Annotated in this window: 45 protein-coding genes and 1 pseudogene; 22 read left to right on the forward strand and 24 right to left on the reverse strand. The window is 43.4% G+C overall.

Annotation, left to right across the window (positions count from 1 at the left end):
• Positions 1–27: 27 nt before the first annotated feature.
• From JMX94_RS10750 to yfaE, 5 genes are all read left to right on the forward strand, one after another.
• Positions 28–279, forward strand: a complete 252-nt coding sequence (locus JMX94_RS10750; RefSeq protein WP_201565345.1) for a type II toxin-antitoxin system Phd/YefM family antitoxin — start codon at positions 28–30, stop codon at positions 277–279.
• Positions 269–556 (forward strand): type II toxin-antitoxin system RelE/ParE family toxin, encoded by a 288-nt coding sequence (locus JMX94_RS10755; protein ID WP_201565346.1) that lies wholly within the window; start codon positions 269–271, stop codon positions 554–556. The genes JMX94_RS10750 and JMX94_RS10755 overlap by 11 nt, the downstream gene beginning before the upstream one ends.
• Before the next feature lie 22 nt (positions 557–578).
• Complete coding sequence (locus JMX94_RS10760; RefSeq protein ID WP_227673614.1) at positions 579–950, forward strand: hypothetical protein; 372 nt, start codon at positions 579–581, stop codon at positions 948–950.
• 91 nt (positions 951–1041) lie between these two features.
• Positions 1042–2175, forward strand: coding sequence for a class Ia ribonucleoside-diphosphate reductase subunit beta (nrdB, locus tag JMX94_RS10765; RefSeq protein ID WP_201565347.1), 1134 nt, complete (start codon positions 1042–1044; stop codon positions 2173–2175).
• Positions 2176–2370: 195 nt separating this feature from the next.
• Entirely contained in the window at positions 2371–2637 is a 267-nt protein-coding gene (gene yfaE / locus JMX94_RS10770; RefSeq protein ID WP_183617826.1) for a class I ribonucleotide reductase maintenance protein YfaE, read from the forward strand.
• A 198-nt stretch (positions 2638–2835) separates the two neighbouring features.
• Here yfaE and JMX94_RS10775 read toward each other — a convergent pair whose 3' ends face one another.
• Positions 2836–4164 carry a S1C family serine protease gene (locus tag JMX94_RS10775; RefSeq protein WP_201565348.1) on the reverse strand — a complete coding sequence of 443 codons (1329 nt, stop codon included), beginning with the start codon at positions 4162–4164 and terminating at the stop codon, positions 2836–2838.
• A 466-nt stretch (positions 4165–4630) separates the two neighbouring features.
• Between JMX94_RS10775 and JMX94_RS10780 the strand changes: the two genes are divergently transcribed.
• Together JMX94_RS10780 and JMX94_RS10785 are read left to right on the forward strand one after the other, a co-directional pair.
• On the forward strand, positions 4631–5488 hold the full coding sequence (locus JMX94_RS10780) for a Nif3-like dinuclear metal center hexameric protein (protein WP_201565349.1): 858 nt from the start codon (positions 4631–4633) through the stop codon (positions 5486–5488).
• Between the two features lie 1157 nt (positions 5489–6645).
• Positions 6646–7869 carry a transglycosylase SLT domain-containing protein gene (locus tag JMX94_RS10785; protein ID WP_201565350.1) on the forward strand — a complete coding sequence of 408 codons (1224 nt, stop codon included), beginning with the start codon at positions 6646–6648 and terminating at the stop codon, positions 7867–7869.
• Between the two features lie 155 nt (positions 7870–8024).
• Here the strand turns inward: JMX94_RS10785 and JMX94_RS10790 are convergent, their stop codons facing one another.
• The 3 genes from JMX94_RS10790 to JMX94_RS10800 all read right to left on the reverse strand — a co-directional run bounded on the left by JMX94_RS10790 (position 8025) and on the right by JMX94_RS10800 (position 13688).
• Positions 8025–11096, reverse strand: coding sequence for a LysM peptidoglycan-binding domain-containing protein (locus tag JMX94_RS10790; protein WP_201565351.1), 3072 nt, complete (start codon positions 11094–11096; stop codon positions 8025–8027).
• A 231-nt stretch (positions 11097–11327) separates the two neighbouring features.
• Positions 11328–11822, reverse strand: a complete 495-nt coding sequence (locus tag JMX94_RS10795; RefSeq protein WP_201565352.1) for a nuclear transport factor 2 family protein — start codon at positions 11820–11822, stop codon at positions 11328–11330.
• A gap of 528 nt (positions 11823–12350) precedes the next feature.
• A complete protein-coding gene (locus JMX94_RS10800) occupies positions 12351–13688 on the reverse strand; it encodes a CNNM domain-containing protein (RefSeq protein ID WP_201565383.1) in 1338 nt (445 codons plus the stop codon).
• Positions 13689–14210: 522 nt separating this feature from the next.
• Between JMX94_RS10800 and yajC the strand changes: the two genes are divergently transcribed.
• The 6 genes and pseudogenes from yajC to JMX94_RS10830 all read left to right on the forward strand — a co-directional run bounded on the left by yajC (position 14211) and on the right by JMX94_RS10830 (position 20802).
• On the forward strand, positions 14211–14540 hold the full coding sequence (yajC, locus tag JMX94_RS10805) for a preprotein translocase subunit YajC (protein WP_201543085.1): 330 nt from the start codon (positions 14211–14213) through the stop codon (positions 14538–14540).
• 324 nt (positions 14541–14864) lie between these two features.
• Entirely contained in the window at positions 14865–16742 is a 1878-nt protein-coding gene (gene secD, locus JMX94_RS10810; protein WP_201565353.1) for a protein translocase subunit SecD, read from the forward strand.
• A gap of 9 nt (positions 16743–16751) precedes the next feature.
• A pseudogene (gene secF, locus JMX94_RS10815) lies at positions 16752–18007 on the forward strand (protein translocase subunit SecF).
• A gap of 185 nt (positions 18008–18192) precedes the next feature.
• Complete coding sequence (locus tag JMX94_RS10820; protein WP_201565354.1) at positions 18193–19617, forward strand: MATE family efflux transporter; 1425 nt, start codon at positions 18193–18195, stop codon at positions 19615–19617.
• A gap of 104 nt (positions 19618–19721) precedes the next feature.
• A complete protein-coding gene (locus tag JMX94_RS10825; RefSeq protein ID WP_201565355.1) occupies positions 19722–20453 on the forward strand; it encodes an AzlC family ABC transporter permease in 732 nt (243 codons plus the stop codon).
• Positions 20443–20802, forward strand: coding sequence for an AzlD domain-containing protein (locus JMX94_RS10830; protein WP_201565356.1), 360 nt, complete (start codon positions 20443–20445; stop codon positions 20800–20802). Before JMX94_RS10825 ends, JMX94_RS10830 begins: the two co-directional genes overlap by 11 nt.
• Positions 20803–21039: 237 nt before the next feature.
• On the opposite strand, the gene purF is transcribed toward JMX94_RS10830, so the two are convergent.
• The 11 genes from purF to JMX94_RS10885 all read right to left on the reverse strand — a co-directional run bounded on the left by purF (position 21040) and on the right by JMX94_RS10885 (position 32126).
• Positions 21040–22575 carry an amidophosphoribosyltransferase gene (gene purF / locus JMX94_RS10835; RefSeq protein ID WP_201565357.1) on the reverse strand — a complete coding sequence of 512 codons (1536 nt, stop codon included), beginning with the start codon at positions 22573–22575 and terminating at the stop codon, positions 21040–21042.
• Positions 22576–22817: 242 nt separating this feature from the next.
• A complete protein-coding gene (locus JMX94_RS10840; protein WP_201565358.1) occupies positions 22818–23315 on the reverse strand; it encodes a CvpA family protein in 498 nt (165 codons plus the stop codon).
• 80 nt (positions 23316–23395) lie between these two features.
• Entirely contained in the window at positions 23396–24430 is a 1035-nt protein-coding gene (locus JMX94_RS10845; protein WP_201565359.1) for a quinone-dependent dihydroorotate dehydrogenase, read from the reverse strand.
• Between the two features lie 259 nt (positions 24431–24689).
• Positions 24690–25115, reverse strand: coding sequence for a hypothetical protein (locus JMX94_RS10850; RefSeq protein ID WP_201565360.1), 426 nt, complete (start codon positions 25113–25115; stop codon positions 24690–24692).
• A 136-nt stretch (positions 25116–25251) separates the two neighbouring features.
• Positions 25252–25815, reverse strand: coding sequence for a type II secretion system protein GspM (gene gspM / locus JMX94_RS10855; RefSeq protein ID WP_201565361.1), 564 nt, complete (start codon positions 25813–25815; stop codon positions 25252–25254).
• 2 nt (positions 25816–25817) lie between these two features.
• Positions 25818–27149 carry a type II secretion system protein GspL gene (gspL, locus tag JMX94_RS10860; protein ID WP_201565362.1) on the reverse strand — a complete coding sequence of 444 codons (1332 nt, stop codon included), beginning with the start codon at positions 27147–27149 and terminating at the stop codon, positions 25818–25820.
• Between the two features lie 310 nt (positions 27150–27459).
• Positions 27460–27918 (reverse strand): histidine phosphatase family protein, encoded by a 459-nt coding sequence (locus JMX94_RS10865; RefSeq protein ID WP_201565363.1) that lies wholly within the window; start codon positions 27916–27918, stop codon positions 27460–27462.
• A gap of 92 nt (positions 27919–28010) precedes the next feature.
• Positions 28011–29315, reverse strand: coding sequence for an NAD(P)H-dependent glycerol-3-phosphate dehydrogenase (locus JMX94_RS10870; RefSeq protein WP_201565364.1), 1305 nt, complete (start codon positions 29313–29315; stop codon positions 28011–28013).
• Between the two features lie 212 nt (positions 29316–29527).
• Positions 29528–30217 (reverse strand): nitroreductase, encoded by a 690-nt coding sequence (locus JMX94_RS10875; protein ID WP_265088958.1) that lies wholly within the window; start codon positions 30215–30217, stop codon positions 29528–29530.
• A 19-nt stretch (positions 30218–30236) separates the two neighbouring features.
• Positions 30237–31343: a cell division protein ZapE gene (gene zapE / locus JMX94_RS10880; RefSeq protein WP_201565365.1), complete on the reverse strand. Its 1107-nt coding sequence runs from the start codon at positions 31341–31343 to the stop codon at positions 30237–30239.
• Positions 31344–31469: 126 nt separating this feature from the next.
• A complete protein-coding gene (locus JMX94_RS10885; protein WP_201565366.1) occupies positions 31470–32126 on the reverse strand; it encodes an alpha/beta hydrolase in 657 nt (218 codons plus the stop codon).
• A gap of 287 nt (positions 32127–32413) precedes the next feature.
• Between JMX94_RS10885 and JMX94_RS10890 the strand changes: the two genes are divergently transcribed.
• From JMX94_RS10890 to xseB, 3 genes are all read left to right on the forward strand, one after another.
• A complete protein-coding gene (locus tag JMX94_RS10890; RefSeq protein WP_201565367.1) occupies positions 32414–32782 on the forward strand; it encodes a hypothetical protein in 369 nt (122 codons plus the stop codon).
• Positions 32783–33107: 325 nt separating this feature from the next.
• Entirely contained in the window at positions 33108–34619 is a 1512-nt protein-coding gene (xseA, locus tag JMX94_RS10895; RefSeq protein WP_201565368.1) for an exodeoxyribonuclease VII large subunit, read from the forward strand.
• Between the two features lie 176 nt (positions 34620–34795).
• Entirely contained in the window at positions 34796–35041 is a 246-nt protein-coding gene (gene xseB, locus JMX94_RS10900) for an exodeoxyribonuclease VII small subunit (RefSeq protein ID WP_183617778.1), read from the forward strand.
• 12 nt (positions 35042–35053) lie between these two features.
• Here the strand turns inward: xseB and pncB are convergent, their stop codons facing one another.
• From pncB to JMX94_RS10925, 5 genes are all read right to left on the reverse strand, one after another.
• Entirely contained in the window at positions 35054–36301 is a 1248-nt protein-coding gene (gene pncB / locus JMX94_RS10905) for a nicotinate phosphoribosyltransferase (protein ID WP_201565369.1), read from the reverse strand.
• Between the two features lie 282 nt (positions 36302–36583).
• A complete protein-coding gene (gene msrAB, locus JMX94_RS10910; protein ID WP_201565370.1) occupies positions 36584–38434 on the reverse strand; it encodes a bifunctional peptide-methionine (S)-S-oxide reductase MsrA/peptide-methionine (R)-S-oxide reductase MsrB in 1851 nt (616 codons plus the stop codon).
• A gap of 575 nt (positions 38435–39009) precedes the next feature.
• Positions 39010–39912, reverse strand: coding sequence for an ATP-binding cassette domain-containing protein (locus JMX94_RS10915; protein ID WP_201565371.1), 903 nt, complete (start codon positions 39910–39912; stop codon positions 39010–39012).
• Positions 39913–40005: 93 nt separating this feature from the next.
• Positions 40006–41949, reverse strand: a complete 1944-nt coding sequence (locus JMX94_RS10920) for a glycine betaine ABC transporter substrate-binding protein (RefSeq protein WP_201565372.1) — start codon at positions 41947–41949, stop codon at positions 40006–40008.
• Positions 41950–42308: 359 nt separating this feature from the next.
• Complete coding sequence (locus tag JMX94_RS10925; protein ID WP_201565373.1) at positions 42309–43811, reverse strand: coniferyl aldehyde dehydrogenase; 1503 nt, start codon at positions 43809–43811, stop codon at positions 42309–42311.
• Between the two features lie 615 nt (positions 43812–44426).
• On the opposite strand from JMX94_RS10925, the gene JMX94_RS10930 reads away from it, so the two are divergent.
• The 4 genes from JMX94_RS10930 to JMX94_RS10945 all read left to right on the forward strand — a co-directional run bounded on the left by JMX94_RS10930 (position 44427) and on the right by JMX94_RS10945 (position 47765).
• The gene (locus tag JMX94_RS10930) at positions 44427–45311 is read left to right on the forward strand and encodes an octanoyltransferase (RefSeq protein WP_201565374.1); all 885 of its coding nucleotides are present in this window, start codon (positions 44427–44429) and stop codon (positions 45309–45311) included.
• Between the two features lie 227 nt (positions 45312–45538).
• A complete protein-coding gene (locus tag JMX94_RS10935; RefSeq protein WP_025651820.1) occupies positions 45539–46069 on the forward strand; it encodes an inorganic diphosphatase in 531 nt (176 codons plus the stop codon).
• A gap of 180 nt (positions 46070–46249) precedes the next feature.
• Positions 46250–46714 (forward strand): hypothetical protein, encoded by a 465-nt coding sequence (locus JMX94_RS10940; RefSeq protein WP_201565375.1) that lies wholly within the window; start codon positions 46250–46252, stop codon positions 46712–46714.
• Positions 46715–46847: 133 nt separating this feature from the next.
• Complete coding sequence (locus JMX94_RS10945) at positions 46848–47765, forward strand: SEL1-like repeat protein (RefSeq protein ID WP_201565376.1); 918 nt, start codon at positions 46848–46850, stop codon at positions 47763–47765.
• A 451-nt stretch (positions 47766–48216) separates the two neighbouring features.
• Here JMX94_RS10945 and JMX94_RS10950 read toward each other — a convergent pair whose 3' ends face one another.
• The 4 genes from JMX94_RS10950 to JMX94_RS10965 form a co-directional block, all read right to left on the reverse strand.
• The gene (locus tag JMX94_RS10950; RefSeq protein ID WP_201565377.1) at positions 48217–49104 is read right to left on the reverse strand and encodes an SDR family NAD(P)-dependent oxidoreductase; all 888 of its coding nucleotides are present in this window, start codon (positions 49102–49104) and stop codon (positions 48217–48219) included.
• A 168-nt stretch (positions 49105–49272) separates the two neighbouring features.
• The gene (gene dusB, locus JMX94_RS10955; RefSeq protein ID WP_201565378.1) at positions 49273–50310 is read right to left on the reverse strand and encodes a tRNA dihydrouridine synthase DusB; all 1038 of its coding nucleotides are present in this window, start codon (positions 50308–50310) and stop codon (positions 49273–49275) included.
• A 111-nt stretch (positions 50311–50421) separates the two neighbouring features.
• Positions 50422–52470 carry a BCCT family transporter gene (locus JMX94_RS10960; RefSeq protein ID WP_201565379.1) on the reverse strand — a complete coding sequence of 683 codons (2049 nt, stop codon included), beginning with the start codon at positions 52468–52470 and terminating at the stop codon, positions 50422–50424.
• A 281-nt stretch (positions 52471–52751) separates the two neighbouring features.
• Entirely contained in the window at positions 52752–53189 is a 438-nt protein-coding gene (locus JMX94_RS10965; RefSeq protein WP_201565380.1) for an HIT family protein, read from the reverse strand.
• A gap of 219 nt (positions 53190–53408) precedes the next feature.
• On the opposite strand from JMX94_RS10965, the gene JMX94_RS10970 reads away from it, so the two are divergent.
• On the forward strand, positions 53409–54218 hold the full coding sequence (locus JMX94_RS10970; RefSeq protein WP_227673615.1) for a hypothetical protein: 810 nt from the start codon (positions 53409–53411) through the stop codon (positions 54216–54218).
• A 179-nt stretch (positions 54219–54397) separates the two neighbouring features.
• A partial coding sequence (locus JMX94_RS10975; RefSeq protein WP_201565381.1) for a dihydroxy-acid dehydratase occupies positions 54398–54879 on the forward strand: 482 nt, incomplete at its 3' end.

Raw genomic sequence — 54879 nt, forward strand, 5'->3', positions numbered from 1 at the left:
GAGCCTAATATTAGCGGAGAATGAATCATGCAACCAATATTTGCGACACAGACAGCCAGTATCTCAGAGCTGAAAAACAACCCTTCGGCACTGATTAAACAATCAGACGGTGAGTCTATTGCTATTTTAAACCACAATAAACCTGTCGCTTACTTAGTTTCCACAGACATGTATGAGCGCATGATGGAAGCGATGGACGATATGGCATTAAGCCAAACGGTTAGCGCACGGATGAATGACGGGCAAACACCTGTAAAGGTTACATTGGATGACTTATAGTCTTGAATTTCATCCTTTAGCATTAAAAGAATGGAAAAAGTTAGCGCCCAGTATTCAGCAGCAGTTTAAGAAAAAATTACAGCAGCGCTTAGCAAACCCTCGTGTTCCTGCGTCAAAACTCTCAGGACATACAGACGCCTATAAAATTAAATTACGCACCATAGGCTATCGTCTGGTTTATACCGTCAAAGATGACGTGGTGGTGGTTTATGTGCTAGCCGTAGGCAAAAGAGAAAACAATAAGGTATATGAAAGCCTTGTGTCGCGCCAACCATAATTGAAACACACAAAGAATAAAAATGACGGAGGTCATAGACGTGCAATATACCGCAATCATCAAAGACGGTGGTTTGTTTATCCCTAACGTATTTTCCGACCTAAACGATGGTGGCTCGCATATCGTGCAAGTAGAAGTCGATATCGAGGAAGTTCGTCAGCAATTAAGTAGCAGCGCAATGCCAAAGATGGACGCGCCAAAACCAGCAAAAAAACCAGCAAAAAAGCCGCTAAAAAAAGAAACACACAAAGCCGCAGAGGTAGATTTAAGTACGCTGCGTAAGAGCGCTATCGATGAGCTAGAAGGATTAGATGATAGTGAGCTTAGCGAGATTTTTAAAGCTTATATGAATGATGGACAAGAACCAACGCAAATATCGCTAGAAAACCTATAACGTATTTTTACTGATACAGTAAAAATCGTATTTTAAAAACAGTAAATCCAATTTTAGATTAACTATTTGTATAACTTATAAAGGTAGAACGATGACTTACTCGATTTTTTCCCAAACGCCAAACAATGCGCTAAAAGAGCCGATGTTCTTTGGTCAGCCGGTCAACGTGGCGCGTTATGACCAACAAAAGCATCCTATCTTTGAGCAATTGATTGAAAAGCAGCTGTCGTTCTTTTGGCGTCCAGAAGAAGTCGATGTGTCACGCGACCGTATCGACTATGGCAATCTGTCGTCACATGAGCAGCATATCTTTATCAGTAACCTAAAATATCAGACCCTACTCGACTCTATCCAAGGTCGTAGCCCAAACGTGGTGTTATTGCCACTGGTGTCTATCCCTGAGCTTGAAACGTGGATTGAAACGTGGACGTTTTCTGAGACCATTCACTCGCGCAGCTATACTCATATCATTCGTAATATCGTCAATGATCCGGGTATTGTCTTTGATGACATTATGCAAAACGAACACATTTTAGGGCGCGCGGCTGACATCGCCAAGTACTACGATGACTTGTACTACAACTCACAGCTCTACAATATGTATGGCGCAGGCACTCATACCGTCAATGGAAAAGAGGTAACCGTTAGCTTAAAATCGCTGAAAAAACAGCTGTATTTATGCTTGATGGCGGTTAACGTCTTAGAAGCCATTCGCTTTTATGTGTCGTTTGCCTGCTCTTTTGCTTTTGCTGAGCGTAAGCTGATGGAAGGTAACGCCAAGATTATTAAATTAATCGCCCGTGATGAGGCGCTACATTTAACCGGTACGCAGCATATCCTAAACTTGATGCGTAATGGCAGAGATGACCCAGAGATGGTCGATATTGCCTATGAGTGCTATCAAGAAAGCATCGATATCTTTACCAAAGCGGCTGAGCAAGAAAAAGAATGGGCCGGTTATCTGTTTAAAGATGGCTCAATGATTGGTCTCAATAAAGACATTCTTTGCCAATATATCGAATTTATCACCAACTTACGTATGGAAGCGGTTGGCTTGCCAGTGGCATTCCCGAACTCTAAATCAAATCCGATTCCGTGGATTAATACTTGGTTGTCTTCTGACAATGTCCAAGTTGCGCCGCAAGAAACTGAAATCAGCTCGTACTTGGTCGGTCAGATTGACTCGGATTTATCAGACAGCGATTTTGATGACTTTGAACTTTAAAAGCGTTGAACTTTAAGAGCTTTGATGTTTAAAAGCTTTTGGCTTAAATAGAGTTAAAAGTTAATCACGTAATTTTAATGGCTTAACCTTACTATTTTAAGGTTAAGCCAATGTTATTTTAGGAAGATTTTATCATTTAAAAGAACCATCACATTGGCTTTGAATGCGATGGGAAAATTAAGAGAAGGTTGAATTATGACTTGGGTAATGACGAGTAAGAAGCAATTCTACTTGCATGATGACGAAAGTCTGCTCGATGGATTGCTACGCACCGGACATGATATCAATTATCAATGTAAGGAAGGTTATTGTGGCAGTTGCCGCATCAAGCGCATCGCCAGCTCACACGTTATTGATTATCCGTTTGAGCCACTTGCCATGATTGAAAAAGATGAAATCCTGCCCTGCTGCTGTCGGGTGCAAGGGGTGATTTATATCAATGATGAGTCTTTTGCAAAATAGCAGCCGTTGTTAATATTAAATATTGTTAATAAAAGCTGTCACCAATAAAAACCATTATTTAAAGAAAGCCATTATTTAAAAAGCCCGATAAAAAAAGCGCGTTATCTGTAAGATAACTCGCTTTTTTATTATTTATAACACTCTAAAACCGTTTTGATTAAACTTTACGTATAGAGCATGGCGTTATAAAGCATAGCACTATAAAGGTGCGCCATCTCTTTCAAATAGCTGTAATAACTCTTCACGCATACGGTCACGTTCAGCTTCTGACATCATAGGTACTTCTGCTCTATCACCTTGTAGACTTGGATCTTCCATACCGCCAAGCGTTTCATCATGAATCACGACAGGGCTCGCCATTGGCTCTTGCGCCGGACGTTCCTCTAGTAATATCTTCACTTGGGCATTTTTACCGCGGCGTAAGATTTGCGCGTTGAGCGTGGTATTCGGTGCTTTACGAGCAACATACTGAATCAAGGTATTGGCATCCGTCATCTCAACGCCGTCAATCGTCAGGACGATATCACCAACGCGTAGACCACTTTTAGCAGCGGGGCTCTTAGGAACGACGTTTAGCACTTCTACCCCAGTTGAGGTTTCTAGCTGGGTTGGGTCGCGTAATTGTGACTGTATCTCAATCCCTAACCAACCACGGCTGACCTTACCGTCTTTAATCAGCGCATTCATCACCTGCTCAACGATAGCCGTAGGAATGGCAAAGCCGATACCCATTGAGCCACCAGAACGCGAGAAAATTACCGTATTGATGCCGACCAACTCACCGTGCGCATCAACCAAAGCGCCACCTGAGTTACCAGGGTTGATAGCGGCATCGGTTTGGATAAAGTCTTCAAACTTATTGACCCCAAGCCCCGTACGACCTGTCGCTGATATAATGCCTTGGGTTACGGTTTGACCAACGCCAAACGGATTACCAATCGCTAGCGCTAAATCGCCCACGCGAATAGGATCTTCACGGAAACCAAGTGGCGTCAGACCCGTCATATCGACTTTAATCACCGCCAAATCACTGTCAGTATCAGTACCGATGATTTGCGCGCGGCTCTTACGCCCGTCGTTAAAGGCAACAGTAATCTCATCGGCTTTTTCGATGACATGGGCGTTGGTGACGATATAACCATCTTCTGACACGATTACGCCAGAGCCTAAGTTGGTATTGCCCTGCTCTTGTGATGGACCACCATGAAACTCAAAGAAGCGGCGCAACACCGGATCATTCATATAAGGATGCTCGGCCATCGTTTGGGTGGTATAAATATTCACCACCGACTGCGAGGCACGGGCAACCGCATTATGATAAGAAGAAATAGGCGCTGGCGTCTCTGCCACAGGCGCTGAGGCTTGCTGCTCAGCAGGCGTGGTTCTAGGTGGCTCCCAAGCCTGCTCTGATGCCGCCTTCATACTCGCAAACAACCAGATAAATGCTACAGTGACTACAAGTAACAAAATCCAAGGTAACCATTTTACCAGACCAGCCTTGTCATTGGCGTTCCGAGATGACGACATATAAAAACCTCTATATTATTTTAGAAACAGTATTTGTAACGATGTTTTTGTAAAAGTAACAATAGCTTTGTAGCAATAGCTTCGTAAAAATAGCTTTGTAAAAACAGTAAATGATGAATAAGCCAAAAAATTTCTGAGCAGTCCGCTGTGATTGGGCGCAAAACCAGATAGGATACGCGCTATGAATCATATAGGCTCAGGTATGCAAATTATAACTGGCAACACGGGCAAATAGTAACGCATCGTGTACCGTTTCAGTTATTCGCCTTGTCTACTCTTTTACAGCGCCATGCTAAAATGGCGATGATAGAAACCCAGATTATTTATAACATACATAATTTATAAATTGGTATTTTGATTATTTACTATAAACACTTAAACCATTTAAGCAGTAAAATCGAAGCCGTTATAAAACGAATGATAAAACCAATATAGTGCAAAACTGCAACAATTATAAGGAAAGACCATGACCGCGCACAATACCTTGAACCCATCCGCAAGCGAATCTTCAACCCAGATATCAGATACGGCGATTAGCACGCAAGCTTTAACAGAATTTTGTGACGAATACCTATCGGCGCCAGCCTTTAAAGACTATGCCCCCAATGGTTTACAGGTAGATGGCGGCCGACCTATCCAGCGCATCGTTACCGGTGTCACCGCGTGTGAGGCGTTAATTGACGCCGCGATTGCTGATAATGCCGATGCCATTTTGGTGCATCATGGCTATTTTTGGAAAGGCGAGCCTGCGCCCATCACCGGTATGAAAGGTCAGCGTATCCGCAAACTGATGCAACATGGCATCTCTTTGATTGGCTATCATCTGCCGCTTGATGCCCATCCTCGCATTGGCAATAACGCCAAGCTGGCTGAACTACTTGATATGAGTATCATTGGCGCGCTTTATCCTACCGAATCACATCCGGTTGGCAATATTGCTACTTGTACACCGCAAAGTGCTCAAAGTCTAATCACCCAGATTACTGAGGCGCTAGGACGCCTGCCCTTACATATCTCTGCTCATTATCAAACTTCAGATACCAATCAATCTGATGGGCAAAATGACAGGCTTATCGAACGGGTGGGTATCTGTACCGGCGGCGCGCAAGATATGATTGAGCAAGCGGCACTGATGGGCTGCGATGCGTTCATCTCAGGTGAGATATCAGAGCGCACCACACATATTGCTCGTGAGCTTGGTATTGATTATTTTGCTTGCGGCCATCATGCAACAGAGCGTGGCGGCATTCAAGCATTGGGTGAACTGGTTGCTGAGCAATTTGGCTTACCGGTGACTTTCATAGATATCGATAATCCAGCCTAATCATTCAGCCAATTTATCATATTTATGATAATTTTCGTGGCTTTAACGCTGTTTCAGCGCTATTTAAATGCTAATTTTCACATTTTAAGCGCCATGCAGGCGCTTTATTCCCTATCGCAATCGCTTTTTATGACGTTTATTGTCAGCAGATTAGTAAAAACGAGGTCTTTTTTTACCGTTTATAGCGCTATTGTTAAGTTTTATCGCTAATTTATTAACTCTACTTGAATAATATGATGAATATCCGCATATTAGTACCTGAAGAAAGAACGTCTTGTCATGAGACTTCCCATTTTTTATAGCTTCCGGTTATGGTGCTAAAACAGGGTTTATCGTCTAAAAGCCTATTTTTAACTCATTAGGTTTTTGGCAGTGAGCAATCAAATACTATTTTTGTATGGTTAATTTTTAATTAGTTTTTTTAATTAGTTTTTTTAATTAATTAGTTTTTTTAATTAATTAGTTTTCTAATTAATTGGCTTTCTAATTAAATAGTACACCCTGTTTTTAGCGTCGCGATACTGCTTAAGCAAAGTTTGTCCGCTACTTATTGTTAATGAGTAGTTAGATAGAATGTTTGCTTGTTTTTATCGCTGGACAGTACATATTACTGATCATCTACTCTACTACAAACTATTTAAAGAGTAGCTGGTTAGTAATATGAGCGTTGCAACGATTAAGTGCAGCTGTACCGCACTTATCCGACGTTTTTGTCTCAATAACTTATTCATGACCTTACCTATGTTTACGATAGTTGAATAACGGGTCTTTTATTCAGTAGCAACCCTAACATCGATGAAGGAATCATCCGATTTATACCCTTCGCGGTGTTGTGCGTCTTTTTTTTAGAGCGTTTTTTTTAGAATAGTGTTTAAGATGATTTCTATTTTAAAAAAGTTTAAACAAAGACGGCATTGGGTATTGGCTAGCTGATTAAGAGACTTGAGCGCTAACGCTTATATAATGCATGTTAGCCCCACTATATGTAAACAAGATGACATTGTTCCTTATTTTATTGATAAGAGCGATATTATCTAAAATGCAACGCCAGTTTATGCCGCTTATATAGCAATACGCTTTTGATAAGCATATATAAGCAGCATGAATTGACGAGGCTTTTTTATGGTATGCAGGATGGCTAAAACTAGGAGACATCCATGCAGCGTATTACTTATCGTGTGAAAGTATCTGCGCAAGGGGCCAAACGCCGTATCTCATACTTACTGCGTCCATCTAAGCGCCTACTGCACACCAAAAGTAACATCGTTCCAGTCGTTGCACCTATTAAAGTAGCTCGTTTTGCCAAAACTAATTTCTCTAAAACTAAAAAGTTGGCACAAGTATCTAGCATCGCCATGCTCTCTCTACCTGCTGAGAGTCTGATGACGATGGGCGCACCCATACCAGCTTATGACCATGTCATGCTGGAGAACACTCTGACCATTGCTGCCGTGCCAGGTGATAGCACCTACTTTGCGACCGATGGCTTTCAGCACGGTTTCGGCTACGACTTGGTGCGTAGTTATGCTGACGAGCTTGGGGTAAAAATCGATTTAAAAGCTTATGCCAGTGAAGAAGCGGCATTAAGAGCGTTAAAATCAGGCGATGCCGATATGGCATTGACCACTGCCAGCACCCAACTAAAAAGTCAATTGAGCTTATCTTCAGTCAATGTCAGCTGCGGCTATGACGCCAGCTTGACCAAAAATGGTCTACATCCTAAAGTCAGCTGGACGTTTAATTCAGCCAATGACCCGTTATCACAAAAAGCCAGTTACTTCTTATGTGATAGCATGAAGCTTGAGCATACTCAGAAACTGGCCGCGTTTTATAATCAAAACTTATTAAAAGACGCTTATAGCCAAGACCATTTTAAGAAAACCTTGACCGAGAAACTGCCCGACTATCAGTCTTCGTTTCAAGAGCAAGCGCGCAATTACAACCATGATTGGGAGCTGCTCGTCGCCATGGGTTATCAAGAGTCGCATCTAAATGCCAATGCCGTGTCTCCAACAGGCGTACGCGGTATTATGATGCTGACCAATAATACGGCCAAAGCGATGGGCGTCTCTGACCGCGTTGACCCTTATCAAAGTATCGGCGGCGGCGCGCGTTATTTGGAACAAGTCAAAGAGGACTTCGCCGATGTACCAAAGACCGACCGCATCTGGTTTGCCCTAGCAGGTTACAACATGGGTCCTAATGCGGTAAAAAGTATCCAGCGTAAATTAAGGGCGCAAGGAATCGATGATAAAAGCTGGGCAAATATATATGCCTACTTATCTGAGAACAGAGCCTCAAATAGCCGTTATGGTCAAGCGATGCATTATGTAAGTAATATTAGAAGTTATCTTGAGACCATTAAAACTCAAACGGTTTAATAACTTTTCTTTTTAAAAGACTGTTAGTAAAAGCCGTTAAATAGAATACGTATAAAACCTTGTTAATAAAAAACTTTGTCAATAAAAAAGCTGCTCTTATAAAAGAGCAGCTTTTTTTAATGCTTAAAATTTATTAAATGCGGCTACATTCTACATTAGCGATTCGGTACGGTTAAACGTTGACCGCGTTGTAGCATGGTATCTACAGCGATATTATTCATATCCGCAAGCTCTTTGGTTGAGACACCATATTTACGTGCCAATCCAATCAAGCTATCGCCTGATCCAACGGTATAGCTTACCGTCGCTTTTGGTACTTTAATCGTTTGACCACGTTGTAACTGGGCATTGGTCGCCAAATCGTTTGTCGCTGCTAAATCCTCTACCGAGATGCCAAACTGACGCGCTAAGGCAATAAGACCATCACCAGATTTGACTTTGTAGCTCTCAGTATTACCAAGTTTTTTGCCGCTACTGCTTGCGGTTTCTGCACCGGCGCTGCTGGTGCTCTTGTTACTGGTGCTACTAGTATTACTGTTAGCTGTACTAGGAGCGCTTACTGTGCCATTGGCAGGAATGGTAATCGTACGACCAAGGATTAAATTAGAATTGGTTTTCAAATTATTGGCGGCTGCCAAATCACCCAAACCGATATTGTAACGCTGCGCAACGCCCGTCAAGGTATCGCCGGATTTTACTTTATAACTGACTGCTTTGTCATTGAGCTGACGATCTACCAAATCTTTAGTGACCGGTACTTTAATCGTTTGACCACGTTGCAAGCGAGCTTTAGCATCAAAGTTGCTATTCACCGCTGCCAATTCTTCAGGACTGATGCCAACGCTATTTGCAATACCAATTAAAGTATCACCTGATTTGACTTTATAATTGGTCGTTGCCACTGAGCTTGACGTGCTTGCAGTCGTATTGCTGCTTGTACTATTCGACGTATTGTTAGATGCACTACTAGACGTAGCAGCCGCAGGCGTAAAGTCTACATTGGCTGGTACTTTTAAGGTCTGACCAACGTATAGTGAGTCAGTCGTGCCCATATTATTTAACGTCGCCAAGGTGGTAGTCGGTACATTAAACTGGCGTGATAAAGCAATCAGACCATCACCGGGTTTGACTTTATAATTCTTGGTTACCGTGCTCGATTTACTAGGTTTGGTCGATGGTGCAGCAGGCGTGGTTGCAGGCGCGGTTACTTTACCAGGAACCAGCCATAGTTTTTGACCGCGTAGCAAGTCCGCTCTACTGCTCAAATTATTATAAGTAGCTAGCTGAGTCACCGATAAACCAAAGCGATTGGCCGTACCGATAAGGGTATCACCGCCTTGTACCACATAGCTTTCAGGTTGGCTTGCCGCTGTAGTACTGGCATTGCTCAAGGGTTCGATAGATTTGGCGTTATATAAGTATAACGTGCTGCCCGCTAGCAGATTGGCGCTAGCGTCTATTTGGTTCCATTCAGCGATATCACGCCAGCTGACGCCCGCACGACTGGCGATATTTGCCAAGGTATCGCCACGTTTTACCGTATAAGTGCTACGCGTGCCTTGTGGTTTTGGCTTACTAACCGAGGTTTTTGGGAAACTTAATTTCTTTTCTTGACCACTGGCCTCTAGAACCGACTGCTGCGTCTGTACGGCTGATAAATTGATATTACCATCGGCATTAATGACTTTGGTTTCAGGCGTACTGATGCGAATCTGACTGGCAATGAAATCGCGCTCTTCTTTGCTTAGTGGTGGCTCTTGAATAATAGTATTGTTTTGCGTGATTTGTGCCGATGTGGTCGGTAAGCTGTTACTGCTTTTTAGCTCAGCGTTAATCTTTTTGGTTTCTGCAGAAGTCAGCGGTGGCTCAGTACGGAATGAGGTATTGCTGCTATAAACAGAGCTGCTCGTCGGTGAAACCGTCGGCGGAATATAGCTGGTGGTTTGCTGCGGTACACTGGCGCTCGCCGCGTAATCAGCAAGGGCGCTACCAGTAGAAGGTAATGATCCACCGCTAGTATAAGGCTTATTGTTATAGCTCGGCGTAGTAGAAGTAGAGCCTGAATAGCTTGGCGTGCTACTGCTGCTAGTGTTACTAGAAGCAATCACATTACTACTGCCATTCCCTCTCAAGGCGCTCAGCTTGGCATCTGTCGTCAAGCTGACATCATTAGGAATAATGATACGCTGTGGACCAGATGAATCAATACGAGCTGAAGTCAGCGCGGTATTCAGTCTTTCTAGCTCGTCATAACTGACCCCAGTCACCTGTGCGACTTCGGCTAAGCTGACGCCATAATTTACTGGCACACTACGGAAATGCTGACGGTTAGCAATAGCAGGCAGATAAACACCATATTGCTCAGGCTTGGCGACGATTTCAGCAACCGCTAAAAAGCGCGGTACGTAGTTCATGGTCTCTGTTGGCAGTCTTAGTGACCAGTAATCGGTCGGCAAGCCACGAGCAGCATTGGCATCGATGGCTTTTTGCACACGACCAGGACCGGCGTTATAAGCGGCTAGTGCCAGCTCCCAACTACCGAACTGGTTATGCAATGCGGTCAAAAAGTCATAAGCGGCACGTGTTGATTCAATCACATCACGGCGACCATCATAAGTGCTACTTTGATTTAGACCATAGATACGCCCTGTACTCGGGATAAACTGCCATAAACCTGCTGCCGCCGCACTACTGGTACCACTTGGATCGTAGGAGCTCTCAATGACAGGCAATAACGCAAGTTCGGTTGGAATATTACGACGCTCGGCTTCTCGAACGGTATGGTAAAGGTAGCGACTGGCACGCGCGGTCAAACGGTTGAGATAGTCTTGACGACTGGTAAACCAACCTTTTTGCGCTTCAATACGCTGATTATAAACAGGTTGACCACCATTCATACGGTAGCCTGCCCGCAAGCGATTCCATAAATCACCATATTGTTGAATCGCAAGTTTATTGCCTTCCACCATAGTCATGTCGGTGGCTTCTAATAAATCAGCCAACTCATCTAAGCTTTCAGCATCCAAGAACGCCGTTGAATAATCAGCGCCCGTACTTGGCTTAGTAACTTGAGCGACAGGACGCTTGGTAACCACAGCTGAGCTGCCGGTCGCACCCGTCTTTTTCACCGCCGACGTATTACTACAAGCGCTGATAAGCAAAGTCGACACCGCAAGCGTCAGTGGTAAAGCGATAAATGAGCGAGATTTTGATGACACAGTAGACATGATAGTGGAAGTTTCCTAACAACAATAAGTGATAAAATAAAGTTAATCGACAGTATAGTACGCAATATCAAACAAAGACCAGCCTATTATGAAAGATAATGAGTAGAATTTAATCCACTCTATCTCTCAATGGCTGAATAGCGATATTATTTATACGATTTATTAACTAACTCTGCTAGCGATGGCTCATTGATGACTAATTGACATTACTTACTAATAAAGTAGTAATGATTAATTAATCGCCACTTGTGACACAGCACGTAAAAGCACCGCATTACCAGTCGATAAAGTAAGCGTTACTCTCGATGTCGTGACAAATGAGACCTTTTGCCCATCTTTTACCCAGCTTTCATTGGTAGTGACATTGGCTTTTGCTTGCTCACCGGTAATAACAATATTATCCACATTGATATCGTAGCGATAATTTGAGGTATTACTCCAACTGTTTTGCAGTAATTTTAGATAAGCATCTTTGTCAAGACTGGTAGACTTACCTTTTCTTGACATAGAAATCAGCGCATCGTCAGATACGAGGCGCGCGACCTGATTAAGACTTTGGCTATTGGCTGCTGACTTCATGGCCGTCGCATAGTTTTGCACCAAAGCTTCGGTCATGGTTGCCGCTTGCGCGCTGATAGTCATGGTGCTGGCAGCCGCCACTATCGCAGTCACGCTAGCGCTTTTCATCAATAGAGCCAACAGCCCTTTTCCCCATAATCTTTTCATGATATTCCTTAGTGATACTATTGTCGTCTATATCGTCATGGTCAGGTATGATTTTCATCATGCCCTCATACAATGACGCTTAACGGTAATGTATCATTTAATTATAAAGTGCTGCTCTGGTAGATAAACAGTTATCATATAAATTGAAACAAGTCGTGCTTTTATCAGTTAAGTATTTTACATCTAGCTAAATCAAAGCTGTTTAGCAGCCTTCTGTTATGATAATTTCAGCCTATCACTAAATTCTCACAGCCATGTGACACCCTGTGTAATTATTGCGAATATCATCAAAGTTGACTGCCTAGAGTAAAAAATGACCGCTTAGCTTAAATGCTATGACTAAGTAGCATTACTAGATATCATGCAATGTAAAATATATTGCTCTTTATAGAAACTATCTATTATAAGAACTGCCTAAATGATTCATAACTTAAGCAGCTTTATCGAACGCATTTTTAATATCTGTTTTTAATATCTACATTTCTAATAGCGGTGTTTCTAATAGTTGTGTTTCTAATAGCTATGGTTCTAATGCTTATTCTCGGTATGGATGTCTTCATACTGCTCATCATCACTCAGCTTCATACCCAAGCGCTCAACACGTCTGTCCATCATCTGCCGAGCTAACGCTTGCATGTCTTCGACGCGGTCTATTTCATCGACAATCTCAAGACCCAACAAGGTCTCAAACACATCTTCTAATGTCACTAAGCCTTTCACCTCGCCATACTCACCAACGGTAATGGCGATATGAATACGGTTTTTTAGCATCAGCTCTAACAAATCAAACAATTTCATCTTTGAAAATACAAAGGTAATATCACGTTTGAACTGCGTCAAGGGTTTATGTACCGCATGATTGACTTTTGCCAACAACATGTCGGTTTTTAAGACAAAACCGGTGATATTGTCTAAATCACCATCATAAATCGGCAGGCGCGAAAAAGTAAGTTTTGGACGGTCAACCAATAATTCAGCAACGGTTTTATTTTCTTCAAACGCCAGCATCACCGAACGCGGGGTCATAATATCTTCAACTTTAATAGCACCAAATGCCAATAAGTTACGAATGATGCGCGACTCTAATGGGTCGATTTGTCCTGACTCTTCGCCGATACTGGCGAGCGCCGCAAACTCTCGGCGACTAAAGGTTACCGGCTCTTTGCCTCGTACCAATAATTTGGTCAGTTTTTCTGATATCCAGATTAATGGGTATAGCAGCAAAATAATACCGCGTACAAAATAAGCCACCATGCCACTTAATTGACGCCAATAGACTGTGCCTAACGTTTTTGGAATAATCTCAGATAAAAATAAAATTGCCAAGGTCATAATGGCAGAAAATAGCCCAAACCAAGCGCTACCAAAAACAATCGTCGCCTGTGCACCAGCGCCAATAGAACCTAAGGTATGTGCAACCGTGTTTAAGGTTAAGATAGCCGCTAATGACTGATCGATATTATCAATCTTTAAGCGTCTTAGCATGTTGGCTTTTTTGGGGTTAGTCTCTTGAACATCGGCGATATATGACGGCGTCATACTGAGTAATGCAGACTCTGCCAACGAACAAATAAATGAGATACCAATCGCTACTACCACAAATAAGATAAGCAGTAGAACGCTGGTCGGGCTTGGGTCTGCTAAGGCATCAGCAGCCAGCACCGATTGCGGCAGTAATAGAGTGAGGAATAGCGTTATCAATGCAGATAACGTAGCAAGCCGTTTTATAACAAAACGCCACATATTAAGGCGCATCATACCGAAGTAATTTTTACTAAAGCGAGTATAGCCACCCATCGTCGGGGGAGGTTCAGCGGATGCGTCTTTACGACAGGCGCGCGGACGGTATAAACGAGGTACAGATATAAAAGAGGTGAACAAGTTAGGTAACCTAAACAAAGAAGTAAAAGGAAGTCGCAATATATCATGAGCTGACGGCAGCAGATAGAAAATAATAGCCGATAACGTCTAATTTTTATCTATTTAACGACCAAAATCATGCTCAAGACAGCCTATTATACCCCCATTTATAGCGATATAAACCCTCGTTTAATCGTAGCGGCAATAATGGTATATCATAGTAAATAACCATTTGTATCAAATACATAGTGTATACAACAAAGCTATTTTTTGAATATCGTGAAAATGTACCAATTGATATATTCACTTAATAGTCGGCTTTTACTGCTTACTGAGCACTCTGCCCTTTAGCCCCAATCATCCTATCATTTAGAAGAGCAAAACGATTGTTAGGCTAAATATTGGCGGTCAGTATGTTAAATGGGTAACAAAAACACGCCTAGCCTATGATTAACAGTTACCAAGTCTGGGATTTTTTGTTACTATGCCTGTAAATTTATTGTTATCTATGACTTACTGAGAGAAATTATGAGCTTTTTTATTCAAGCTGCCCATGCTGCGCCAGAAACTGCCGGAGCTGCGTCACTATTTGGTCAAATCTTGTTGCCAGTGGCATTTTTTGCCATTTTTTACTTTTTGGTGATTCGTCCACAGTCAAAACGCACCAAAGAGCACCGCGCTATGGTCAATTCATTGACTGTTGGTAGCGAAATCATCTTTGCTGGCGGCCTTATGGGTCGTATCAAAGCACTAGAAGGCGATTATGCGGTTGTGAGCTTAAACAACAACACGGACGTTAAAGTACAACGTGCTTCTGTTATTTCAGTATTGCCCGCTGGTACTATCGAAAGCGTTTAAGCATTATCGATGTATTTGATGATTGTTAAATATGAATTATTGAACATTGGTTGTGACTAATTAATGGCTATTATCAATTAATAGTTGTAATGACTTTAAAATGACCGTACATTATTTACGGTCATTTTTCGCTCTACTGCTTTACGCTTTACCGTTTTTTGCTTTACTATCATCGCGGATGATCACAGTGGTGCATGATTCAGTACGACTACTAAAACAATATAGTAGCTCTCCCTTTAGTCACTCACCCTTGTTATCGCTAACTTCCCATCTGCTAACTTGTGGCCTGCGTCGCCAGTAGTTTATCAACTTAAAGAAGTGATTATGCAATATCCCGCTTGGAAATACTTACTCATCACCGTCGTGCTCATCATTGCCGGTCTATATGCGGCTCCTAACCTCTATCCTGATGAACCTGCCGTACAGATTACCAGTGCAGCAGCTGGTACGCAGCTGTCTGAAGGTATCTTGACTCAGTCTCAAAGCTTGCTCGAAGAAGCAGGCTTGAACAATCATGATGGTACCTTTGAAGGCAATAGTGCGCTGGTGCGTCTCGACAATCCCGTCGATCAGCTAAAAGCTCAGGAAGTGCTGCGTCAGAATCTAGGCGAGGACTATGTGGTCGCGCTGAACTTGGCACAGACTACTCCTGAGTCGCTACGTGATATCGGTGCAAGACCCATGAAACTCGGGCTTGATTTGCGCGGTGGTGTGCGTTTCGTGCTAGAAGTGGATATGGACAAGGCGCTCGAACAACGCTTAACCAGCGCCAGTCGTGATATGCGCCGTGACCTACGTGCTGAACGTATTGCAGTTAAAGGCATCAAAACAGAAAAGCGTGGCGTGGTGCTGCATTTTTCTGATACTGATACCCGTAACCGTGCGCAAAACATCCTGCAAGGCTCTATGGGTAACACATTCTCCTTACAGTCTTCTATTGATGAGCAAGGCCCTGCCCTGATTTTAGCTTATAACGATGCAACCTTAGACGAAATCAACAGCTACGCGGTCAACCAAAACTTGACTACTCTACGCAATCGTATTGCTGAGCTTGGGGTTACTGAGGCCTTGGTACAATCACAAGGCGCTAGCCGTATCGTGGTTGAGCTACCGGGTGTACAAGATACTGCAGAAGCAAAACGTGTCCTTGGTCGTACGGCAAACCTTGAGTTCCGTATGGTCGCTGAAGGCGCTGAAAATTATATGGGCGGTATTCCGCCTGCTGGTACCGAAGCATTTCCATTTGAAACGCTTGATGGTCCACCAGTATTGCTAGAGCGTCAAGCGATTGTCACCGGTGACAAGGTTACGAACGCGCAGACAGGTATTGATGAAAGCGGCTCACCTGAAGTAAGCATTACCCTAGATAGTGCTGGTGGTAAGCTGATGCAAAATGCCACGCGTACGGCTGTCGGCAAACAAATGGCGGTGCTGTTTATTGAAAATAAACAACGCATTACTTATGAAGAAAATCCAGCAACTGGTGAGACCGTCGAAGTACGCACACCATATGCTGAGACTAAAGTTATCAACCGTGCCAATATCCAAGCGGTACTGGGTTCTTCTTTCCGTATTACTGGGCTTGATAGCAGTGCTGAAGCCGCAGAGCTTGCGCTATTGTTACGTTCAGGCGCATTGGCAGCCCCGATGTATTTCGTTGAAGAACGCACCATTGGTCCATCATTAGGCCAAGAAAATATCGATAAAGGCCTATTCTCTACCCAAGTGGGTTATCTACTGGTCTTCGCCTTTATGATTATTTTCTATCGCTTATTTGGGGTGATTGCTAATATTGCCCTAGCGATTAACGTCATTATCATTATTGCCATTATGTCAATTTTGGGCTCATCACTGACCCTACCCGGTATTGCCGGTATCGTCTTAACCATCGGTATGGCGGTCGATGCCAACGTGCTGATTTTTGAGCGTATACGTGAAGAGCTGGCAAACGGGGTCAGACCAAAATCCGCTATCGTGGCAGGTTTTGATCGTGCCTTTAGTAGTATTTTCGATGCCAACATCACCACGTTATTGGTCGCCTTTATCTTATTTGCGATTGGTACGGGTCCGATTAAAGGCTTTGCGGTTACCCTCGCGATTGGTATTGTCAGCTCACTATTTACCGCGATTTTGGTAACCCGTGCGCTGGTACAACTTGCTTACGGTAAGCGTAAATCTATCAAACGTCTGAGCATCGGTTAGGAGAAAACTATGGCCATCGATAATAACAACCCTTTAGAACAACAGAATAACCCCGAACCGAATGGCTCAAATGGCGAAGCTAGTACGCGCCGCCGTAAAAAACCGCGCCGTGATGGTAAAGGCAGTAATACCCAAAGCAATAAGACTTCTAAGACGAGCTTGAGTAAAAATAAAACCCGTCGCGCCGGTAAAGATGCGGGTAAAGACAGCCATGCATTGGCCACGCAAGCAATGGATCCTAATCTAAATAATTTAGACATAGGTGACGCTGAAGAAATGCAGCAGCAGAAGCTGAAGGTGGCATCAAAGCCATTGGCGATCAACGTATCATCCCATTTATGAAGTTAGAAAAGCCGATGGCACTTCTATCACTGCTGATGGTGATTGGTAGTATTATCGCCATTGCCGTCAATGGTCTAAATCTAGGTCTTGATTTCACCGGCGGGGTTTCAGCAGATGTACGTTATGAGCAGCCTGCTGAACAAGTCGAAGTGGTTAAAGCGTTGGCTGATAATGGTTTTGATGATGCTGTCGTGCAGTATTTAGGGACGCGTCAAGAGCTTTTAGTACGTCTACCACCACAGTCTGACAACGTCGACGGACTTAATGCCAGTCTGAGTAAAGCGTTGGCACTGCCTAATAATAATGTTGAAATCAGTAATGTTAATATTATCGGTAGCCAAGTAGGTAATGAAGTTTACCTAAACTCTGTCATGTCGCTGGTATTGGCATTGGCCTGTATGCTTGGTTATGTTGCCCTACGCTTTCAGTTTAAGCTGGCGCTTGGTGCCGTATTGTCGCTATTTCATGATGCTATCGTGACCATCGGGGTCTTTGCATTATTTGGCTTCCCATTTGACTTAACGGTCTTGGCGGCTATTTTGGCCTTGATTGGTTATTCATTGAACGATACGATTGTCGTCTATGACCGTATCCGTGAGAACTTCCGCCGTGTCCGTGGTATCACGCCGCGTCAAACGGTTGATTTGTCATTAACAGAGACGCTACGCCGTACGATTATGACTATCTCAACCGTACTATTGGTTGTCCTCGCGATGTTATTCTTAGGCGGTGATGGTCTATACTGGTTCTCAGTGGCGCTCTTTATCGGTTTACTTGCAGGTACCTATTCATCGACTTATATTGCAAGCTCTATTCCTTTAAGAATGGGTTTATCACGTGATGACTTTATCGTTAAAGTAAAACCTGAGTTTGAAGAAGAAATCGTAACCTTTAATGATCCAAAAATGTATGAGCAAGATTAATGCTTACCTCAAAGGTAATAATTAGACCCTTTAATTATTAAGCTGCTAGTTATTAAGCTGATAAGCGTTATCCTGACAAAAGCACCTACACCCTAGGTGCTTTTGTCTTTATATTATTTATATTTTAAAGTTATGTAAAAAGTGATTACTAAACTTCTCTGCCTCGTTATATAAGCGACTAAGCTATGTCATCTACCTTGCCGCCAAGTACTATGCCGCCTATCGATACTCGCTATGCGCGCACTATCGCCATCGCCTTGCCAGTATTATCGGCCAACCTTGCGATGCCACTACAAAGCGTCATTGATACAGCGATTGTCGGTAATATGAATGACACCGCTAAGCTTGCTGGGATGGGCTTAGCCATACAGCTGCTGTCTTTAATACTGGTCAGCTTTAACTTTTTGCAATATGCGTCATCAGGACTGTCGGCACAAGCATTGGGGCAACTGGCTAATAAAGATGCCCCTAACAATAACAATGCGCCATTAAACGCGTCTAACCGAACACCATCACCGCTGTTGTCGATTTTGCAACGGGCTTTATTATTGGCCTTTATGATTGGCGCGGTTTTACTTATCGCAAAACCTTGGCTGATTGATTTTGGCTTGCAAGCGCTCTCCGCCAACCCTGACAGCGGCAGCGCGGCAAAGACTTATTTAGATGTACGTTTTTGGGGCGTTATCGCTGAGCTGATGAACTTTGCGTTTATAGGCTGGTTTGCTGGTCAAGGTAAGACCCGCTACATGCTTTATCAACAAGGCTTTATCGCTATCCTTAATATCATACTGACCTTGTTTTTTGTTTATGTGATGCAAATGGGCTTGGTTGGGGTGGCGTTAGGTACGACAATTGCCTTTTGGCTTGGCGTAGTTTTGGCATTATGGCTCAGCCGTCGACATCTACAAATCTCTTGGCGAGCGTTATTGACCGCCAATAAAGAACACTTTACCAAAGATAAGATGCTTAGGCTATTTTCATTAAATAAAGACATTTTTATCCGTACGCTTATTTTAACGATAAGCTTTGCTTGGATTACCCGCCTGTCTGCCCAAAGCGGCGATGTCATACTGGCCGCCAACGCCATCTTATTGCAGGTATTAAGTATCTCAGCCTTTGCCCTTGATGGCGTGGCAGTCTCTGCAGAAACCTTAAGCGGACAAGCTGCTGGACGACGTGACTGGCCACGGTTTCGTATTATCGTCAAACGCACAGGCGTGGTTAGCTACGGGCTTGCCATTATGCTAAGTGCGATATGGTGGCTTGCCATGCCGACTTATTTGCAATTGATGACCAATATTGAGCCGGTGTTTGCGCTTGCTTATGACTATCACCTTTATGCCGTGCTACTGCCGCTCGTGGGCGTTGGCGCTTATTGGTTAGATGGGATATTTTTTGGTTTAACGGCAGGTAGTGTCATTCGTAATGCCGCGCTTATATTGGCGGTTATCTTTTTCCCCTTAAGTTGGCTACTGTACCAACAATGGGATATGACCGGCATCTGGCTGAGCGTTTGGTGCTTATTATTATTAAGATTGATTATCCTCGGTGGGTTTTTATATCGCGCCCATCAGACAGGCAGTTATGAAAAATTGCAGCCTGAAGCCTGATCATTAAGAGCATTTAGCTAAAATGATGCTTGTATGATGAATTTAAAAAAGAAGAAAAGAGACCATAAACGACAAATTAAAGTAAGAAAAAATTAGGATGTCACGTGAATACTCAATCAAATGAGATAAATCAAGATCAAGCCTACCATTACGATTGGGCGGAAGGCTTTAAAAAAAGCTTGCCAGTCGCCATGGGTTATCTGCCAGCAGGGATTGCCTTTGGTGTGCTCGCACAAGTGGCTGGTGTGCCGGTGTGGGCTACTATCATGCTAAGTGTGGTCTTATATGCAGGCGCGGCGCAATATGCTTGTCTGCCGATGCTGAGTGCTGGATTACCGATTGGCAATATCGCAACCAACATTGCTGCTATTAACTTGCGTCATGTCTTTTATGGCATGCCGTTATTACAATATTTGCCAAAAAACAAAATAGCCAAGACTTATTGTTTATTTGCCTTAACGGACGAAACGTTTTCAGTGATGACCAGTTTGCCAAACGAGTCGCGACAATCATTAATACTGCCTATTAGTCTGTTTAATCAAAGCTGGTGGGTATTAGCTGGTGCGATTGGCGTGATGATTGGCAGCGCATTAAGTGATTTAATACCGCATTTGGATTTTGCCTTGGTCTGTTTATTTGCGATTTTAGCTTATGAGCAATTCCAAAGTATCAAACGCTATTTCCCCATTGGTATTGCCGTCATTGCTTTAGTGATGGCCTCGTTCTTTACTAGCAACTGGCTATTATTGGTAGCGATTACGATTTGTATGCTGATGATTTTGGCACGTGGAGTTTGGGTGCAGCGCAGTGTGCAAGGAGGCAGCAATGAGCAGTAGTTATCTGATTTTTGCAACGTTCGCGATGGCCGCAGTGACGTTTATTACTCGCGCCCTGCCCGCCTTAATACCCAAAAAGCTACTGGATACGCCGTGGCTACATCGCTTAAATGAAAGCTTGCCGCTGTCTGTGATGGTATTGCTAATCTTAACCAGTCTTTCTTATCAAGGTTTGTCAGGCAATGCGAGTTTAAATAGCGCTGAAGTACATTTATTAATGGCACAAATAGGCGCGTTATTATCAGTATTAGTCGTTTATCATCTTAGCCGTCAGTTACTGGTCAGTATGATCGTCGGTATCGCTGCAATTAATGGCTTTTTATGGCTATTTACGCATTTTTTAGGCTGATTAAAGGTTTATTGTATATAGTAGATTAATTTTAAAAAAGATACAGCGCGACTGGGATGAATTTTTCGTAGCCTCTGTGATAACAGCAAGCGAGGAAAATTTATACCAGTCGCATGTGGCTGTTAATTCATCAATTTTATTTCACACTGACTACATTTATTTTTGCCCATAAAAAAGGCTGCAATCTCAATGATTGCAGCCTTTTTATTTTGCCATTATTTTAAGATATTTAGTCTTTTATAGCTCTTCTACGCCCATCATATCGACTGGGGTATCAGCAACGATTTGTACACCTTTTTTGCCAGTCTTGGCCGTGTCATTACGCTGCTCTTGTAGATGCTCAAGATAGGCTTCGTTAATTTGTCCAGTAATGTAGCAACCGTTGAACACCGCACAATCAAAGCCTTCGACTTTGCTATGCTTAGTATCTTTGACCGCTTCAATCAAATCGTCCAAATCTTGGAAAATCAAGCGGTCAGCACCGATAATCTCGCGTACTTCTTCAACGCTATGACCTGAGGCAATCAGTTCGCTACGCACTGGCATATCGATACCATAGACGTTTGGATATTTAACCGGCGGCGCAGCACTGGCAAAGAATACTTTACGGGCACCAGCATCACGTGCCATTTGGATAATTTCGTGACAGGTCGTACCGCGTACGATTGAATCATCAACTAAGAGGACGTTTTTACCTTTAAACTCAAGCGGTACCGCACTTAGCTTTTGACGCACTGATTTTTTACGTTGCTGCTGTCCTGGCATGATAAAGGTACGACCGATATAGCGGTTTTTCATAAACCCTTCACGGTATTTCACATTCATCTTTAGCGCCAGCTCCATCGCTGAGGTACGCGAGGTGTCAGGAATAGGAATGACCACATCGATATCATGATCTTCGCCCCATTCAGCAAGGATTTTATCGGCCAGTTTTTCACCCATACGTAGGCGTGATTTATAAACAGAGATATTGTCCATAATAGAATCTGGACGGGCAAAATACACATATTCAAAGATACAAGGCGTGTATTCTTTTTGCTCAACACACTGATAAGTATGTATTTGATGATCTAAATCGATAAAGATAGCTTCGCCAGGCTTAACATCACGAACAATGCTAAAGCCTGAACCCGTCAACGCTACTGACTCTGAGGCGACCATATATTCTGTGCCGCCATTGGCTGCCATACGCTTACCGTAAATCAGCGGACGGATACCGTTTGGATCACGGAAGGCTAGCAAACCATGACCAGTAATCAGGGCAACCACGCCATAAGCGCCTTCAATGCGCCCATAAACCGCTGTCACAGCTTCAAAGATATCAGCAGGCGTCGGATTGGTTTTATCCAAATTTTGCATCTCATGCGCAAGGACATTTAGCAACACTTCAGAATCTGAGTCGGTATTTAAATGGCGGCGATCTTCTTGATATAGAGACTTAGCCAGACTTTCAGCATTGGTCAAGTTACCATTGTGCGCAAGCGTAATACCATAAGGCGAGTTGACATAAAAAGGCTGTGCTTCGGCACTACTTGAGGTGCCAGCGGTCGGGTAACGGACGTGACCGATACCAAACTTACCCACCAGCTTTAGCATATGACGATTCATAAATACGTCACGTACCATGCCATTTTCTTTACGTAAATAAAGACGCCCGTCCTGTAAAGTCACAATACCTGCCGCATCTTGCCCGCGATGCTGCAACATGGTTAAGGCATCATAAAGAATTTGATTGACTGGCTCATGAGCTGCGACCCCAACGACTCCACACATAGTTGTATCCTATTTTGTACCACACATTGATAACACAATAACGGCATAACTGCTGACAAAGTTATGGAACACATTGCCTGCTACTTACCGCCAAGCTGACGATTTTTCTGACTAAAAATCTTATAGATAATCAATAAGGCCTATTATCCATAAGACAAGTTGTTGATGATTGATAGAGGTGTATTTTACGAATATTAAAGCTGATTGAATAGCTTTTTATGAGCACTGATGACTGATGATGCTTAGGACTGATTGACCTGATCCCACGCCAAGCCAAACATATCTGAGACCAGCTCTTTACCCATGGGGGCATAAGGCAGTAATTCAGGCGCGAGCACCGAGGTTTCCCATTGCGGCATTTGCACCAATAATGGCGCGCTGACGCTAAGAACCACTAAGACCATAAGGACGTTTTTTGCCGCCCCAAGTATCCCGCCCGCCACTTTATCAAGGATACCAAGACGTAAGGTTTTGAGTACTCCGGAGAATACGAATGCAACTAGGTGCATGATGGCTAAGATGGCAATCACAATCACTAAAAAAGCCATCGCCATTTGCAAAACAGGATTTTCTACCATACCTGATAATTGCGGCGCAACGGAACCCGCCAATCGAGTAGCAGCAATAAGTGCGATAAACCAACCGACCAAACCGACAGCTGTCTTAATCAGACCTACCTGAAAACCACGCCATAAGCCAATCAGAACAACCACAGCAATCACAATGTCTAAACCACTCATGTTTATCGCCTCATTTGCATCTTATATCGGGTATTTCAGTAAAGTTGAAAAGCTTGCAGTTTTAACAATCTTTAAAAGGATTAAGCTTCCATGGCATCGTAATAGCCACCGATAGATTGAATGCAAGACTGTACCAGCCCAGGCCCTTTATAAATAAGCCCTGAATAAAGCTGCACCAAATCTGCACCTGCCTCGATTTTCTTGACGGCTTTGGCGCCGCTATCGATACCGCCAACGCCAATCAACGCTACCTTACCATCCAGCTGATCGGAGAATTGTTGTAAAATTTGCGTACTAATGTGGCTGACCGGACGACCGGATAAGCCGCCTGCTTGGTCGCCATCGGGCAAATCTTCGACGCCTACGCGGCTTAAAGTGGTATTGGTAGCAATCAAACCATCAATCTCAAAATCCAGCAGCTGCTGGGAGATATAATCGACTTGTAACGGCTCTAAATCAGGAGCGACCTTTAACACCAAGGGCACATAAAAACCATATTCAGTTGCCAGCTGATTGTGGCGATTTTTAATGGTGTCTAATAATTGGGTTAACGCTTCACCGCTTTGTAAGTCGCGCAAATTTTTGGTATTCGGAGAGGATATATTCACGGTGATATAAGAAGCATGCGCATAAACACGCTCTAAGCAATAGACATAATCATCAGCCGCATTTTCAACCGGTGTTGCCGCATTTTTACCGATATTAATACCGATATTGCCTTTGTATTTGCAACGTTTGACGTTTTCAATCAGGTAATCAACGCCTTGATTATTAAAACCCATACGATTAATGATGGCATCGGCTTGCTTGATTCTAAATAGTCTTGGTTTGTCATTGCCGACTTGCGGCTTTGGCGTGACAGTACCCACTTCGATAAAACCAAAACCCAACTCTGCTAGCGCATCGATATAGTCGCCGTTTTTGTCCAATCCGGCAGCAAGCCCAACGGGATTGGCAAACTGCAAACCCATACAGTCGGTTGGCTGCATTGACTGACCATATACTAAGCCCAATACACGCGCTTTATGAGCTTTATCTAATAAAGATAAGGTCATCTCATGAGCGTGCTCGGGGTCCATATTAAACAAAAAAGGGCGAAGTAAGGCGTAAGACATAGTAATGACAGACCCTGCTTGAAAAGAAATGATAAATAAGAAAAACGAATGAGGTCAAGCGCTGCGATTATATCAGCTTAACTGAAATAAGACCAAAGTTTCATAGGACAAATTGCGCTAAATCATGCGAATAAACAATCGTTGATATTGCAAACGGACTCACTTAACCTAGTTAATGAGCTGATATCAAAAAGCATTTTTTATTTAAGTCTATTGTCTATCCGCCGCATTACTGCTTATTGATATCCATGCTTTTAGCTTACGGAACTGGGCGGCCATCAGCAAGCGCAATCCAACCGCGTACAATACGGTATAGATGCCAAATAAAAGTAAAGCCCATAATAATAAAGCCTAAACTGGCCAATAATACCGAGCCGATGGCAATATTATTACTGTCAGCAAACATACTTACGCCAAAACCACCTAAGGCAAATGTGATGATAAGCACACCAATAACAAAAAAGACGATGCTATACCAAAACGTTTTAATCTGCCAATCAAAATGGGTGGCAAGCCATGTATTATCAGCATCGCGGCGTTTGGCATAATTCATAAAGATAGGCACAATCCACAGCAGTCCCGCGGTAAAATAGCTGAGCACATAGAGCAAATACGTGATGTGATTATAGGTAATCAAAGAACGGCGCTTATTATCACTCATCGTATTATTGGGATTGTTTATCATACGGTCACTCGTTATATTCTGTGGCTAATAGCTATATTATTGTGGCAATTGAGCAAGGTTTCAATGCAGCATATTTTAAAATATAAAGGTACTTAAACATCAACTTGTTAGGTGTAAAAGTTGTTAGGCATACCTCTTAAGAAGTTACGGTCGCCTGTACCTGAATCGCTTTAGTGACCAAATCTTGCTGCATCGACAGTTGGGTAAATTGCCAACCTTGCTGCTCAAGCTTACCCAGTGCACCGCTCACCACCGCTTGACTTGGATGCGTAAAGCTTAATTGCACCGCATCGCCAGCAGCAATGACCTGCGCATCGGCAATACCTGAATTGTTTAGCAGCGCATTAATACTGCTAGCCGGCGGCATGGCATCTACGCCATCTGCACTACTAGCTGCATTTAACGCATTGCTGTCAACATTACCGGCTTGGGCACGTAACCAAAAATAATCGGCGACCTGCTCTTGATACTCATTTTTGCTAGCGTTTGCAGCTTGATGGACGCTATAGCCGCCATAGCCACCGACAAATAACAGCAAAAACACTGACAATAACAGCAGAGCTAATTGGTCGCGCGCAGACAATGCCTGCCAACGTGTCGCTAAAATACTTTGGTAACTACTCATGCGCACTGATAAAGCACCACTTCGAGGGTTAGTAGCAGTAGTGCTGCGTTTGGCGAGGCGCTGTAATCTTTTCATGGTTACCCTTTATTGCTGACGCTGCTATTGTTTGCTACCACATCAACGGTCACTTGACCACTAAACTGCCCTTGCTCATTGCCATTCACTTGTTCTAATTTGGCGTTTAAGCCTTGGGCGACAAGCGTATTGGTAAATTGATCAAGACTGCCACGGTCGGGCGCAATCAGTGTAAAGCTAAGCGCCGCTGGCTGCATGACTAACGCCTGCGCTCGTAATGACGACTGTTTAATCAACGGTGATATACGTGCCAATACCGCTATGTGAGAATCAGGCGCTTGGCTATCACTACGCAGTTTTGGTTGCACTTGCACTTGTAGCTTTGTGCGCGTACTAAGTGGCTCATTTGGAAACCAAGACTGATACTGGCTCGCAATCTCGGTTTTGGTTGCCGCGGTCGCCGCCTTATATTGATACCATTGCACCCCATCGGTCGCCATTTGCAATACCAATGCCGTCAGCGCGACCATCATCGCCACCCGTAGATACGGTGATAATTGCGAATCGGTTGATTTAATAAAAAAGTTCAGCGCATGACGTTCAGGATTTTCAAGCGGTTTAGGAGTAACGGGAAGCGTGGTTAATAGTAATTGATGCTCGGCAATCATTGCCGCTGTTTGAGTAGAGGCGCTGGCTGTGGTTGCAGGTTTTGTTAAATTAATACCAAGATCAGTACCAAGTTCTAATCCATCAGCAATGTTTTCAGCAAGACCGTTATTAGAAGCTTGATGAACAACGGCACTAGAGTCATCAAAGATGTCATCGATGGCTGGTAATAGCAGCACTTCGCTCAAATGCGGAAAACGCTCAAAGATTAAAGGCAAGTAACTGACTGCCATGCCTTGATGTAAGGATTGGCGCAGCAGTATGGTTTGTTGGTCTTGGTATAATATAATTTGCTGCCCTGCGCCCTCTTCTGGCGTTGGCAGTAATAAAAAGTCAGGCAGTAACGCTACGATGTTCATGCCAGCGAGCTTGGCGCTTTGCTGCCATGATTCGATATCGCTTTGAGCCAAAGCATAGAGATGATGGCTGGTATTTTCAGTCATTTGCCGAATGGCTAACTGCTCAACCGGCGTTAGAGAAGTTTCTTCAAATAAATACTGCTTACCGCTCATACCTAATTGTTTGAGCTGAGCAGTATTTAGCTCAGAATCTACTTGTAAGACATGGCTTGAGGGAAAATACAGACAAACAGATTTCTGGCTATTGGTTTTATAGCTACCATAAATATCATGCAGCTGTTGCCAGCCGTCAATCAATTGCCATTGCTTTATGTCTTCATGCCAGACCGCTAGAGGACTGTGCTGCGCTCTTAACCAAACATGTAACACCAAATGTGTCCTTAATTATCAAAGCTGTTGTTTAAAGCCATTGCTTATTGAAGCTGCCATTTAAAGCTACTGTTCATTAAAATGGTTATTCGTTAAAGCTGCGGTCTAGCAAAAATCTAGATAGTTTTACGAGCGTTTATATAGTCGATACTAAATAACATGGATACGTTATCTGACAAGGTGAAACTGGTACAAATTTTTCTAGCTTGCTGTGCCTACGCCGACAGAGGCTACAAAAAATTCATTCCAGTCTCACTGTGTCTTCTTAATATGGAGCTGACTATATATGGATCTGACTATATTGTTGATACTAATAAGGTTGAGCAGGAACAAAACGATCAATCTCGGTTGCCATACCTGTCATCACAAAATCCATCTCAAACACACGCGCTTCTGCTAAAGAGAACGACTCAGGATAATCACCCGTTAGCAGCCCTGCGATGTGAGCAACAATAGACATATGACAGACGACCACCAGACACTCTGCTTCAATATTACCAATATCGATGAGCGCCTGACGGGCATCGTCAGACGGCGTGATATTTTCTTGTATTTGTGAGGGCACGTTAGGGGCGCGTAACTGTAATGCCGCTAGCGTCTGCTGCGCTCTCTTATAAGGACTCACGACAAAACAGTCAGGTTGATAATGAGTGGTAATATACTCTGCCGTTTGCGCAGCTTGCTGCTGACCAAAATCAGTCAGCTGACGCGCACTGTCTGGGCGCGTTTCATCTTCTGCTTGACCATGACGTACTAAGATAATTTTCATAATCTTAACCACCTTGTTTGTTGCTTTTACCTGACTATTTCGATACTAATGCTATTTAATTATTATACTGAAGCGACATTTTGCTAAGCGCTTTATTTATTATCGCCATCCGCTTTTTTATTTTTAGCATTTTTCGCATTGCTACTTGCTGTTTGCATTTGCGCCGTTAATGAAGCATTGCTATGGTCATGCTCCATGACAAACTCAACATCGCTACGGAAGCCCGCTTCCATAAGATGTAAAGCAACGCCAAGTGCCGCTTTATCTTCATAAATAACTGCATGCAAGGCATGGGTAATCGGCATATAAATGCCTTCTTTGGTGGCTTTTTCATGTACCTGCTGAATGGTATTGACACCTTCAGCGGTCTGACCCAGTTTTTTGACCGCCGCATCGATGGTCATACCGCGACCGAGCATATTACCAATACGGTAGTTGCGACTCAGCTCTGAGCTGCAAGTAGCATATAAGTCGCCGACGCCCGACAGACCTAAAAAGGTCAGCGGATTGGCACCAGCATGCACACCAAAACGGCTCATTTCTGCTAAGCCACGGGTCAGTATCATGGCTTTGGTATTTTCACCTACTTCATAAGCTGCCGCCATTCCCATTGCAATGGCATAAATGTTTTTGAGCGCGCCACCAAGCTCGACACCGCGAACATCATCACTGGCAAACACTCTAAAAAACGCACTGTGTAGCGCTGCTTGTACCGCATGGCGTAATGGCTCAGAGTCACTGGCAATCACCGTAGCAGACGGCATATTTTTCATGATTTCGATGGCAAGGTTTGGCCCTGACATTACGCCAAAGTTTACTTCCGGTAGCTCATCTTTAATAATATCACTCATTAAAGCGAAGGTATCTTTCTCCATACCTTTGGTCAAAGAAACGATAGATTGCCCGCTAATAAAGGGCGCGATACTTTTAAGGGTTTCTCGAAATGCAAGACCTGGAACAGCTATAAAAATAATATCGGTATCTTTGACCGCCGCTTGTAAATCGTGGCTGTATTTGAGGCGATCATCAAGCTTATAACCGGGCAGATATTTTTTATTGGTCTGCGTCTTTGCCATTGCTTTAACCGTACGCTTATTGCGTACCCACAGCGTGGTATCACAGCCATTACGGGCGGCCAAGTTTGCCATTGCCGTACCAAAACTACCACCACCTAAAAACGCCAGACGCAATTTGGTTGGATTATTATGGATTTCTGCCATATTTTTTGCCACGGCAGATTCAACCGCGCTAGGATTGAGCTTCTTACGTCCAAGCCCTGATTTGGTAGCACGCTCAATGATACCTGACAGCAAACTGTTTTGTTTTTCATCTGCTTTATTCTCTGCCTGACTGCTATCTATACTTTTGTCTTTATTTTTGTCATTAGCGCTGGTCATATTCTTTTATCCGTGTTGACTGACTGAATTATGAGTAGATTTGATGCTGAGTATACAGGGAGACTAACGGCATGTTTCAACAATTATTGATATAAAATCGCTATTTTAATCGAACAACCTGATTAATTTACTCATTATTCTCTTTAATGAGTGACTTTAGCGCCGCATCTGCCCTGCCATGATATCTCTGTAACCCTACTACGCTATTGCCTTTATGACTCGAAGCGTAGCAATGGCTCAATATCAATGGGCTTGCGCGTGGGCATATCACAAGGACTGCTGCCAGTATAAACAAAAGCCGTGACATAATCATCTGCGCCAACGCCAAAATACGCTTTAACGGCAGGCTCATTACATAGCAAGCCTGTGCGCCAAACCGTACTAAACCCTTGGGCTTTTAGCGCCAAAATAAGGTTTTGAACTGCGGCGCCAGTGCTTAGCATTTGCTCAAAAGGTGGTACTTTTTTATGCACTTGCATTTGGGTAACGACCGTAATAATCACCGGCGCACGTAGCGGCATATTGTAGGTTTTTTGGCGAGATTTCTCAGACAGCGTTTCACCCTCTTGTGCCGCTTGTGCTTCAGCGGCTGCTAAAAAGGCACGACCCAAGTCATGACGTGCATTGCCTTGGGTAACAATAAAGCGCCATGGTTGCAGTTTTTTGTGATCAGGCGCGGTAACTGCACAATCGATAGCCGCTTTAATCTGACTTTCTGTCGGTGCCGGAATACTCAGGTTGCCGATGCTGCGTCTCGACTTAATCCAATTAATCAGCTGCTCATCGGTCACTTGCGCATTTGTCACTATGGGGCTTTCGGTATTATTTTGCGGCGCGCTTTTACTTGATTGCTCAGCGCTACTATCGTTACTCTCTTCTAAGCTGTCTGCTGAATTACTCATAATGTATCCTTATTTTTTATTATGCTGCATCCGTATCTTCGACTCGATGCTCCATTCTTAAGTAATCTTCTGACTGCATCTCAAGCAGGCGTGAACGCGTACGCTCAATCTCAAACGCTAACTTCTCTCCTTGATACAGCTCAAGAATAGACTGCTCTGCTCGTACCAGTAATTTTACGCGGCGATCATAAAATTCATCAACCAGATAAATAAAACGGCGGGTAGGATCACGCAAATTATCATCTAAAGCGGGTACGGCATTGATTAAGACGGTGCTAAACTCTTTGGCAATTTCAATAAAATCAGACGCTGAGCGTGGCTCCATACATAAATGACGGAAGTCACAGAATAAAATATCTTCGGTACGCGCATTAATTCTAATTTCACGACCATTGATAGTAATAGGCTCATTGCTGATTTTTTGATTATTAGATAAGCTGGCGAAACGGTTAGCAAGCCAATGGTGATTGGCCTTAGTCAAAGGCGACTCATATAGCTCCGCCTGCTGCAAGACACGCAGGCGATAATCAATGCCAGAGTCAATATTCATTACCGTCGTATGGCGCTCAACTTCGGCGATAGCCGGCATAAAGCGGTCACGGTGCAGACCATCTTTATAGAGACCGGATGGCTCAATGTTTGATGTGGCGACCAAAGTTACGCCACGATTAAATAACATGGTGAACAAATCACCCAGAATCATGGCGTCGGAGACGTTGGAGACAAAGAACTCATCAAAGCAGATAATCACTGCTTCTGCATAGATAATATCCGCGACTTTTTCCAACGGATCGCTCTGACCCTGCAGATTATTTAGCTCTTGATGGACGCGCTGCATAAAGTGATGAAAATGCTGGCGCATCTTACGCTCAATGGTTAAAGAGTCGTAAAACATATCCATCATCCATGTTTTACCACGTCCTACCCCGCCCCACATATACAAACCTTTGGGCGCGACGGGCTTTGCTTTTAAAAAGCTAAAAAAGCCTTTTTTTTGTTCCACGCTATTGTTGAGCTGATGATACAACTCATCTAAATAGCTCATCGCCTGATATTGTTGCTCATCTCGAGTAAACTCATCAGTGCTAATGGCCTGCTCATAACGTTGCAAGGGAGATAAACTCATAATACGACTCATCATTAGACAAAATAAATATAAAAATGGTGGATGTTATTTGCTTAACCATATTAAAGCGGAAATTCTATCGCTAATTAGCTACACAACATCGGATGGTAATATCTAAAAAATTAGCTATTTAATACCAAAGCTATGTTCTTCTAACAAGCCTTTAAGCTCAGATAAACGCCCGTGGAAAAAGTGCCCAGCGCCATCAATGACACTAACCGCTAACCCTAAGCGTTCAGCAAATTCCTGCATACTCGCCGGCGCAATAACATTATCTTCATTCCCGTATATCTCAAAAGTTTTATCAACGGGTAAGGTAATGTCACTGTTGTCATTTTTTTCAACGGATGGCGCAATAAGGGCAACTTTTTCTATCTCAAAATCACTCAGCCCCCAAATATGCGGCGACACCATGACTTGCTCAGCAACACGTGCCGTGACATAACCGCCAAAGGAAAAACCACCCAACCACAATTTACGTGCGTTGGTTTGCTCTGCAATCCATTGTAGCACGGTCATTGCGTCTACTACTTCCCCTTCCGCATAATCGTGCTCGCCAGTTGACTGCCCAACACCGCGAAAGTTAAAACGTACCACATGCATGCCATTATCACGCGCAAATCGATACATGGTCGTGACTACCTTATTATTCATCGTACCATCGAATAACGGATTAGGATGGCAAAGCAGCGCCACCGTATCGGTATTGGGATCGTTAGGACTGTCTTGTTGCCAAAGTGCGTCAACTTCGAGCACGCCAGCAGGAGCAGGAATCAGTTGCATAGAATTACTTACTAATTAAGAATGAATAGTCCAATTATCCTAGATATGGTTTATATTTCAAGTGATTTGCTGTGTACTGGTGCTGTTTGTCTCATTTTGGAGTGACGGTAAGGAGCAATCACCTTGAATAACTGCTGATTTCAGAAAAATCTCCACTGCTTCATTGCCAATATGACATATACCTGCAATATCAAACACAATAACAGCCTAGACACTCAAGAGTACGATAGGTTAGATTCATACTGTTTATTTTTTATGTTTAACTAACAGCCTTTTAGGAAACAGTTATGAATACTTTTAATAAAACCTTGACTTTAACGGCAACATTAGCAGCGGCATTAGCATTAAGCGCTTGCCAAAGTACGCCTTCTTCGCCGGTTATCCAACGCGCCAATTCTATTTATGAAACCACTGGCATTGCCGATACCAAAGTAAAAGCCCAGCAAAATGCGATAGACAGCGCGCAAAAAACCTGCCGAAACAAGCAGGTAATTATCGTTGATGACAAAGTAAAATATAATGGTATTTTAAATGAACAAACTGGTCGTATGATTGGGCAAGCGGGCGCAGTCATCGGTTCGATATTTGGTACGGGTTCACCGGACTTATCACGTAAAGATGATTATGAGTATATGATTAACTTTCGTTGCCAATAAGACAGTTATTATTTAACAAAGCTATGAGCTTTTAGCCAATAAGTTTGCGAGATAGATAGTATATTCATCGCGGCTTATTGGCTTTACTTTTTGTAGCGGCACTTTTGGGGTAAACTACCCTAACTAATGTCCCATACATTCAAATCAGTCTATAACTAGTGGCTATTTGCGACTGGTATAAATTTTCCTTGCTTACTGCTATCACAGAGGCTGCGAAAAATTCATCCCAGTCGCACTATATTGATTTTAAAGTGACTCTACTATAAAAGAGACTCTACTATATAAGCAGCCCGTTTTTAAACCTTCTTACCTTTGGTCTATTATTATGCGCAAACCCAACCTGTCACATACGAAACAAACTAAGGTTTTAGCGCCTGCCAAAGATTTAGCGACCTTGGAGGCCGAACTGGCTGAGCAAGAAAACAGTCTCGAAGTCAGTTTAGAAGATACGGTTTTGCGGCTGAGCGACTATCTATCGGCGGTCGATATGGTCATCAAACAAACCTTTAATCACCGCGTATGGGTCAAAGCTGAAATTCGTAATTTATCAAGTAAAGGTGGGCATTATTACTTTGAGCTGGCAGAAAAAGATGACGACGGTAAAGTCATTGCCAGCTGCCGTGGTAACCTTTGGCGCTTTAAAGCCGCACGCGTCTTAGCAAAGTTTGAGCGCGCCACAGGCATGCCGCTTGACCGTGATTTGACCGTATTACTCAAAGTATCGGCAGGCTTCCATGCGCAATATGGCTTTTCACTCACCATTGAAGATATCGACCCAAGCTATACTTTAGGCGACTTGGCACGGCAATATGCCGAAATGGTCGACCGCTTGACTGGCGAAGGCTTATTAAACCTCAATCAGCAATTATCTATTCCATTTGATATTGAGCATGTGCTGGTCATTGCCCCTGAAAAAGCCGCCGGATTGGGCGACTTTCAAGCGGATGCTGACCGCTTAGCTCGCACAGGTGCCTGTCATTTCCATTATCATCACGCTACCTTTCAGGGTAATCATGCACCAAGTGAAATCCGTCAAGCTATCGTCAGCGCCCAGCAGCAGTTTTATGATACTTATCAGCGCCTGCCGGATTTGTTAGTCATTATTCGTGGTGGCGGTGCCGTTGGTGATTTAGCCTATCTCAACGATTATGAGCTGGCCGCGCTCGTTGCCGAGCAACCTATCCCTGTCTGGGTCGGTATCGGTCATGAGCGTGACAAAGTTATCTTAGATGAAGTGGCGCATACCAGCTTTGATACGCCGTCAAAAGTCATTGCCGCTATCATGGCGCATTTAGCGCAATTGGTCACGCAAACGCTGCAATACCAAGCGCAAATTAAACAAGCAGTGCAGCGTCAATTAAACACTGCTGAGCAACAGACGACACGCCAGTTGAGCCAAATACAATCGCAAACGATTGGTCAATTGACCGCCCTGCAAAAAGACAGTGATTATGCTTGGCGTAGTATTCAGCAAAGCGCTCAGCGACAGGTGAAGCAAGCTGCTAGACTAACCAGCGATTTGCGCACGCAAACTCAAGCCTCTGCTTATCAGCAGTTAGCAAGCGCATCTACACACAGTCAAAACAATAAAAAAACGATTATGCACAGTGCGCAGCAGCAGTTGCTACAAGCACGACGTGATAGCGAGCATCTGCGGGATATTGTACTCTTGCATCGTCCTTCTCGCGTGCTTAAGCAAGGTTATACCATGCTGACTGATGCAAAAGATAAAAAGATACTAACCAGCAGTACGCAGCTTTATGCTGAGCAAACGGTACATATCGTCTTAAAAGATGGTAAGGCAAAAGCACAAATTATTGATGTAGAGACCAATTAGTTATAGTCTATTTGCCATAAAAATACAGAGCTGCTCGGATAAATTTTGCGTAGCCTCGAACAGTGACGAAGTCACACAGCAAGCAAGGAAAATTTATACCAGCAGCAGACTCCTGAAACTAAAATATTTAACAATTACTCATCTACTGAATTTTTATTTCAAAATTAGGAAACCTTATGACAACCCCTACTCGCAAACGCAAAAAAGCCGCCCCAAAAACTTTTAAGGCGGCTTATGATATTCTAAAAACCAATGCCGCTGAACTACAGCAACAAGATGAGCCAGATATCGATAATCTTATGACGACAGTGGAAGAATCGATTGCCGCTTATCGCGTTTGCGAAACCCGTATCAATGCGGTACAGCAAGCATTAGATGCCGCCTTCGCCGAAGAAGATACCACAGAGAATAGCGACATTTAAGCTAAGTCAATTCTACTCTGGCTCATCGACTTCAAATACTTGGCGCAAATAGGCAAGATAGGTATCATTATTGATCATGGTCTTGCCTGGGCTGTCCGACAGCTTAGCAACTGGCTGTCCATTGCATTCAACCAATTTCAGGACGATATTTATCGGGGTGATGCCCATGTCATTGGTCAAATTAGTGCCAATGCCAAAGCTGGTTCTTATTTGACCTTTAAAGTACTGATGTAAATCCCAAGCTTTATTTAAATCCAAGCCATCACTAAAGGTTAAAATCTTGGTTCTTGGGTCTATCTTTAATTTCTTATAATGAGCAATCGCCTTGTCACCCCAGATATACGGGTCGCCACTATCATGACGCAGACCATCGAAAAGCTTGGCAAAATACAAATCAAAGTCGCGTAAAAACGCATCCATACCAACGACATCGGTCAGCGCAATACCCAAATCACCACGATATTCATGTACCCACGCTTCAAGCGCGGCTTTTTGTGAATCACGCAAACGCACATCCAATGCCTGAAATGCCTGCATAAACTCATGTGCCATCGTCCCTATCGGCGTCATTCCAAGTTTTTTTGCTAAATAAACGTTGGAAGTTCCGCTGACAATTTTTGGTTCCGCTTTATGTAAAGTCTCAACCACATGAGCTTGCCATACTTTACTAAAACGTCTACGAGTCCCAAAATCAGCGACGATAAACGGCGGTGTCGGTTTATCACGGCTGTAATTTGCTTGTTCTTCTGCATAGCGATGCAATAAAGCCACTTTTTCATCAAGCCGACGCTGCCCTTCTTCAATGACGCTGGCATTTGATAACGCCCTAAAATACAGCTCATTGACTATCGCTAATACAAACACCTCAAAGAACATCGCCTGAATCATCGGCCCTTCAATATCGATACACAGACGATTTTTGTCATCGATACTGACGGTGATAAAACGCCGTTTTAGCTTAAATAATTCCAAATAATCCACGAAGTCTGAGCGCATAAAGCGCAACTTACGTAAATATTCCAGCTCATCTTCTAAAAATCGCAACTCACATAAGCTGTCTAGCTGTTGCTCTAAATCTTCTTTGATATCAGCTAAAGGATAAACCGTGTCTTGATTATTGCGGCAGCGAAAGCGATAAACACCATGGGTCTGCGGAAACTGATGCAGCATGGCTTGCAGCATGGTAAATTTATACAAATCGTTATCGAGTAAAGAAGTAATAATGGGTTCAAAAGTTTTAGAAGTATGAGTAACGGTCATGTTACAGCCTTAAATACAAAAATGAAAAGCCGCCAAACAAAGCGAGCGACGAAATAGGTATCAATAACTATCATGGTGCTAATAATAGAAAACGTTAAGATTTTGAGTATAACGAAGTTTGTCTCATTTTTCATAATTCAACGGTTATAACAGCAAAAATACAACGATAATAAACGTATTCATCATGTGGCTATAGCCTATAAATTTGAAACATCAGCCATAAAAAAGACGTTAAGCCTATACTTAACGTATCTTCATGAGTTTAATTATCAAGGTTAATCATTAAGGTTTTGCAGGCTTTACCAATTTTACCAAGGGCGCATAGCCTGACTGCGGCATCACATCGACGGGGATAAACTGTAACGCCCCGCCATTGATACAATAACGCAGCCCGCCACGGTCTTTTGGTCCATCAGGGAATACATGACCCAAATGCGAGTCTGCTACCCGTGAGCGAATCTCAGTACGCACCATATTAAAGGCGGTATCGGCGTGTTGGGTAATGACTTGCTTATCAATTGGTTTGGTGAAGCTTGGCCAACCGCAGCCAGATTGATATTTATCGGTTGATAAAAATAGTGGTTCACCGCTTACCACATCGACATAAATACCCGGCGCAAATAAATCATCGTATTCATGACTAAAGGCGCGCTCAGTACCGGCATCTTGCGTGATATTGTATTGTGCTTTGGTCAGAGTATTCTTCAGCGCGCCTTTATCAAAGCCCGCATAGCGTTTAGGATCTAAGGTTTCAGCAACCGTATTTGCAGGCGCAAGCTTGGTACGCGCAGTGCCTTCCGGCTTATCATCGGCGAGGCTTAAATCGACATGACAGTAGCCATTTGGATTTTTTGCCAAATAATCTTGATGATACATCTCAGCCAAGTAAAAATTATCCAGCGGTGCGTTTTCTACCACAATTTTTTGTTTATACTGGCTTTGCACACGTTTGAGAGCAGCATCAATCACCGCTTTATCTGCTTTATCGGTGTAATAAACGCCAGAACGGTACTGAACGCCGCGATCATTACCTTGCTTATTAAGACTGGTTGGATCTATCACGCGTAAGTAGTATTTTAAGATAGTATCAAGATCGGTTTTATCCGCATCATAGGTTACTTTTACAGCTTCGGCATGCCCTGAGCCACGAATCACTTGCTCATAGCTTGGATTAGCCGTCTCGCCATTGGCATAGCCTGATACCGCATCGACGACACCTTCGACGCGTTCCATATAAGCTTCTACGCCCCAGAAACAGCCACCTGCCAGATAGATTGAGCGCGTATTAATCGCCTTACCTTTATCGTTATAATAAACGCCATCTTTTTGCTTAATGGTTTCAATTTTACTATTGTTATCTAAGGTTTGGGCGTTTGCCGGTTTGGCATTGCCTGCTTTTAGTTCGGCAAAGTCATTATCAGCGTTTTCAGCGAGGGCATAGGCTTGCTCTGCTGATATATTTCCTTTTACCAAGTGCACCAAATTGCCGTTTTTATCGAGTATCGCCCAGCTAGGATACACTTGTACGCCAAGCTTATTAATCAGCTTGCCCGAAGCGTCAGACAATACTGGCAGCTTCGGATAGTCGGCTTGCACGCCCGCATACCAAGTACTAAACTCGCCATCGGCTTTTTCATTGAGATGACCAGGACTGGCAACGGTGACGACATTTAAATCAGCAAATTTAGGATCGGTACGCCATTCCTCGGTTTCTGCAAGCGTCCCTAGGCATAACGGGCACCAGCTTGCCCAGAATTTAATCAAAGTAGGTTTATTAGGGTCAATGACCGCAGCACCTGTTTTGCCCAAGCCCTTTGTTAATTGCGGCAACGCCTGCATTTGCCCAAGCATGTCAGACGGTAACATATCACGTGAGCTTTTCACGCCACTGTTTTGGCTACCTGTATTGGCGCTACTACTGGCATTGCTCTTAGCATTGTTTTCCGCGCTACTCATTTGCCCACAAGCCACCAATATCCCTGCACTTAATACGGTCGTCACCCCAAAAGCGCTGACATTTTTCAGCCAACGCGCTGCTGCACGCGGTGAAGATGTCGCTAAATCACTAGCATTGCTGCGCTTATCATAACGATTTGTATTATGAGACTTATTATCTTGTTTATCAGGTAGCATGGTGGATCCTTTTTACGAAGTCTTGCGAGCAAATACTTAGTTTGAATGGTCTTTTATAGGCTTGTTATGCTGTTTATTAGGGTAAATATGCTTAGACTAAATGCGTTAATAGCGTTATAAAAGCAAGACAGAATAAATATAAAGGTTATGAGATAAAGGCGGTTAGGTAAAGATGGCTAAAATTTAAGATAAGCATAAGACACTTATCTGCATTAGATTATCTTAATAGTATAAACCTATAATGGAGTTTCCTTTAAGAGTTTATAACAGCTCACTACACTTTTTTAACAACGCAGTAAGGCTGTTGATATAGAAATTAGAGATATGGGAGTAGTGGAAGGAATAATGAGGCCTAGTCACTTTTTGTTTAGTGACTGTTTATCTAGTGACTTTTGCTTAGTTACTCTTTGCTTAGTTACTTTTATATGAGGATAAATGAGGGGAAAATCAATATCTGCAAACAAATCAATCTCTTATCTGATTAATTAACACTTAAAAACCCGCTATTAAAGTCATTTTTTTGTAGCAGTTAATTTAAAAAATTAATTGTTAAGCAAATATAGCGCCTGACTGAATTAACTTTTAGCCCTCATGAACTGTGCAACATAATCATCGGCTGGATTTTGACGTAATTCATTTGGCGTACCCGTTTGCACTAAGCGCCCACCATTTAAAATACTAATACGCTGACCGACTTTGACAGCTTCATCGATATCATGGGTGATGAAGACAATGGTCTTATTGAGCCGTGCTTGTAGCTCAAGTAATTGGTCTTGCAATTGCGCACGAATGAGTGGGTCAAGCGCCGAAAATGCTTCGTCCATCAGCAAGATTGGATTATCCGTTGCCAGCGCGCGTGCTAGCCCGACACGCTGCTGCATACCACCAGACAATTCATCAGGATAGCTGTGCTCCAAGTTTGGCAGCCCGACTTCATGAAGCCAATGCCGAGCAACTTCATGACGCTCGCTCACACTCATTTTACGTACACGCAGACCGTAAGCGACGTTTTGCATCACCGTCATATGTGGCACTAAGCCAAAGTGCTGAAATACCATGCTGACCGTTTGCTGCCGATAATGTTGTAGCTCCTTATCATTAAGCTCTAAAATATTAATAGCCGAGTTGGTATTGGCAGCGGTTTGGGACGAACCTTCCTCTGCTATCGGGCTTTGCGCGTTGCCCTTATTTTTTGCATTGATACTGGTATCAACCCATATTTTGCCACTGGTTGGGTCAATCAAGCGATTGATATGGCGTATCAAGGTTGATTTACCCGAGCCTGATAGCCCCATAATACAATGCAGCTCGCCCGCCTTAATATTCAAATTGATATCATATAGCCCGACCGAATAGCCCGTTTGCTCCTTGACCGCAATGCTATCCATACCTTCAGCCAATAATGCCAATGCAGACTGTGCTTGCGAGCTATTGGCATTATAAATCTTACTGATATTCTCTAGCTGGATATGATTCATCGTTGCTCTCGCTATTTGTATTTTTTATTTGCGTTGTTTTGTGATGGTCACTTTTACTGCTTGTGATATTCACTTCTAATATGGAGCACAGTGCTAACCAATCGGACGTCTGCCAGCATCGATGGTTTTTTGCCGTGCGCGCTTACCTTGACCGAATGCTTGCGTAATACGGTCAATGATAATCGCAACGATGACAATCGCTGTACCTGCTTGCAAGCCCTGACCGATATTGAGCGTTTGGATAGATTGCAAAACATCTTCGCCAAGACCGGGGGCACCAATCATAGAAGCCAATACCACCATAGAAAGTGACATCATTACCGCCTGATTAATACCCGCCATGATACTGGGGAGCGCTTGAGGTAATTTAATCCAAATAAGTAGCTGCAGATGCGTACTACCGAACGAGCGCCCTGCTTCGACCATCTCATGATTGACTTGGGTAATGCCCAAAGTCGTCAAACGAATCAGTGGCGGCAAGGCATAAATAATGGTGGCAAATAGCGCTGGTACTTTACCAATACCAAACAGCATGAGCACCGGAATAAGATAAACAAAGCTTGGCATAGTCTGCATGACATCTAGTATCGGTGTCACAATCTTACGCAGGATTTTACTGCCTGACATGGCAATGCCAATAGGAATACCAATCACTACCGTGACCAATACCGATACGATAAGCAGCGCAAAGGTGTCAATCAAGGCGCCCCATAGCCCAAAGGCGCCGATAAGAAACAATCCTGCCCCGCACGCTAGCGCAAACCAAATTTTACGCACGCCAAACCACGCCAATACCGTCACAAGTGCGATAATTAGCCAAGGCGGAATAACCGTTAATAGCCGCTCAATGGGTAGCAAGAGATAGGTTAACGCCACCGTACTGATAGTACGAAAGACGTCACCGTAGTTTTGGACAACGTTTGCTAAGGTATTATTAAGCGGGGTCTCAAGTGACCACGAAGGAAAGCTTGATGATAGGCCAAATTTGTTAGCACTGGATGCATTATTATTACGGTCACCAGTATTCGCAACAGCCGCGCCTGTTAGGCTAATACCTAACTTAGCAGCAAGTCTTGTGGCCGCTTCCTCAGATAGCCAATGTTGCCAGACGTTTGGATTCTCACGCAAAAACGTTAAGGCTTGCTCATCGCCGCTCCGTTTACTTTCACTCATCTCTAAGATAGCCCCATTGAGCTCATCGGAGCTAAACTGAACCTTTTTGAAGACAGCAGCCAGCTCAGGATTAGATTCAATAAACGGTGTCGATACCGCGATACCTAAAGGTGATACTGGAAATCCAGAAACACAGTCCGCTGTGCCATCAGCAAGTAGCAAGTCTTGCCAGCAAGCGTCGTCATGGGCGGGAAATGCTAATGGCGCAAAGTCATACTTTGCCATCAAGCCTGTAGGCTGCCAGTAATAGAATAATAGCGGTTTATGCTGTTCAAAAGCGGAGGCAATCTCTGCATCGAGCGCAGCACCGGTTCCGGGATGGGCATTGTTAAAAATACTGTCTAAACCGGTATTTTTAAGCAAACGGCTATTAAATATCTCACACGTCCAACCAGATGGACAGTTCATAAAACGCGATTTTCTTGGGTCTTCAGGGTCTTTAAACAGCTCAGCGTACTTCGGCAAATCTTGATAACTGCGTAGACCTGGATTTTCGTCTAGGACATATTTGGGTACATACCAACCTTGAGTAGCACCGCCCTTCAGCGTATCACCAATGACCGCGACTTTATTTTGGGCGATGGCTTGCTCCATGATTGGCGAGCGCCCAACCCACTGCTCGCCGATCACTTGAATGTCGTTTTGTGATAATGCCGTTTCAAGCGCAGGACCGGCGCCCGGCACTTCTTCAATTGTACAATCATAGCCATCTTCAGCAATGTACTTAAGCACCCCAGAGATAAACTGACCGCTCTCCCACGTCAGTGCGCCAAATTTGATAGGTGCATCACAAGCTGCTGACGCCGATACCGGCAGCAACAAGGCACTCATACACAGTAAACTTAACGCAATCCATTGGCGCATGGGATATCCTATTTATTGTTTTTATTGTTTTTATTATCAGTATTAACGCTAAAGTTAGTAGTACTGACATCTTGAACCAAGAGTATGTTGCCTTTGACTAGTTGGGTGATTAATACCTAAATTAGCTATTGCTGATTAATCTAAAATTGACACTATAATCGTTTAGGCTTACTACAAAGTGTAGCGATTTATAGATAGGATGACAAATGCTCATTAATTTTAATTGTTGGTTTTTAACTATTGGTTATTAATGACTAAATTTTAGGCAAAAAAATAGCACCTACCTCAGTAGATGCTATTTTTTATCGTGTTTCTTGCTTAACCAAAAACTGTTTTATCATTGGCTATTTTATTATTGGCTATTTCAAAAACAGCGCCATGGCTTTTTTAAACAAGCCACCGTATGGCGGTAGTAAAATATTAAGACCATTCAACTTCGATTGTACAAACACAGGCTTCATATGACTAAGACGCTCAAAGCCAGCTTTACCGTGATAAGCGCCCGTACCTGAGTGTCCAACACCGCCAAACGGCAAATCATGTTGCGCCACATGCATAATGACTTCATTAATACACAGGCCACCCGATACCGTATTATTACGCACCTGATCTATCTCGCTATTGTTATCACCAAAGACGTATAGCGCCAACGGGCGTGGGCGCTCATTGATAAAACGAATGGCATCCTCAAGGCTGTCATAGTGCATCAACGGTAAAATCGGGGCAAAAATCTCGTTTTGCATGACATCGCTATCAGGCGCAGGCTCACTGACAATCACCGGTGGCATCAGGCGGCTGTCAATATCAGCATCCGTATCAGTCAGCGGATGAACCTCATCGCCTGCCAAGCCATCTAGATAGCCTTGTACACGTTTAAACTGCGCACCATTAATGATGTGCGAATAGTCAGGATTGTCTGCAATATTGGGATAATGTTTTTCCATCCACTCTTTTGCCAGACGGATAAACTCTTCATGATATCGACGCGGAATGAGCACATAATCAGGCGCAATACATGTCTGACCGGCATTAAGCGTTTTGCCCATCATCACGCGATTGACGGCGTTTTCTAAGTTGGCACCTTCCAAAATGACGACAGGCGACTTACCACCAAGCTCAAGGGTGACCGGCGTTAAATTTGGTGCAGCAGCAGCCATGACCTTTTTGCCGACCGGGGTTGAGCCGGTATATAATAAATGGTCAAAGGGCATTTGGCTAAATGCTTGAGCAATCTCAACTTCGCCGATGACCACAGAAACCATATCCGGTGAAAAATAACGTGAAATAGTTTCAGCGAACGTTTGGGCAAATTGCGGTGCGGCCTCGCTCATTTTAATCATAATACGATTACCCGCCGCCAGTGCATCAATCATAGGTCCGACTGCCAAAAACAGCGGGTAATTCCAAGGCACCATAATACCGACCACGCCAAGCGGCTGCGGCTGAATCTCATTATGAGCCGGCATATAAAGCGCTGAAATCGATACACGCTGCGGTTTCATCCATTTTTTACCATGTTTTCTGGCATGGCTGATACCGGTAAAGCTCGGAAAAAGCTCAGCGAACTGAGTTTCTGACTCACTGCGATAGCCAAAATCGGCGCTAATCGCTTTGGCAAGTAGCTCTTGATTGTCGCTTAGCATCACCTCTAGATTGTCAAGTTGATTTTCACGCGTGGCCCAATCATTGATGGGCTGCGTGCGGCTCAAACTTTGTAGGCGTAAAAATTGCGCCTGCATATCAGCGACGGTCTTAATGATGCTTAGGGATTCGTTTGCATCATTGGCCTGGTTTGAAGCTTGAGCTTGGCTGGTTGGCGTCGGCTCGCTTTGGAAAAGCGTGTTCTGATTATTATCGGTCATTTATCTTCCTTGTCATAGGCGTTAGAGTCGGCACGCTATAATAGATTTAAGACTCTGAATACATGATCAGGCGTTATATACGCCGTCTATATCCTATATGGCACTTATATACTCACCTTCAACTGATGGCTGTTGATGAACCGTTTTCAATAATGAAGGCAGATGAGATTCCTTTCAATGCTATTCGACACTATTTTAGTCAACGCCGTTTAATGTAGCGCATCGACCAGTGAATGAACAGCACCTTTGATTGACTAGTGGGTCTGTATGAAATACGTGTCATTTAAAGCCTATATTGCTGCTATTTATCAGTATTTTTACTGCCGCTAAATGGAGTAAGCGGATAGCGCAGCGGATGCAAATATAGAGTTGGGCACAATTGCTAAAACTGCTACACTGAATCGCAGTAATAGGGTTTATCCACTCTACAAATGCGATCATGCTGTTGGGATTAATTTTTCGCAGCCTCTGTCTGCATCGGCACAGCAAGGAAGATTAATCCGAGCAGCATCTGTGTATAAATCTATTGCTTATATTTAGTATTGACTATCACTCTAGGCAACTAGACTCTAAAAACATCCTTCTAAAACATCAAAATATAAGACAGTCATTCTTATGCAAAATACCGCGCAACCCCTCAATGAAATGCTAGTCAGCAAGTCGCTCTCAGCTGCTGATTATGTCCCTACCCTTGATGCCATGCTATCGCGTACGTTGGCGCGTATCGCGCTCAAAAAAGAGCAAGGTCTACGCACCCCTGACGAGCTATGGATTGTCGATCATAATGATGTCTATACGCTTGGACAAGCCGGTAAAGAAGAGCATATCCTGCAACGTACCAATACCCCTATTATCAAGACCGACCGCGGTGGTCAGGTGACATGGCACGGGCATGGGCAGCTGGTTATCTATTGGTTGTTTGATTTAGAAAGTTTAGGCTGGAGTGTACGCAATATGGTATCGCACGCCGAACAAGCGATTGAAGATGTGGTCAATGACTGCCTAAAAAGCCACGCGTCTAATAGTGTCAATACCAGTGCCGATATCAGCGCCCATGCCCGCCGTGATGCGCCCGGTGTTTATTTATATAGTCATCTAAATATTGCCAGCAACGAGAACGCTCAATCTCTGTCTAACGCACCCGCTGATGACGCCATTATGCTCGGTAAAATTGCCTCACTTGGCTTTAAAATCAAGCATGGTTTTAGTTATCATGGGGTCGCTATTAATTTAGATTGTGATTTATCGGCCTTTAATGCGATTAATCCTTGCGGCTATGCGGGCATGCAAATGTTACGACTGGCTGACTTCGTTGCGATGGATGAGCAAACGCAGGATGAGCAAACGGCGGATGAACAAATGGCAGTGCAGGCAGCGGAACAATCTATGCAAGCAATTGCCAACTGTTTAAGCTATGAGCAAGTGACCCAAAAGCTTATCGATAATATTGCCAAACGTCATGCTGGACATATCCAATTACGTGCCCTCGCCCCAAAGTAATTTTCCTAAGTCCTTTATACACAGTTTTTTTAAATTAAATACTGTTCTTTGCATAATCCTTTTTTGCATAATATCGTGCACGCTTAGACTTAAGCATTGTGAGAAAATTTGAGTCAAACTTGTTATAATCGCAGGCGCACAAATTGGGCGCAGCAATAACCTTAGCGCGCCAACATTTAACCCTTTATCATTGAAGCATTCATAACAAAAGCACCTTGGAGCAATTTATGGCAGATTTTAATAAAATTTTGGACGCAGGCGACGTCGATGGCGGCATCATTAATGTGGTCGTAGAAATCCCAACTGGTAGCAGCCATAAAATTGAGTGGAATCGCGAATTGGCAGTTTTTGAGCTTGACCGTGTTGACCCACAGATTTTTGCTAAACCTTGTAACTACGGTTTTATTCCGCAAACCCTTGATGAAGATGGCGACGAGTTAGATGCGCTTATCATCACAGAACAGCCTTTGCCTACTGGTATTTTCTTAAAAGCGAAAGTAATCGGCGTGATGAAATTCGTTGATGATGGCGAAGTTGATGACAAAATCGTCGTCGTACCGGCTGACGACCGTGATACAGGTAATGCTTATAACAGCCTAGAAGACTTACCAAAGCAGCTTATCAATCAATTACAGTTCCATTTTAGCCACTATAAAGACCTTAAAAAAGCAGGTACAACGGTGGTCGAATCTTGGGGTGACGTCGCAGAAGCTAAAGAAGTCATCAAAGAGTCTATCCAACGTTGGAAAGACCTATAAATTGTCCTAGATAATTTATAAGAAGCGTTTATTGCCATTTTTTTATTAAAATAGGATAAGCGCCATGAAAATACCGCAGACATGATAATGGCTGCGGTATTTTTTTTGCTTGAATTTTGCGCCGATAAAATGGTTATAATACCCTCACCTACCTAGTATCACACCCAAATAAGGACTGTCATGTTTGACTCTGATTCAGGCTCAACGCCCGCTAATAAAAAACTGCCAAAAGCCGTTATGATGATGGTCGAAAAAGGCAATTTGGTGCAGGCAATTAAAACCTTGGCCGCTGATGAAAATATCAGTATGGATGCCGCCAAATCTCGGATAGATGCTTATGAGCTTGCGCTAAAGAACCAGCAGCAGCAAACCCTCACGACTATCGCCAACAAACAAGGCATCCCAAGCCAAGCCTTTAGCTTTGATAGAGAACAAGTGGAAGAAGAGTCGGAGCGCTTGACGAAGACTCGCGTTAAAACCACGCCCACAGAGCAAGGCTTCCAAAGTCTACAAGAGGGCGTTGACAGTCAGCTTAATGACTTGGGCTATAAAAAACCGCTTATTCCTTATTGGGCAAAGCGGCTATTGGTCATTGCTGCGGTGATGGCAGGGCTATTTTGGATAATGTGGCGAATTTTTGGCTAGTCTGTTATAAGCGGTCTATTAGTAGATTTAAAAGTTAAAATAACTGGTTCCATTGGTGTATAATCTAAATATAGTAATTATTTCCCTATTGATAAGATTAGTTATATCAATAAAGCAACCGTGAAGAAAAAAAATGCCATTGAAACTACTAAAACGTAAGCTAAAAACTTTAAAAAATCCGGCATATAATGAACAACGTTTAAATCCGAACATTAATTCATATCGAAAGGCAGCGAATCAAGGAGATGCTGAGGCCCAGTTTAACCTTGGATTGACTTACAAAGAAGGACAAGAAGTTCAGCAAGATAATAAGATGGCAGCTAAATGGTATCAGAAGGCAGCGGATCAGGGTCATATCACTGCTCAGTTTAACCTTGGGTTGCTCTATCAAGAGGGAAAAGGTGTCGAGCAAGACTTTGCTTCAGCGGTTAAATGGTATCAGAAGGCAGCGGATCAGGGTCATATCACTGCTCAGTTTAACCTTGGTTTGCTCTATCAAGACGGAAAAGGTGTCGAGCAAGACTTTGCTTCAGCGGTTAAATGGTATCAGAAGGCAGCGGAGCAGGGCCATATCACTGCTCAGTTTAACCTTGGGTTGCTCTATCAAGATAGAAAAGGTGTCGAGCAAGACTTTGCTTCAGCGGTTAAATGGTATCAGAAGGCAGCGGATCAGGGTCATATCACTGCTCAGTTTAACCTTGGGTTGCTCTATCAAGACGGAAAAGGTGTCGAGCAAGACTTTGCTTCAGCGGTTAAATGGTATCAGAAGGCAGCGGATCAGGGTCATATCACTGCTCAGTTTAACCTTGGGTTGCTCTATCAAGACGGAAAAGGTGTCGAGCAAGACTTTGCTTCAGCGGTTAAATGGTATCAGAAGGCAGCGGAGCAGGATCATATCACTGCTCAGTTTAACCTTGGGTTGCTCTATCAAGATGGAAAAGGTATTCGCCAAAATAAAACTAATGCAAAAGAATGGTATGGAAGGGCTTGTGATGGTGGTCTTCAGTTGGGCTGTGATTCATACAGAGAACTAAATGAGCAAGGTTACTAATTTACCCAAATAAAAAGCAATTGTTGGTATTATCTTTGGTAGATATAAGATTATTAAAACACTAGGTCACTGTCAGCAAGGCATATCGCTGCCATTTTTATTCCTAGTGTAGAGTTCAGAACTGCGCGACAAATGGCCGATGACATATACACGAATATTTTTCCGCGAAATTAAAATTTTGCAGTATTGACTAACTAAAAATACCTCGAATTATCACCTTTAAGCACACCACAATGTACACTAACAGCCTATTAAAAACATAAACCCTCATACAGCAAAGCTTTAAAGGATGTGTTCAATTCCTCACTAGGGAACTACTCTTCTTCCCCTGAGAAACGTTATGGTAAATAACACCCCACTGACTACCCATTTATATAATTAAAAATAATTTTAAGATATTAAAAAAGAGATACCATAGTATCTCCTTTTTAAATTCATCAGACGTATTATCTTAGTGATGCTCACCCGGTAGAATTCTAGCAAAGGCACGCTGAGCAAGGTTTGGTTTTTTATCAGTCGTCAATCCAGCGCGGGTACTTGGAAAAATACGATAACCCATCGATTGAGTACCAACGTTAATTGCTGGTGCTAATGAATAAGTCGCTGAGGCAAATTTACCCATGTTACTGGCAATACTGTTTGGTTTATGAACAATCGCTTTGGCAACCATCATCGCCGCTTCATCCGGCATAAGCGCAGGCATGTAGCGGTATAATTTAGTAGGCTCAATCATCGGCGTACGCACCAATGGCATAAAGATATTGGTAATCGTAACATTATCGCCCTTCACTTCAGCAGCCAAGCAGCGGCTAAAGGCATCCAATGCCGATTTTGAGGCGACATAAGCGGCAAAACGCGGGCTATTCGCCAGCACGCCAATCGATGAGATATTAACGATTTGACCGGTCTGGCGCTCAATCATGGTCGGCAAAAATCCAAGAACTATTTTAACGGCGCCGAAATAATTGATATCCATGGTACGCTCAAAATCATGGAAACGATCTATAGACTCGTGAACCGAGCGGCGAATAGAGCGTCCAGCGTTATTGACCAAGACATCTACATGGCCGAAATCTACCAAAATTTGCTCGCTAACTTTTTCAATATCATCCATATTGGTCAAATCACAAGGGTAATAACTGGCCTTGCCACCAAGCTCCTCGATACTCTCTTTAACGGCTTTCAGTTTGTCTTCAGTACGTGCCAATAAAATAACATGAGCACCGCATTCACTGAGCAGATAGGCCGTACGCTCACCAATACCACTTGATGCCCCTGTGATAATAATATGCTTATCTTTGACTGCTTTGCTGATTGCTTTTTTTGAGGGATTGGCCATAAAAGATCCTTTTCGTAAATGATATTTCCGTTAATGTTCGCCTAAAGCATAACAAATATAATTGGATTAAAGTTAATAAAGAAGCCGTAAAATGTATTTAATATCATGAATATTAGCAGCTGGGTATTTATTATCAAGTGCATTGCTTAAACTGACTGTTTTTTCTTGCTATTCGTGCGCGTGCAAAAAGGCTTCGACCACGCGAAACTGCCCAGCGGTACTCTCCTCGCCATACATCGCTTGACGAAAAGCATTGGAATTGGGAATGCCGGTGGTATACCAAGCGATGTGCTTGCGGGCAATACGGCAACCTGAATATTCGCCATAAAACCCATATAGTTCTTGCAAATGCGCTAGGACAATCTCCTTTATCTCGCTCACACTAGGTGCCGCAAGCACCTCTCCTGAGCGCAAAAAATGCTCGATATCACGAAATATCCAAGGCTGCCCTTGCGCGGCACGCCCTATCATCACCGCATCACAACCGGTCAGCTCATAGACACGCTGCGCTTTTTGCGCGCTATCGATATCGCCATTGGCAATGACTGGAATACTGATGCTTTCTTTGACCTCACGGATCAGCTCATAACGCGCCTCGCCGGTATACATGTCCTCACGCGTACGCCCGTGAATGGCAATCGCCGCAATACCTGCTTGCTCTGCACGTTTGGCGACGCGCAAAATATTCTCACGCCCATTCTCATAGCCCAATCGGGTCTTTAACGTGACGGGCGCATTGACGCTGTTTACTGCCGCATCTAGCAAGCGCGCGACCAAATCTTCATCTTGCAAAAGTGCAGAACCCGCCAACCTACGGCACACTTTTTTGGCAGGACAGCCCATATTGATATCAATAATCTGTGCGCCATTATCAATCTGATAACGTGCCGCTTCTGCCAATTTATCCGGTTCTGCACCGGCTATTTGCGCAGAAATAGGCGCTATTTCGTTATCAAAATTGGCACGATAGAGCGATTTTTTGCGTGCATAAAGCGCCGTATCAGCGATAATCATTTCACTAACCGCATGCCCTGCCCCAAAGGATTTACACAAGCGTCGAAAGGGATTGTCGGTCACGCCAGCCATCGGTGCGACCATCAGGCGATTTTCAATCGTCAAGCCGCCAATGACCAATGGCTGCAATAAAGGATGGTCATTAGCAGTTTGTGCTGATGAGTGACTAGACACTGGATTATTTATAGGCATAAAAAACGGCTTGATTCATGGTGAAAACAAGCCGTTATTCTAAGGGTTCGTACGCATATTGCAAGTCATTCAGACAATCATTTGCTCAGCGCACGTCAAGGGACAAAATGCCTATTTATCAAAGACACTGCCCTGCTCTAAGGTAATATCATCATCGTGCTCTTGCATACGCCACGGTAAAATATCTGGCGATTCATTGATAAAGTGCAAGTATTTCTCGAACTGATCAATAATGTCATTAATCACTGACTCTGGTTGATAACCATACAAATCGTAGGTTTGACCACCACGGCGCAAGTAAACCTCCGCACGATAATGATGCTCTTGCGGTAATTTATTCGCCATCGCTTCCGTATAATAATCAGGCGCTTCATGTTCTGATAAGCGCACTTCGTACCAAAATTCAACGTTATCGCCGCCTCGTAACTCAAGCACCACGCGATCATTAACCTCATCATAATTTACATCAGGCAACCAGCCTGTTTCAGCAAATTTTTCTGAGACTTCATTCATCGACGAGACAACTGTACCTTTAATATAATTCAGTACTTTTTCACGCGTTGGCTGCTGCGTCATATAATCAATACGGTCGCGCCATGCGTCTAGTTTGAGTAGGTGCGGCGGCAAATGATTGTCATTGGCCAAGCTTTGATTACGATGACCTTCGATACGTAGCGCACGCCACATGCCAAATATGGCAATCAAGATAATCACCGCAAAAGGCAATGCACTGACGATGGCGGCGGTTTGTAAGGCCGTTAAGCCCCCTGCAATCAGCAGTACTGCAGCGACCGCGCCCTCAGTGACCACCCAAAAGGAGCGCTGCCACCATGGCGTATCGCTACGGCCACCCGCTGCAAGTGAATCAATCACCAACGACCCAGAATCCGATGAAGTCACAAAAAAGGTAATAATCAATAAAACGGTCAATGAAGAGACAAATTCAGTAAAGGGTAGATTCTCTAATAACTTAAACAAGGCAATGGCTTGGTCGTTTTGTACTTCGCTGATTAATGAGGTATAACCGTCGAACATAATCATATGTAGTGCCGTGTCACCAAATACGGCAAACCAAAAGAAAGTGAAAAATGTTGGTACTAACATCACGCCAAAGACAAACTCACGAATGGTACGACCACGGCTAATCTTGGCGATAAATAAGCCTACAAAGGGTGCCCATGCAATCGTCCATGCAAAGATAAACAATGTCCAGTTACTAATCCAATCACTCAGCTGATACGCTTGTAAACTAAAGGTGCGCTCAACGATATTACCCAGATAGCTACCGGTATTTTCCATAAAGGCATTGAGAATAAATACAGTCGGACCAACGACAAAGACAAACAGCATTAACGCCGTTGCCAACACCATATTTAAGATAGATAAGCGTTTAACTCCTTTATCCATACCCGCCAGCACCGAAACCAATGCCGCTGCAGTAACCAGTGCAATCGTAATCACTTGAACGGTAATATTGACAGGAATCAAATCTGGCAATAAATAATTTAAACCGGCATTAATCTGCGAGACCGACAGACCCAAACTGGTGGCAATACCAAACATCGTACCCAAAATGGCAAACACATCAACCGTATGCCCGATAGGACCATAAATCTTATCACCGATTAATGGATATAAGGTTGAGCGCATCGATAAGGGTAAACCATGTCGAAAAGAGAAGTACGCGAGCGACAAACCAACGACCCCATAAATAGACGAAATATGAAAGCCCCAGTGAAAATAGGCAATCTGCATGGCTTCCTTTGCGGCGGCAATGGTTTGCGGTTCTGATAATGGCGGACTGGCGAAATGTAAGACCGGCTCTGCCACGCCAAAGAAGAGTAAGGCAATACCGTAGCCCGCCGAAAATAGCATGGCGAACCACTCAAGAAAACCATACTCAGCCTCGGCATGATCAGGGCCTAGCTTGATACTACCGTAAGGCGAAAATGCCAATACGATGATAAACATCAAAAAAATCGCCACCGCCAGCATATAAAACCAGCCAAAGGTTTCGGTAATATAATTTAATACTGTACCAAACAACTCGCCAGCGGCTTCAGGATTAAGGGATGTGCCTATAACTAACAGCAACATAATGACGGCCGCTGGCACAAATACCGGCAGCAAAATGGTGGAACTGGATGATTTAGGCTTCATAAAGGGGGTCTCGTAACAGTGAGAAAAATATCAAAAGTTTTCAAAGCATTTAAAATATAAAAATACGTAGGTAAAATATGAACCAATTTTTACCACATTGAACGCCCAAACCCCAGAATCATGCCGAATATGTAACATCAATTTAACATTTGTTACACCACTATTACCTAAAAATAAAAAAGGCAACTTGTTAGCTGCCTTTTTATCCATACTTTTCTATTAACACTTATAAAAAAAATTTTCTAACGCAATGTCTAAGCAATAAATTTCAGCTCTACAGCTTAAGCATTAATAACCTCTGCTAATTGTTTTGCCATTTCAGCAAGTTCGCCATGATCTGCTTGCGTCACCGCATGGCGACCTAGCTCATGAATGCTCGATGGAATCAGGTGCACGTGATAATGAAAAACAGTTTGCCCTGCTTGTGAGCCATTTAGCTGCATTTGAATAATACCTTCTCGCTCGAATACTTGGCGCTGTGCTTGCATGACTTTTTTGGCAGTCATTAATACTGCTGCGGCATATTCTGGCTCAAGGTCGACTAAATCAATGGCTTTTTGCTTAGGAATCACCAATACATGACCTTTTGCTTGCGGCATGATATCCATAAAGGCGAGGGTTTTATCGTCCTCGAAAACCTTATGATAAGGAATATCACCGTTAAGCATTTTGGCAAAGATATTATTGTCATCGTATTTGGTTTGGTTGTCTTGACTCATTATTTTATTCCTTAGTTGGTTATTAGTAATTGGTTATCAGTACTTGTTGATCAGTAGTAGAGGGTAAATATCTCAGCAAATATAGTGGACGAAATATGGGCTGAGTACAAGGGCTTGAGGATTTGTAGGTATCACGATTAATTTATTGACGAGTGACGCGCTTTAAATGTTATATTAATCCTCTATTTTAATCACCCTACGTTTACGGATTTGACTGCCTTGCCAACCCAATCATTAGATAAGCCATCAGATGAGCCGTCAGATAATGACGCCACTTATTCAGAATCTTGTTATTCAGAAACCTATGATACAACACTGCCGTCTAGCTCTATAGCAGATGCGACAGAACAAGTTGACATTGAGGACGAGGTTGAGGCGCAAACTCGTACGCAAATCCTTGAGCCAAATGCCATTATCTTAGCTGAAGCATTAAGCGATAAAGCAATCAGCTGGCGTATTCATAATTGCAAAATCAGCAAAAAAACCATTACGCAGGATATGCCGCTGCCCTTTTTGTATCATTACGACAGTTTAGATGACAGTATTAAACAAACCTATCCGCTAACCCCGTCGTTGCTTGCGCAGTTTAATACTCCGATGACGGCGAATGAGGCTGCGAAACTTATTGGTATTGATAAGGCGCTGATAACCAGCCCTTGGCATGTCAAAGTAGTTGGCTCATTGGTGGTGTTTAGCGAAGCCCTGCAATTGGCGGTACGTTTGCATTGGACCAATACCGGTAAAGACACCCAGCAAATTTATACCAAAGATGAAGCGGATGCGCTTACTGCTGCCTTTAAAGAGTGGCAGTTTTTTGGTCGTATTGATGTCCTATATAAAAATACCAAACAGACGTTAATCAGTATCGATGAGCAAGCCGAAAACGATAAACAGATACTGACTATTGATGCCAGCTCCGACTATCAGTTCTTGCCAGCGACTCACGCCTTGGTCGTCATCGCCAAACTAGAAGCTGATAAAGGCGAGCTGCCTTGGTTTGAGACCGCTATTTTAGAGCGTCTTGCCTAAATATTGACCCTTAAGTCTTTATGATTCGGGGTTAATTGTTTTCAGTTACTCATATCTAATGGTATGGTAATGACTTAGTATTATTCACTAGTACTCACACTGCATAAAAAGCACACTATCAGTATGACAGCGGATGCTGCACACGTTAATAAATCTCGCTCATTTGTAAGGAATATCACATGGATTATCGCTCAAAAACTTCTACTGGCGGTCGTAATATGGCAGGTGCTCGTGCCCTATGGCGCGCAACCGGCATGACTGATGGCGACTTTGGCAAACCTATTATTGCAATTGCCAACTCCTTTACGCAGTTTGTACCCGGTCATGTGCATCTAAAAGACTTGGGGCAAATGGTTGCGCGTGAGATTGAAAAAGCGGGCGGCGTGGCAAAAGAGTTTAATACTATTGCAGTCGATGATGGTATTGCCATGGGTCATAGCGGTATGCTGTATTCACTACCAAGTCGTGACTTGATTGCCGATTCGGTTGAATATATGGTCAATGCGCATTGCGCCGATGCCCTAGTTTGTATTTCTAACTGTGACAAAATCACCCCTGGTATGCTAATGGCGGCTATGCGCCTTAATATTCCAGTGGTGTTTATTTCAGGCGGCCCGATGGAAGCGGGTAAAGTGATTGCCAGCACCGTCGCTCACAGCCA

It is taken from the genome of Psychrobacter sp. CMS30, assembly GCF_904846565.1.
GTDB classification, from domain to species: domain Bacteria; phylum Pseudomonadota; class Gammaproteobacteria; order Pseudomonadales; family Moraxellaceae; genus Psychrobacter; species Psychrobacter maritimus.

What these genes read in the sequence shown, in the direction of transcription:
- JMX94_RS10870 (WP_201565364.1), bottom strand. Translation starts at nt 29,315, where the DNA reads ATGACCAGCGCTAATGACAAAAATAAAGACAAAAGTATAGATAGCAGT.
- JMX94_RS10930 (WP_201565374.1), top strand. Translation starts at nt 44,427, where the DNA reads ATGCAAAATACCGCGCAACCCCTCAATGAAATGCTAGTCAGCAAGTCG.
- JMX94_RS10875 (WP_265088958.1), bottom strand. Translation starts at nt 30,217, where the DNA reads ATGAGTAATTCAGCAGACAGCTTAGAAGAGAGTAACGATAGTAGCGCT.
- nrdB (WP_201565347.1), top strand. Translation starts at nt 1,042, where the DNA reads ATGACTTACTCGATTTTTTCCCAAACGCCAAACAATGCGCTAAAAGAG.
- JMX94_RS10920 (WP_201565372.1), bottom strand. Translation starts at nt 41,949, where the DNA reads ATGCGCCAATGGATTGCGTTAAGTTTACTGTGTATGAGTGCCTTGTTG.
- JMX94_RS10845 (WP_201565359.1), bottom strand. Translation starts at nt 24,430, where the DNA reads ATGTCTTACGCCTTACTTCGCCCTTTTTTGTTTAATATGGACCCCGAG.
- JMX94_RS10795 (WP_201565352.1), bottom strand. Translation starts at nt 11,822, where the DNA reads ATGAAAAGATTATGGGGAAAAGGGCTGTTGGCTCTATTGATGAAAAGC.
- xseB (WP_183617778.1), top strand. Translation starts at nt 34,796, where the DNA reads ATGACAACCCCTACTCGCAAACGCAAAAAAGCCGCCCCAAAAACTTTT.
- msrAB (WP_201565370.1), bottom strand. Translation starts at nt 38,434, where the DNA reads ATGCTACCTGATAAACAAGATAATAAGTCTCATAATACAAATCGTTAT.
- JMX94_RS10785 (WP_201565350.1), top strand. Translation starts at nt 6,646, where the DNA reads ATGCAGCGTATTACTTATCGTGTGAAAGTATCTGCGCAAGGGGCCAAA.
- secD (WP_201565353.1), top strand. Translation starts at nt 14,865, where the DNA reads ATGCAATATCCCGCTTGGAAATACTTACTCATCACCGTCGTGCTCATC.
- JMX94_RS10780 (WP_201565349.1), top strand. Translation starts at nt 4,631, where the DNA reads ATGACCGCGCACAATACCTTGAACCCATCCGCAAGCGAATCTTCAACC.
- JMX94_RS10950 (WP_201565377.1), bottom strand. Translation starts at nt 49,104, where the DNA reads ATGGCCAATCCCTCAAAAAAAGCAATCAGCAAAGCAGTCAAAGATAAG.
- JMX94_RS10840 (WP_201565358.1), bottom strand. Translation starts at nt 23,315, where the DNA reads ATGAGTGGTTTAGACATTGTGATTGCTGTGGTTGTTCTGATTGGCTTA.
- JMX94_RS10940 (WP_201565375.1), top strand. Translation starts at nt 46,250, where the DNA reads ATGTTTGACTCTGATTCAGGCTCAACGCCCGCTAATAAAAAACTGCCA.
- JMX94_RS10885 (WP_201565366.1), bottom strand. Translation starts at nt 32,126, where the DNA reads ATGCAACTGATTCCTGCTCCTGCTGGCGTGCTCGAAGTTGACGCACTT.
- JMX94_RS10775 (WP_201565348.1), bottom strand. Translation starts at nt 4,164, where the DNA reads ATGTCGTCATCTCGGAACGCCAATGACAAGGCTGGTCTGGTAAAATGG.
- yajC (WP_201543085.1), top strand. Translation starts at nt 14,211, where the DNA reads ATGAGCTTTTTTATTCAAGCTGCCCATGCTGCGCCAGAAACTGCCGGA.
- JMX94_RS10945 (WP_201565376.1), top strand. Translation starts at nt 46,848, where the DNA reads ATGCCATTGAAACTACTAAAACGTAAGCTAAAAACTTTAAAAAATCCG.
- JMX94_RS10865 (WP_201565363.1), bottom strand. Translation starts at nt 27,918, where the DNA reads ATGAAAATTATCTTAGTACGTCATGGTCAAGCAGAAGATGAAACGCGC.
- JMX94_RS10790 (WP_201565351.1), bottom strand. Translation starts at nt 11,096, where the DNA reads ATGTCTACTGTGTCATCAAAATCTCGCTCATTTATCGCTTTACCACTG.
- zapE (WP_201565365.1), bottom strand. Translation starts at nt 31,343, where the DNA reads ATGAGTTTATCTCCCTTGCAACGTTATGAGCAGGCCATTAGCACTGAT.
- JMX94_RS10760 (WP_227673614.1), top strand. Translation starts at nt 579, where the DNA reads ATGACGGAGGTCATAGACGTGCAATATACCGCAATCATCAAAGACGGT.
- JMX94_RS10915 (WP_201565371.1), bottom strand. Translation starts at nt 39,912, where the DNA reads ATGAATCATATCCAGCTAGAGAATATCAGTAAGATTTATAATGCCAAT.
- JMX94_RS10925 (WP_201565373.1), bottom strand. Translation starts at nt 43,811, where the DNA reads ATGACCGATAATAATCAGAACACGCTTTTCCAAAGCGAGCCGACGCCA.
- JMX94_RS10935 (WP_025651820.1), top strand. Translation starts at nt 45,539, where the DNA reads ATGGCAGATTTTAATAAAATTTTGGACGCAGGCGACGTCGATGGCGGC.
- JMX94_RS10755 (WP_201565346.1), top strand. Translation starts at nt 269, where the DNA reads ATGACTTATAGTCTTGAATTTCATCCTTTAGCATTAAAAGAATGGAAA.
- JMX94_RS10850 (WP_201565360.1), bottom strand. Translation starts at nt 25,115, where the DNA reads ATGATAAACAATCCCAATAATACGATGAGTGATAATAAGCGCCGTTCT.
- xseA (WP_201565368.1), top strand. Translation starts at nt 33,108, where the DNA reads ATGCGCAAACCCAACCTGTCACATACGAAACAAACTAAGGTTTTAGCG.
- pncB (WP_201565369.1), bottom strand. Translation starts at nt 36,301, where the DNA reads ATGACCGTTACTCATACTTCTAAAACTTTTGAACCCATTATTACTTCT.
- JMX94_RS10960 (WP_201565379.1), bottom strand. Translation starts at nt 52,470, where the DNA reads ATGAAGCCTAAATCATCCAGTTCCACCATTTTGCTGCCGGTATTTGTG.
- JMX94_RS10830 (WP_201565356.1), top strand. Translation starts at nt 20,443, where the DNA reads ATGAGCAGTAGTTATCTGATTTTTGCAACGTTCGCGATGGCCGCAGTG.
- gspM (WP_201565361.1), bottom strand. Translation starts at nt 25,815, where the DNA reads ATGAAAAGATTACAGCGCCTCGCCAAACGCAGCACTACTGCTACTAAC.
- JMX94_RS10890 (WP_201565367.1), top strand. Translation starts at nt 32,414, where the DNA reads ATGAATACTTTTAATAAAACCTTGACTTTAACGGCAACATTAGCAGCG.
- JMX94_RS10965 (WP_201565380.1), bottom strand. Translation starts at nt 53,189, where the DNA reads ATGAGTCAAGACAACCAAACCAAATACGATGACAATAATATCTTTGCC.
- dusB (WP_201565378.1), bottom strand. Translation starts at nt 50,310, where the DNA reads ATGCCTATAAATAATCCAGTGTCTAGTCACTCATCAGCACAAACTGCT.
- JMX94_RS10820 (WP_201565354.1), top strand. Translation starts at nt 18,193, where the DNA reads ATGTCATCTACCTTGCCGCCAAGTACTATGCCGCCTATCGATACTCGC.
- yfaE (WP_183617826.1), top strand. Translation starts at nt 2,371, where the DNA reads ATGACTTGGGTAATGACGAGTAAGAAGCAATTCTACTTGCATGATGAC.
- purF (WP_201565357.1), bottom strand. Translation starts at nt 22,575, where the DNA reads ATGTGTGGAGTCGTTGGGGTCGCAGCTCATGAGCCAGTCAATCAAATT.
- JMX94_RS10750 (WP_201565345.1), top strand. Translation starts at nt 28, where the DNA reads ATGCAACCAATATTTGCGACACAGACAGCCAGTATCTCAGAGCTGAAA.